Genomic DNA, 56094 nt, shown 5'->3' with positions numbered 1-56094 from the left:
GGAGGCGCCGTAATCTTGCGTTTCCCCCGGCGCCCGTACCGCTGCCCTATGCGATTGTCGATAACCATACCCACATGGACTTGCTGGACGGCGAGGTGGCGGTTACTGCCCGGGATGCCCTAGATACCGGTGAAGCACTGGGTATTGGGGCTATTGTGCAGGTGGGCTGCGATGTTCCCAGTTCCCTCTATGCGGTTAGAGTTGCTCACGCTGATGCGCGCGTGCTGGCAGCTATTGCCCTGCACCCCAATGAGGCACCCAAGCTTGAAGAAGCTGGTCAGCTGGACGCCGCGCTGAACGTGATTGAAAAGCTGGCGCAGGATGAGCGGGTACGCGCCATTGGTGAGACTGGTCTAGACTATTTCCGCACCGGTGAGGAGGGGGTGGAGGCACAGCAACGCTCCTTCCGAGAGCATATCCGTATCGCGAAAACCTACGGCAAGGCTCTGCAGATTCACGATAGGGATGCCCACGAGGACGTAGTGCGCATTCTGAAGGAGGAGGGTGCCCCTGAAACCGTTATTTTCCACTGCTATTCCGGGGATCCTGACCTCGCTGAGATTTGTAATGTTGAGGGCTGGTATATGAGCTTTGCGGGCACGGTGACCTTCAAGAATTCTCAGGGGATTCAAGAGTCACTGAAACTTGCCCGCCGTGATTTGATTTTGGCTGAGACCGATGCACCCTTCTTAACACCGCACCCCTTCCGTGGGCGTCCCAACGCTTCTTACATGACCAACTACACCGTGCGTTTTATGGCGCAGTACCTAGACGCTGATCTTGAGGAACTCTGCCGGGACATCCGCGCTAATTCTCTGGATGCTTACGGTAGCTGGGGCGTAGAGGGTTTCTGAAGCCTCTAGAGGTACCTTTTGTAGCGAATTCAGAGGTAGTTGTTGGTATTAGAATGTTTTCATTGGGCGGCCTCTTTAACTGTGCCCCAGGAGAAAAGATGTGGAGAAGAGATGGGTGAAAGTTTCACGCCCCAAGCCAGCATTATCATTCCTGCTTATAACGCAGCTGACACCATTGCTGATCAACTTGATGCTCTCTGCCAGCAGGTTGATGCACCAGAATTTGAAGTGATTATTGCTGATAATGGTTCAACCGATACCCTTCGGGGCGCTGTTGAGCCCTTTAAGCAGAGACTAAACGTGCGGGTCATTGATGCCTCGGCCAAAAAGGGGCAATCCTTTGCACGTAACTTAGCCGTGTGGGAAGCGCAAACGAATTTTATTCTTAGCTGCGATGCTGACGATATTGTGGGTGAGCACTGGGTCAATAGAATTTACCAGCATATTTCAACGTCTGACTGCCAAGTCGCGACACCAATCGCTGTTTTTTACCCGCACCTGGGGGAGACCGGGCCTCATAAATATTCTGGCAATATCCCCACTGAACCTCATATTTCCTTGGGTTATAAGATTTTTGCCCCAACCAGCTCTACTGGCTATCGTCGTTCAACTTTTATTGAAATAGGTGGAATGGACGAAACCTATAACCGGGGGTGCGAGGACATCGATTTTTCCTGGCGCATGGTTGAGTCGGGGCGTAGCCTCGTATGGGAACAAGAAGCCGTACTGTTTTATAGAGCTCGGAATGAAGAAAAAGACCTTTTCGTGCAGTTCTTTCGATACGCTCGTGAAGATATTCTTTTGTGGAAGAGACTGAAAGACCGTGGTGTCCATCTGCCCACCTTTTCTTTTGCAAAGGTTTGTAAAAGAGCCCTTGCTGTTCTTCTACGGTATCCAAGAAGGCGCACCAGAGGGGACCTTATTGACTACGCAAAGAGAATTGGTACCCTAAGCGGCTATGTTCAATACAGAATTCTTAGACAAAAAAGCAAACCGATATTTTTGCAGGAAAGTATTTCTACCATTAGTGAGTAAGAAATTTAAGATTGACTGATTCAAGAATAGTCTCCCGTCGTGTCCTATCTCTGGCTGATTCCGAAAGAATAAATGGGTTTCTTAGCCAGCTTTCAAGGAGAAGCGTCGAGGTCTTTCAAGCTGTTGGCGGATTGAGTGAGTGAAGGCTCTGGGCAGGATTTATTAGGTAGCTGATAACTGGGCTTACATTTCCAGCAAGTGTGATTTTTCTATGAAAGTAGTGCGCCCCAATCTAGCGTCCTGGGAGGGGCAAACAGCGTCTAGAGTGAAGAGAAAGATTCTGGGAGCCCAAGAGCCGTGACCCTAGTTGGAAAAGAAAGGAAGCGGGTAAGAATAAGGACTCGCGTTTACCGCTTGCGGAGCAGACGTGCGGCTACCGCTTTCGATATATCAGAAATGCTCTCGCCTAGACGGTAAATGTTATTTCTTCATGAGTCGAACTGGAACCACTAGGTAGGCAACAGCCCAGGCCACGGGTAGGGCGTGCATGAGGCCAAGGGCGAGCGGCCATTCGCCGGTACCCCAGTTGTGCCCACCAAACCAGATGGCGAAGGGCAGAGCAAAAATAAGGGCGCCGCTTGCTGCCAGGTAGAGGTAGGTTCGGTCAGATGACCGCCAGCCATAAACGGCAGCAAAGAGCACGAAGGTAACCAGCCAGACCCAGTGGTGGGTCCACGAAATGGGGGAGAGCAGAAGCCCCAGCACCGCCACAGTGCTCACAGCTCCCACTGTCTGCCCCAGGGCGTGCAGCTTCTTGCACGCCCAGTAGGTAAGCACCAGTACTGTCAGGGCTGATGCCGCGAATAGGGCGGTTGCCACCGGGGCGGGGAGAATCATGGACCAGCTACCCAGCAGGTTGTAGTTCAGTGCTCCGGTGATACTGCCAACCCTGTCGGACTCAAAGATTTTCTCGGTGAAGAATTCGAGGGCATGGTGGGGCATAACGGCGAAACTTAGCGCGATGCCTGCCAGCCCGGTGCCGATAAAGCGCGCCAGAGACTTCCAATCCTTCGTTGCTAGGAAGTACAGAGCGAAAATGGCGGGGGTTAGCTTAATGCTGGCGGCCAGCGCCATGAGTACGCCGTGCCAGCGGGTGCCGCGCAGGTAAATTGCGTCGGTGAGGATCAGTAACACCAGAAAGAGATTGATTTGCCCTAGCTCCATATTGAAGCTGATGGGGAAAAATTTAAGAAAAAGCGGTGTCAGCCAGAGCCCGCTTGCCAGCGCCACCCGTCGGCTGACGTCCAGCCCGCGCAGAGTGAGGTAACTGACCAGCACCAGAGCAACCACATTGAGCACCAGGAAGGCTGGACCAGCAGCCTGAGCGTTAGTGAGTAAGACAAAGGGTGCAAAAACCAGCGCAGCCAACGGTGGGTAGGTGAAACCGTAAATTTCTTCTGGAGGAAGAGCCCAGTTATAAAGATTACCGGTGGTCAGCCAGCTCTTGACCGCACCGTAGTAGACGTTCAGGTCGAAGAAAACCCGGGGCTCCATCTTCTCATTCCACAAAAAGGGGTAGAGGCTAATCACCGTCAGCAGAAGCCCTGTCACTATTGCCACGTTGCTGGTCAGCCCAGAGCTGAGGGCGGCAGGGGATGCACCTGTGTGCTGAGATGCTGTGGTCTGTGAGGTTGATGCTGCGGAGCGAGGGCGCATGACCGTCCTGGTAGTGGTTTGGGTAGTACAAGAGAAGAGTCTACCGTCCGGGCAAATCTTAGCCAGACGCTCACCTGCTGGTGACGTGGTCACCATGAGGCTAGCTCCCTCTTTGAGTCACCTGGCATATAGACTGGTGGGGTGACTGAAGAACCTGCACCCACCACTCAAGACCTGCTCGGCGCCCAAGAAATCCGCGAACTGGCCGATATGCTCGGTATCCGCCCCACCAAAACCCTGGGGCAGAATTTCGTGATTGACCCCAACACCATTCGCCGTATCATCGCTACCGCTAAAATTAGCCCTGATGAAACGGTGGTTGAGGTTGGTCCTGGGCTGGGTTCTTTGACTCTGGGAATCCTGGATGCCGCTAAAGACATGGTGGCTGTGGAGATAGATCCGCCTCTGGCAGAACAACTCCCTGCAACAATTGCCAAGATGCGCCCGGGCTCAGAAGCACGTATTGATGTCGTGCTGTCGGATGCCATGAAGGTCACCGAACTGCCTAGAACCCCCAGCGCGCTGGTAGCTAACCTGCCCTATAACGTAGCGGTTCCCGTCCTCTTGCACATGTTTGCGCAGTTCCCTTCTATTGAGCATGCTTTGGTGATGGTGCAGGACGAGGTCGCTGACCGCCTGGCAGCCAAGCCCGGTTCTAAGATTTACGGGGTGCCCAGCGTTAAGGCCAACTGGTTCGCAGAAGTCTCCAAGGCGGGAGTGATAGGCACTAACGTCTTCTGGCCAGCTCCTAAAATCAAATCAGGTCTGGTTGCCTTTGAACGACGCGCACAGCTACTTTCTGACCTACCGCGGCAAGAGATCTTTGCCATTATTGACGCCGCATTCGCTCAGCGTCGTAAGACCCTGCGCGCTGCCCTGTCTACCTGGGCAGGTTCAGGTGCCCGCGCTGGCTCTCTTCTTGAAGCTGCGGGTATTGACCCTCAGCTACGCGGTGAAAAGCTGGATATTCACGACTTCATCAAAATTGCTGAAGCTGCCCGTACGGTGCCGGCGGTAGGAGAAGCCTAATGTCTGTATCGGTCAAGGCTACCGCTCCGGGCAAGGTCAACCTGTATTTTGCGGTTGGCCCTCTTAAGTCTGATGGGTACCACGATGTCGCGTCTCTTTATGCTGCGGTGGACATTCTAGAAACAGTTACTCTGACGGAAACCGATGCTCCTGGGATTAGTCAGTCGATGAGTGTTGCTCCCGGTTCACCGGTGGCTCAGCAGATGGAGTTAGGCGCTTTTGACCCCTCCGTAGTGCCTCTGGACCACACTAATCTTGCCTACCGCGGTGCTGCTGCGGTGCTGGGTGAAGCTGGGCTGAGCCCGGCTGATGTCTGCCTGAACCTGCACATTGAAAAGGCGGTGCCCGTTGCCGGTGGTATGGGCGGCGGTTCGGCTGATGCCGCAGCGGCTATGAAAGCGATGAATTCTTACCTGGCGCAAACTGGCAGGCTTTCACAGGAGCTACCGCACAACCGGTTGTTGCAACTTGCAACTCCACTGGGGGCAGATGTCCCCTTCGCCCTGTTGGGTGGGCTGGCTGTTGGGCAGGGCATCGGTGACCGCCTCCAAGCAATTCCCTTACCTGAGGGCGTTGAGCCGCTTCGTTTTGGTTTTGTGCCATCGGTCTCTGGCCTGTCAACGCCTGCAGTTTTTCGTGAGCTGGACGCCGGCAGGGAGAGGGGCCGCTACCCTTCCCCCGATGAAAACTTGCAAGTGCCACAGCAGCTTATTGCTACTCTGACATCACCGGCTCCGCTGACCGAGCGCCTGCCTCTCATTTCTAGTCTTTTGCGCAATGATCTTGCTGCTCCCGCTCTCAGCCTGCTCCCTGATTTGGAGCAAACCCTGGCAGTGACAGCAGAAGACCCAGGTGTAACGGCATGTTTTGTATCAGGATCCGGCCCTACGGTCGCCTATATCTCACAGTGAGTTAGCTGAAAGAACCTGCAGTCTACCCCTGAGGCGTGGGTAGAATGAGAGCTGTTCTTTTCAGATTGCAGTGACTGTGTAGGGAATTATGCTCAGCAATATTCGCAACCTTTTTTATCTGGTTGATTTCCCGGTGAAAACCAAATTGGCGTTAGCGGTGATCGGCGCCTTCATCGTTTCCCTGCTTGAAATATTTGGTGTAGCTGCAACCTATCCGCTCATCTTGCTGGTTTCAGGGCAAAGTATTGAAAGCGGACCCCTAGCCACTCTTGCTCAGCTTCTGGGAACCACTGATAGGCAACGCCTGATTGCACTTACCGGAATAATAGTTGTATCTGCATTTATCGGAAAATCATTGTTTACTATTGGCTTCCGATGGTGGCAAAGCGGTTTTGTCAACAAAATGGAACTGTCCGCAAGAGTCAATCTGCTGGGCCTTTACCTAGACTCTCCCTACCCGGACCACAAGAAACGGGAACTCTCCAAAATCCATACCAACCTCGTGACATCAATGGCTCAGGCCTATCGAATGAGTATCTTTGGAGGGTTGAGCCTGCTGACAAACCTCATGACGATCACCCTCATGCTCATCATTGTTTTCATTCTCTCACCACAGGTTGCCATTATTGCTGTACCTATTTTTGGTGCCGTGGGGTATGCCATTCCCGCCCTTTCTAAAAGACAGCTAGAAAAAATTAGCCATCAGATCACAAAGGCTGATCAAATCTCCTGGTTCTCATCAATGCCAGCTTTATCAGCTTTCCGAGAGATGCGATTGTTCTCCGTGGGAGATCAGTTTGTGGAGAAATATAAGCGCGGCGTTGAAATGAGCGCTAAGGCCCAACGCCAACAGGGTCTGGTCAACGAGCTACCTAAAAACATTATGGAAATCGTTTTTATTGTTAGCATTGCGTCCCTGGCAGTCTTTATGTTTTCTACCCGGGACCAAGCAGAAGCAATTGCAACTATGGGCGTTTTCAGCGTGGCCGCTGTACGTCTTATGCCCGCCATTAACTCAGCTATGGCCTCTCTTAACGTCGTAAGATCTGGGACTGCTGGTGTGCTCCTTCTCAACAGAGAAATTGAGTACTTCAAGGGTATTTCACGGTATTCAGCACTACCTTCTTCGAACACTGTTTTCACCGGCGATGTTGATGTTCAAGGGGTTAGCTTCCAATATGACCCGGCAGCTGAACCGGTCTTAAAGAATATCTCTATCTCAATTCCCGCAAACAAAACGGTAGCTTTTGTAGGGTCTAGCGGATCTGGAAAATCGACTCTGGTTGATATTATTTTGGGTATGCTCCCACCCACCCAGGGATCTGTCACCTGTGGCGGAATCCCTATTAGCGCTGATCTCAAGGCGTGGCAACAGCAACTGGGCGTCGTGCCGCAAAGTGTTTATGTGCTCCCAGGGAATCTCAAGGAGAACGTTGCTTTTGGTTTACCCGAGACTGACATCGATGATGCACAGGTAATCTCTGCTTTAGCTCATGCTGAGCTGAATGAACTAGTCGATAGCCTACCGAACGGCATTACAGAAGACTTAGGGCAGGACGGCGGCAGGTTATCTGGCGGGCAACGTCAGCGACTGGGGATTGCCCGTGCGCTGTATCGCACCCCCAAATTACTGGTTTTGGATGAGGCTACATCAGCTCTAGATAACAAGACCGAGCATAAGATCACGCAGACTATTGAAGGTTTAGCTGGTGAAATGACGATCGTGATGGTGGCTCACCGCCTGTCTACTATCAAAAAAGCAGACATTATTTACTATATGAAAAATGGTGAAGTAGTGAACCAGGGAAGCTTCGAGGAACTTTCTGAGCTGAACCCTGAATTCAAAGAACTTGTAGAGCTAGGTAAACTGTAGGCCAGATTTTTTCTATGAGTAGATGCACGGGAAACTAGCGGATGACGAATAATAGGACAATCTATTTTTTAGTAGATGAATTTCCGAGGCTTGGTGGAGCTGAGACTGTGACGGACAGATTGGCATCGGAGCTTACGGAAAGAGGTGAGCGTGTAGTTGTCCTTGCCAAAACCTCTGGTATGAAGCTACCCAGGGAGGGTGCATACACAGTTGAATATTGGTCTCCTTTCTCTTTTGCTCTAAAGCAGTCGGTTCTTAGGCAAATTTCATTGAGGCAAGTTCCTCGTGGGCTTTTCCTGTTTGCTCTTAAGAGATCTGGTTTCCTTAATAAATTTGTTGATGTTTCTGCGGCGATAATTACTAAAAAGAAAATTCGTCGGTGGAATTCTTCTGACATAATTATATCTACTCGGGCAGATATTCTGCTGCAGTTAATATCTTCTTCTGCATTTGATGTTGAGGGTAAACCTCTGATAATTAATCAATTTCACACGTCCTTAAACCCTCTTGGTGAATATGGCGCCTTTATCGAAGAGGCAAGGCGTTCTCTGAAATTAATTGATGGTTTTACTGTGCTGAGCGAAAATTGCAGGAACAGTTTTATAAACGATTGGTGCATTCCTACTCTCGTTCTAGCTAATCCTAATCCGCCGCTCAACAAATTTTCTATTTCATCTTTTGAAAAGAGAATTGTTATAGCCTCTCGTTTAGTTGAGAGCAAGCAGGTAGATATTGCTATTAAGGCCTTTTCCCGTTTTGTCCAAGACCCGCTCTATGAAGATTGGTGCCTGGAAATCTTCGGTGATGGAAGTGAACGTCATGCTCTAGAAAGTATGGTCCAGAATTTAGGTTTGGGAAAATCAGTTTTTTTCAGAGGTCAAGCCAGAACACCCGAGGAAATTTTTTCGAGGGCCAGCATTCATCTCATGACATCAAGATTTGAAGGGCGCCCAATGGTTATCCAAGAAGCTGCGTGTTTTGGAATACCAAGTATCGCTTTCGATGTAAGCGGTGGGACGCACGAATTGGTCAAGTCTTTGGACGGAGTTCTCGTTCAGCCAGGAGACACCGAGCAGCTGCTATCTGAACTAAAGAAAATGGCGGTAAATAGACTCCGGCTCGAGCAAAATTCATTGAAGGTCAGGTCTAAGACTAACCAATATGACCCATCAACAATAGTAGATACTTTTTTGCGGTGGGTTGAGGAAATTCGGCATTAGGTTTCAAAGGTTGTTTGGTAGCGTTTGATAGTGGAAAGGTGGAGAATCAAATTCGCGGACATTCAGTAGTTATTATTTCTAGTCAGGTACCTAAAATGGAACCCACCAGCGCCGGTGAGCGGTTGGTCGGTGAACTTTGTGAGGCCCTCAGTTCCCATGGGCACACCCCTCTGGTCATTGCCCCCCACCCCCGTAATGGTTTGGCCCAGCAGTACGCTGTGGCTCACCGTTTCCTTGATATGGATAAATTCAGCCGCATTCAAAAGTGGAGGGATCCGGTAGGTACCTGGACTCCCAACCTGGAATTCTTGCTTGCTGTGCGAAATGACCCCACGGCCATGAAACTTCTGCAATCTGCAGAAATTATTGATATGCAGTGGTCGGTTAATATTATGCTTGCCCCTTGGCTTCGCCGGGTAAACCCCTCAGCACGGCTCATTGGCACCTACCACGATATTAATGAACAGCGATTTAAACGCAGGTCTGCAGCTGAAACCAGCGCAAAAAAAGCGCTGGTCTGGTCTGTGCAAGCCGAAATATCAGGGTGTTTCGATGCTGTTTCTGCTGGGTACCTTGATACGGCCGTAGTTCTTTCTGCTAAAGATGCAGGTTTGTTGAAAATCCGCCAAACGGACGTCGGCAAGGTTGAGACTATCCTCCCTCCTGTTTATCTGGGTAACAGCGTCCCCCTAGCCCGAGCTGCACGTAGCAAGCATCTTCTCTTTGTGGGAACCATGTACCGCTGGGAGAACCACCAGGCTGTCCAGTGGCTGATTGAAAAGGTTCTGCCTCTCGTCTGGCAAAAGGACCCCGAGGTTACGCTGAAGGTAGTAGGGGAGAGCCCCTCCACCGATCTCCTACGGTTAGGTCAAGATTCCCGCATAGAATTTACGGGGTTCTTGCAGGAAATAGAGCCCGCTTATGCCGAGGCAACCGCAGTGGTTGCCCCCATCCAGCTGGGCAGCGGCGTCAAATTTAAAACTTTGGACGCTATTTTGCGCGCTGTTCCCGTCATTGCCACAGTGACCGGTGTCGAAGGTATCGCTCAGGTGAGCTGGGCATCAAAAATAGCTCACAACCCGCAGGAGTTTGCTCGTGCGATACTCGATGTGGTGGGTAACCCTGCAACCTACCAGGCAAAAGCAGACGAGGTCTGCTTAGAAGCTAAGCGCATTTATTCACAGCAGAGCTACCGAGCGAGAATTGGGAAAATCTATGGCAAGAACCATTCCTGAAGTTTCGGTGGTGATACCGGCTTATAACGCTGCCGACTTCATCAGAGAACAGCTTGATGCTCTATTATCAGGTACTTTTCTACCCGGTGAGATTGTTGTTTCTGATAATGGTTCTACCGACACCACTGCTAGTCTCGTGCAGTCCTATGGCGATTCAGTAGTCCCAGTAAGAGTGGTGGACTCATCATCGCGTCAAGGTGTTTCGTATGCGCGAAATAAGGGAGCTGAAAAAGCCAATGGTAAGAAACTGCTGATTTGTGATGCAGACGATGTGGTGGATTCGCGTTGGGTTGAGCAAATGTCTCTGCATCTTGATTCTTGCGATCTTGTGGGAAGTGGCTATCAACATCTTGTGAGGCAGGCCAATGGCGACTATACGCTAGGTCACCTTTTTGTCAATCAGCCTGAGGTCTTTGATGGGCGCAGGTATCTACTGGGCGCAACTATAGGTTTCAGAAGGGATGTATTTGAGTCCCTCCATGGGTTTGATATGTCTTACAGAGGTGGGCATGACGAGGTTGATTTTTGTTTGAGAGCCTCTGCACACGGATATACTCAAGGTTGGATTCCAGAGCCCCTCATTCTTTACCGCCAACGTCCATCGCATAAGGGGTTGGCACAGCAGTCACGGAACTACGGGCGAACCTGGATACAACTGGCCCAGAACTTTTCACCTGTTTACGACCATCACATCCCTTCCCTGAAGCTCATGATTCGTAAGGTAGTGCCCCAAGTACCTGGCATGCTCTTGAAAAAGCAGATGAGCTGGGAAGAACTCAGGGGTTTCTACTGGAACGTGGGAAGACTTGAGGGCGTTATCAAGTACCGGGTGTTCAGGAGGACTCCGCAGCGCAATCTGCATAGCTCGGTACCTGATAGCCCTCGCTAAGAGCCTGCTAGAAGCCACCCTCGGTTGTGCAAAGACTGTTCTATACTTCTCCACATCGAGAGGTATAAAAAGTTCGCGTGGACATGCTCTGACGCCCGGTGGCCCTTCTGCGCCACTTCTTGAGGGTCTTCTAGTAATTGGTTGATGCGCAGACTCCACGCTTCAGGATCACCCTGCGGATGGTAGTAGGCTACCTGATCGTCAAAGTAGTCTCTCATAGCAGCGGACTCGGTGAGGAGCAGAGCTGCTCCAGTGGCTGCCGCTTCGAGGGCAACAGTTTGCCCGGTAGGATAGGCAAGCTCAACCGTTGGAATCGCTAGAATGGATGACTCATGCAAGACCTTAACGTACTCTTCAAAAGGTACCAGCCCATGAAAGATTATGTTGCTGGGCAAATCGATTCCTGCCACTGACTCGGGCCTGGTATAGAGGTGGATATCCGCATTGATAGTCCGAGCTGCTTCAATCAGGGTTGCATAATCCCTGCCCCGATCAAACCCGACTGCTGATATCAGCCCCGGCTTCTTCATATGCGGGCTGTGACTAAACAATTCTGGTGCAAATCCAAAGGATATAGCCTCCACCCGTTCCCGGGGAAATCCCGCATCGACGAGGATGTCTACCTGATTCGAGCTCAAAACGAAGATAAGATCAACCGCCGAGTATTTTTTTACTAGTTCAGTCCGCTCCGAGGTTGATGCCTGCAACAGCTCCTCAGCCAGCCAGCAAGAAATCATTGCTAGAGGCTTAGACGCATATGGGGGGATGTTTTTGCTTTTAAGTAGAGCAGGAAATTGAGCATGTTGTTCAAGAAAACAGAGGACAGCCTCGCTCTTGACTACACGCGGTATGAGTTGCAGAGCTTTGAGAATAGGGTAGCCAGCACGATGTTCAAGCACATCACGGATTTTAATGAGTGGCTGCCGCTTCGCATCTGCACCATCGTAAACAGTGTGGCCTAGTTGTTGTCTGAGTAGATTGACCCCGTACGGGCCTTGCTCAACGCTTCCTGAACAGAGGACGGAAATAGATGCCATTGATACAACAAACCTTTTGCGAATACTTTACTTATTATCTGCGCGAATAAATGTGAATAATGAGCCGTAGCGTTTTGCCTTATCTGACACTTTCTTCATCAGATTTTATGAGACCAGATCGCTGAGTTCCATCCAGCGCATCTCTAATTCTTCAATCTCGTCCTGTAGGGCCTGTTGCTGGGCGCCAAGTTTGGCAAGACCCACGTAATCAGCTTGGTCGTGAACCACCATTTTTTGGGCCAGAGCCTCTTTTTGATCAGCTAGTTTGCTCAGTTTACGGTCAATCTGGTTGATTTCTTTTTGGGCGGCTCTCGCTTCAGCTCCGCCAACCTTTGGGATCTCAGCGGCAGCAGCGTCCTGCTTACCCAAAGGGGAAGAATCAACGGCGGCGCTGGACGGCGCAGAGGCCGCTTGAGCAGATAGCTGCAAGTACTGGTCGACGCCGCCGGGCAGGTGGCTGAAGGTGCCGTTCACCAGCGCGTATTGCTGGTCGGTCACACGTTCCATGAGATAGCGGTCGTGGGAGACCACCAGAAGGGTGCCCGGCCAGGTGTCCAGAAGATCTTCCATAGCTGCCAGCATGTCTGTATCAAGGTCGTTCGATGGCTCACCCAGCAGCTAGATGGCAGATGCAAGAGGAGCACCTGTCTGTCATGGAGACTCGACTACCCACCCGACCACCGGCTTCCGAGATCAAGGCTCTCATATACACGCGAGCCTCGATGGATCGTCACTACCTCATGCGCTCGACCGACGATCAGGAGACGGACTGCCGCGCCTGGTGCGCGCAGCAGACGTGGAATGTCGGCAGGGTCATCACCGATGCCAATCGATCTGCATCGAAGTGGCGCACCCGCGAGCGTGAGGGGTTCGAGGAGGCTCTCCACCTGATCGCCTCCAAGAAGTATGACGCGTTCGTGACGTGGGAGCCCTCCCGCGCCGGACGTGAGCTACTGGCGTACGTGCAACTGCGTGCGGCTTGTCAGGAAGCCGGTGTGCTCTACCTAACGAAGGGCCGGGTCTATGACTTTTCCCGCCATGACGACAGCTTCATGATGGGGCTGGAGTTCCTCACTGCGGAGAAGGACGCCGCGGTGATCCGGGACCGGCAGCTGCGCACCGTGCGGCTCAACGCGCAGAAGGGTCGCCCACACGGTCGGCTCCCCTACGGGTACCGCAGGGTGTATGACGAGCAGACGCGTGCGCTGGTTCGTCAGGAGATCGACCCGGGAAAGGCCTCGATCATCATCACGGCCGTCGATGAGATTCTGGACGGGGTCTCGATCAACAACATCGTGACTCGCCTGAATCGCGCGGGGGTGCCGACCCCGATGAAGCCGACGTCCGACCAGTCGCGAGGTTGGATGAGCTCAACCCTGCGCCAACTCATCAAGAGTCCAACGATTGCGGGCCTGCGCATGTATCAGGGCGAGGTCATCGGTGAAGCGGACTGGCCGGCGATCGTTCCGGTCGAAAAGTGGGAGAAGGTCAACCAGATCCTTGCGGACCGGGCTCGCCGTACTCGGTACGTGGAGGAAGGCAACCATAGTCACCCCAGGTGGCTGCTGTCATTCATTGCCAGGTGCGGCTTCTGTTCGCACCCCTTGGTGCGCATTCATGGTGCCGTGGATCGCAAGCGGACTGGGATGCCTCGCGACAACTACATCTGCGGGAAAGTGGGGTGCCGGAAGGTCAGTATCGACATTCCCTACACGGACGCTTACGTCACCGGCGCACTACTTGGTTGGCTGTCCAAGCCTGAGAGCCTAGCGGTCATTCTGGGCCCGGACGACAACTGGAACGAGCGGGTCCGCGAAGCCCAGGACCATGTCGCAGCACTGCGCAGGCGCCTCGCCGACGCAGCGGGCGAGTATGCACAGGGCCGGATCAGCATGACGATGCTGGCCGATGTCGAGGAACGCCTCAAGCCCGAGATCGAACGTGCCGCGAAAGCCGCCGTTCCCCCGGTCGCCGACAGGCAACTCCTCGCACTGATCCAGACGAAGGATCTGGATGCCGCATGGGAAGCTCTCGACCTGGTCGAGAAGCGCCGCATGCTCAAGATGCTGCTCGACATCCGGATCGAGAAGGCCAAGACCATGGGCGGCCGCTTTGATCCGGCACGGATCAAGATCACTCCTCGGTTCTCGGTTCCCGAGACATATCAATGGAGGCGACCAGAATCGTCCTGACCGCTGCGCCCTGACGGTCAGTCGGCGGTAGGAACGACGCGCCGAGCTCTCGCCCCAGCTCCTGGAGCCGCGAGAGCTCGGCGCTCGTCTGCTGAGCTGCGGTACTCATCGCAGTTCCCCGGTGCGCGGATCGGCGCCTGCGAAGAAGGCGTCCTCGGCGGCGCGGCGTTCGGCGACTCGTGCGGCGACGTACTCGACGAAGTCGGCATCGCGGTCGGCGACGAACACGTCCTCGACCGGGTCGGCGGGGTCCTCGCCGGGCCAGGTCGTCTGCCTGGTTGGCCGGTCGCGATCCAGGCGGGTACCGGAGGCGGCGACCCATTCGCGCAGCCTGGCGCGGGCGTCGGCGAAGTCGCGATGCCACCCGAACGGGGCACTGCCGTTCTGCTCGGGGTGGTAGGCACACAGCCAGTGCAGATGCAGCGCTGAGAGCTCCCAGACGAGTTCGTCGTGGCGGTGCCAGAACGGTGGGATGACGCTGGCGGGCAGCCCGTAGGTGCGGCGTGTCGTCTCGACCCACCGGTTCAGGGCGTACCACTCCTTTTCGAGTTCGTCGGCGCGCAGCAGGTACCAGTTCACTGGGTGCGGCGGGCCGGGGTCCTCCTCGTCCTCGTCTTCGAGCATCCCCTCGTCGTCGAGGTCGAGCTCGTCCTCGGGCAGCTCCTCCACGGCGGGCTCACCGGGGGTCTCGTGGTCGCGGTCGTCGGTCATGATCGGGACTCCTCGGTGCTCACAGGCCCATGTCCGGCGACTGCCGGTCGGGCCGGTACTCGGGCGCGGCGAACGCGGCAGGCGTCTGCTGCTGCGCCACCTGCCGTTCCGGCTGCTCGGGAACACCGGAACCGGCGGACTGCTGGGCTGCGTCACGTTCGACGGTGGGTCGCTGGGCCTGTTCGCGGCGCGGGGTGCGGTCGACCTCGTAGGTGGTGCGGGCCATGTCGTGACCGAGCGCGGTCGCGACGAACCGCTGCTTCGTCTCGCCGGTGCTCTTGGACTGGTAGTCCTCCATGCGCCCCTCGGCGATGAAGAAGTCGTTCTTGGCGAGTTGCTTGTAGGCGCGCACGGCGACGCCCTTGTAGGCGACGAGGTCGTGGTAGGTGTTCGGCAGACGGGTGTAGGTGCCGTCGTCCTCGTAGTCCCAATGACGCTGCTCGACCTTCGCGTAGAACGCCGCTTTACCCTTCTGAGTGGTGCCCAGCGTCGGCTCGGACTTGATGCGTCCCTTGAAGGACTCGCGGACATCCGCGCCCTGCTCGGGCTGGGTCTCGGGGCCGGTTCCTGGGTTCTCGTGCTCGGCCATCGTGCTGCTCCTGTCTTCCTGATGCGGCCACCTGTCGTGGCGGCCGTCGTGACAGGCAGGTGCACACGAGCTGTCCCGGACCTACCGAGGCGGGTCGGGGCGGCGCAGCAGCGCCTCGATCTCGGCCCGGTCGGTCTTGAGCTGGTCGGCGTCGGCGCGAGCGGGCCAGGCGCGCAGATCGGTGACGATCGGCGGGGCCGCACGCAGCAGGGTCACCGCGGTGCCGAACGGGAGGGTCCGCAACCGGTCGGGCGGGAAGATCGCGACCCTGCGCACGGAGCGCTGGTTCTGGCGAGTGCCGTGATCACCGAGGGTGATCGAGTCGGTGTACTCATCACGTTCACCGATCAACGTGGACAGGTCTTGAAGGTCTTTGCTGTTCGAAGCCCCGCCGAGAAGAATCTTCACGATGGAGGCGTCCCAGATCGCGCCGGCCTGGTTCTCCGACCACTTGTCGCGCGCCTGCGCGAGAGACTGGAGCACGGGCAAACAGGTGATTCCGGTGCCACCGCCCTCGGCCATCAGCGTCGGCAACGACGGCAGCGGGGCGAGGTTGCCGATCTCATCCAACGCCAGCAGCAGTGGCGGGTCGAGACGGGCTCCGGGTGAGCGTGCCGCGATCCGCCGGGCGGTCTCCACGAGATCCTCCACCAACGCGGCGACCAGTGCTGCGGAGGCTCCGGCTCCAGCACCGGTCGCGAGGAGGAACAGGGTGCCCCGATCACGGATGAACGCTTCGGGGTCGAACTCCTCCCCGGGGCCGGGGCTGACGGCATCGAGCACCCGCGGGTCAGCGAGAGCACCGAGGGCCAGAGAGACGCCCTGCCAGATCGAATCGCGGGTCCTGGGGTCGGCGTCGATCATGGATTCCAGCGAGTCCGCCCACCCCGTGGCCGCGTCCGGGCTGTTGGTGAGGATCGCGACGGCCTCCGCCGCAGCCGAGGGGTCCAGGGTCCAGCGGAACAGCTCCGTCGGGGAACGCCCATCAAGAGCAGCGGCGTGCAGCAGAGCCTGCAGCGCAGTCCTCGTCTTGCCTTCCCAGAATCCGCCAGACTCCACCCCGCCGGCGGACAGGCCGGTGGCCGAGGCGAGGCCGGTAGCGCGGATCATCGCGGTGAGAGGGTCGGCGCAGCCACGCACGGGCGACCAGCGCATCCCCGCCGGGACGCCCTCGGCCAGGTGCTGGGGGTCGAACACTGCGACCGGGCCGTGCTTCTCTCTCGCGCGCAGGGTCGCGGTGAGGTTGTCCGGGCGGGTGCTGGTGGCGATCACCGCCCCCGGCGCGTCGAGGATCGCGGGGATTACCACGTGCAGGCCCTTGCCGGAGCGGGGTGGTCCGATGAGCAGGATCGAGTCCTCGACGCTGGCCCACACCTCCCGGCCCCGGCACATCCCGAGTCGGTAGCCGACATCCGCCGGGGTCGGCTTGGAGAGAGGGTCGCAAGTTCCCGGCGCGGGTGAGCAGCGCCGTAGGTGAGGCGACCGTGGCCACCTCGTGGCGGGTCGCGACTCCGGCGGTTGTGTGCGGGTCGACCTCGGTCTTGCGGGCGTGACGGCGCAGCCGCGTCCACACCCAGCAGCCGCCGGCGACCAGCCCGGCCAGCAGCACGACGGTCACGGCCCAGTAGGCGACCGCGCTCATCCCTGGCGCGTCGAGCGCGGCGGCAGGATCACCGGGCCGGAACAGCACCGAGATGCCGGAGGCGGGCCCAGCGGCGGGCTGGTCGGTGCCGGTGAGGAACGCGGCCACCGATCCGGCGCCGCGCAGGATCAGGGCGAGGCCGAACAGTCCGACCAGCCCGATCATCGCGGCGTTGGTCAGCTCGTCGCCGAAGCTGCCGCTCTGGCGGCCCTGCGGGACGCTCATCGCAGCCTGCGCGCCACGACCGTGCCGGAGACGCGCCCGACCAGCAGCACCTCTCCGGCATCCCCGACCCGTCGCGGATCGAGCAGCCCCCGTGCAGTGCCGTCGCCGGCCGCGTCGGTGTCGGAGACGAGCACGGTGCAGGCGATGTCCTCCCCGGCGACGAACCCCTCCCCGGTGACCTCGATCAGCGCCGGCACCGCCTTGGGCCGTCTCGTCTTTGGGGCCGGCTCGGGTGCAGGGTCGGCGCGGTGTGGTTGTGCGGCGACGAGTTCGGTGAAGCTCGTGCCGTCGGCCTCGTGCACCTCCACCCGCACCGGCACCGCACGCTCCTGGCTGGCGTGGTCGATGATCTGCGGGAACGCGGCCCGCGACCACGGCCGCTGGTCGTCGTCGGGCGGATACACGGTGCCGTCGATCATCACGGTCATCGACCCGTCGGCGTGGATATCGAGGATCACGGTGCGCATCGACACCGGCACCGGCTCAGGGAGATTCGCATGTCGTCTCATGCCGGCCAGGTGCACAATCCCGTACCCGCACCGTTCATCCTGGCTGCTGCTGGCGCAGCTGCCGGGCCTCGTCCAGCACACGACGGCAGGGTTCCCTCACCCATACGCCGCTGTTAGTATCTGCGTATGGATGCAGATAAGCAGATGTGCGGCATGGATCCCGCGTCGGAATACGTCGATCTCGCCGCGGAGGTCTTGGGACTGTTGTCCGATCCGACGCGGATCAGGATCGTGCTGGCCCTGCGCCAGGCCGACGAGTTGCCGGTGAACGCGCTGGCGGAACTGGTCGGGAAGAAGCCCTCGGGGGTGTCGCAGCATCTGGCCCGACTACGGATGGCGCGGATGGTCACGACCCGGCAGGAGGGCACGAGCGTGCTCTACCGCCTCACCGACGAACACGCGGTCGCCCTGGTGGTCGAGGCGATCAAGCAGGCCGAGCACGCGGTCGCGAACGGGCAGATCCCGCCCCACCACCACGCACCCCGGCAGTAGTAGCCCGTTCGTCGCACAAACTCTCGTTCGTTAGGCCTCGTCTCATGCTTGCTGTCCTGCGCAATCCCACCTACGCGAAACTGTTCAGCGCGCAGGTCATCGCGCTGCTGGGCACGGGCCTGCTCACCGTCGCGCTCGGACTGCTCGCCTTCGAAATCGCCGGTGGCGACGCCGGCGTGGTGATGGGTGTGGCGATGACGATCAAGATGGTGGCCTACGTCGCCGTCTCCCCCCTCACGACGGCACTCACCGCCCGTCTCAAGAGAAAGCCACTACTCATCGGGACCGATCTCATCCGGGCTGGGGTCGCGCTCTCGCTGCCGTTCGTGACCGAGGTGTGGCAGATCTATCTGCTGATCTTCCTGTTGCAGTCCGCATCGGCGACGTTCACGCCCGCGTTTCAGGCCGTGATCCCGTCCGTGCTCCCGGACGAGGGACAGTACACACGTGCCCTGTCGCTGTCGCGGCTCGCCTACGACCTGGAGTCGCTGGTGAGCCCGATGCTCGCCGCCGCCTTACTGACGGTCGTCAGCTTCCACAATCTCTTCGCTGGCACCGTGGTCGGGTTCCTTGCCTCTGCGACCCTGGTGCTTGTGTCCCGCTTTCCTCGCTTCGAGGCTCCCGCTCCGGCGCCGTTCTTCGATCGCCTCACCCGCGGCGCCCGTGCGTTCTGGGCCAGCCGGGAGCTGCAGGGCCTGATGGCGCTGAACCTCGTCGTGGCGACGACCACGGCGATGGTGATCGTCAACACCACTGTCCTCGTCCTGGGCGATCTGGGCCGCACCCAGTCCGATGCTGCGCTCCTGCTCGCCGCCTACGGAGGCGGCTCCATGATCGTGGCCCTGACCATGCCCAAGCTCTTGGAAGCCGTCTCGGACCGGCGAGTCATGCTCACCGGCGGCATCGCCCTGCCCGTCCTTCTCCTGGCCGGAGCCGGGGTGCTCGCCTGGACCGATGGCACGCCCCAGTGGGTCGGGCTGCTGAGCGTGTGGGCGCTGATGGGGGCGGCAACCTCCACGATCCTCACCCCCTCCGCCAGGCTGCTGCGGCGAGGCAGCACGGAAGAGAATCGGCCCGCGGTGTTCGCCGCGCAGTTCTCCCTGTCCCACGCCTGCTTCCTCATCACGTACCCCCTCGCCGGTGTTCTCGGCGCCGCTATCGGCCTTCCCGCCGTGGCTCTCGTCCTCGTCGGTATCGGCATTCTCGGCGCGGTCCTCGCCACCACTGCTTGGAGCGCTACATCCCGCACTCTCGTGCAAGCTCACAAGCGATGAGCACAGGGAGCGCTCATGCCCTCCACGACCGCTTCGACAAAGATCGATCTGATCGCTCGTACGGTTGCATCTGTAACGAACATGCGACCCCACAGTCAAGGTCAGAACGTCTGGAGATCCGCGGAATCACGCGGATTCTTACCCTACGCGGGGTTGGTTTTTTCCGGGATCGGACATGCGGCTGGTGGTGTCGAAGAGCTCGTACTCGGCCGGGTGGAGCTGGTGCTGGACGACGAAGGAGCGTTCCTTGATCCGCCACAGCCCTTGTCCGGTGCCCAGCGTCGGCAGCAGCTCGCGCTCGGTGCCGGTCAGTCCAAGGGTCTTCGCGGTCGTGCCCAGCTGGTCGGATTCCTGCCGGTAGATGATGCGGGACTCCGCATTGGCGAGCAGGGAGTTCGCGAGCGAGCGCATGGCCGAGCCCTGGTCGCCGACGTTTTCCAGGTCGGTGAGCTTGTGGAAGATGAGCATGTTGCTGATCCCGTACGCCCTCGCCAGCCGCCAGTGCGCATCCATGCGCTTGAGCAACGCGGGTTCGGACATGAGGCGCCAGGCTTCGTCGTAGATGCACCAGCGCTGCCCGCCGTTCGGGTCCAGCAGCGCCGATTCCATCCACGCGCTGGAGCACGTCATCAACACCGACACCAGCGTGGAGTTCTCGGTGACTCGCGACAGGTCCAGGGACACCATCGGCAGGGTCGGGTCGAACACCTCCGTCGACGGGCCGTCGAACAGGCCGGAGAGGTCCCCAGCCACCAGTCGTCGCAGCGCGTGTCCGACCATGCGGCCGTCCTCGGCCAGCCGCCCGTCAGGGTCGTGGGAGGGAGACAGGAGGTGGTCGACGATCATCGGCAGGATCGGCACCTCGTTCTCCCGTACCGTTTCGGCGAGGGCGGTGTCGATCGCGGTGTGCTCCAGCGGCGACATGGGCCTGGCCAGCACGGTCTCGGTGAGCGCGCCGATCAGGTCGCGGCGGCGGGAGGCGACCGTCGTCTCCCACTCCGCATCGCTGAGCCCGGAGGGGCGGTAGCCCTCGTCGAGGGGGTTGAGGCGGGTGGGCAGGCCGTGGCCGAGCTGGATCGCCCGCCCGCCGACGGCGCGGGCGATCTCAGTGTGCTCGCCTTTCGGGTCACCGGGAACGTAGACCCGCCGCCCGAACGGCAGGCTGCGCGTGTACAGGCTCTTGGCGAGGGAGGATTTGCCGCTGCCGACGATCCCTGCGACCACGACGTTCGGGGCGGTGATGACCCCGGTCTGATACAGCACCCACGGGTCGTAGACGAACGAGCCCCCGGAGTAGAGGTCCTGGCCGACGAACACGCCCGCCGAGCCCAGGCCGCCCTCAGCGAGGAACGGGTACTGGGCCGACAGGGTCGCGGAGGTGTCCTGGTGGCGGGGCAGCCGGAACCGGCCCGGCGTCCGCAACGTTTGCTTGCCGGGCTCCCCGGCGGCGGGCAAATACCGAGTGGCCTTGCGCTCGGCCCGCTCGACCTCGGCCTTGGCTTTCGCTTCCGCGACCTCGCGGCGACGCTGCTCGGCCTGCAACCGGGCCGCGGCCTGGCGGCGCTGCGCCCGCAGCCGTCGCCGCTCGGTGGCCGGGGCGACCAGCACGGAGGTATGTAGGCGTTCCTTCTCGCTCACAGTCCCAACCCCCGCCCCTGACCTCTGCTGGACCCGGCGGGGTGCGGGTCGAACCACGACCCTGCCGGCTGCGCGACCCGCGCCTGCCTCCCCGCGCGCAGGGAACGCCGCGTCGTGTGCTTCGGAACGGTGGTGGGGTGTTCGATGGCGGTGACGGCACCGGTCAGGCGGGTCGTGGTCTCCTCCAGTGCGGTGCCGGCCTGATGGAGCTCGTCACCGATCTGCAGCCCGGTATCCCGTGTGAGGGCCGGGGCGCCGGGGAGGGTGTGGGCGACGGCGATCCGGTCGATCGCCTCCCGCATCGCCGTGGCCGCATCGCGCAGGTCGCCCAGCAGTGTGGCGGTGCCGGGACCCGTGGCCTGCAGTTCACTGTCCGCGGCGAGGTGGCGCAGGTTGCGGGCGGCCTCGGTGGCGAACGCGGCGGGATAGTAGACGGCGGACATGATGGCCTCCCAGGCACGAGAACGACGGGGATGTGGTGCAGGTGCACCCCACCCGCCCGGTCACGGACATGCCGGTGCCGCCGACCCCACAGGGCGGCGGCACCACGGGAGGTAGTCGGGTCAGAGGCCGAGGCCGCGGTCACGCTTGACCGCCGCGACGCCCGGATGCTCGAACCAGGACCCCTCGCTCACCGGCCCACGCCCGGCGGCACTGCCCGCTTCTCGTCCGGTGGCGCGTACCCCGCGATCAGAGAGCGCCGCAGCGGCAGCACCCGCCGCGCCCATCGCAGTCCCGGCCGAGGCGGCACCGCCGGCACTGCCCATGTCGGGGTCCATGGTCGGTGCGGGGGTGTCGGTGTCGAGGCTGTCCTCGGGCGCGATCTGGTGGTGGCGGTAGAGGGCGACGTGGCCGAGGTCCGGGTTGTAGGTCAGCGTGTACTCTCCCGTGCGTGCTTCCTTGTCCAGCGCCCCGATCGGTGGGGTGTCGTAGACGTAGCCGTTGAGCATGGCCGCGTCCGTGGTCTCCTCGCCGTAGTCGAAGCCGGCCAGGTGCTCGATCGCGGCGTCCGGGCCGTCACAGTCGATCAGCCACAGCACCGCATCGGCTTCACCGCCCTGGAGGAAGACGATGTTCACCCACCGCGACACCGGCCCCTGAACCCTGGTCATCTCCGTCTCGGCGGGTGCGGGCGGGGCGGGGTGCCAGGCGATGCGACCGGCAGCCTGCGAGGCACGGTTAAGCCCCTCCTCGACACGGTCCAGGGCGGCAGCGGCCTCGGAGAGCTCCCCGGCGGCCAGGCGGGCATCACGGATACCGGCGGCGGGGTCTCCGGCATCGTCGAAGGCGCGCCCGTCATGGCGGGCGTGGCGGGTGGCGAGCTGCTGGATCGACTGCTGCATCGAGCGCACCCCGGCCAGCAGGTCCCCAATCACCCCGTAGGCGTCCTCGGGGTGGGTGAAGTCGCGGCTGGCGTGCGCCAGGCCGCGCAGCGCCTGCGATGCCTCCTCGGCGTCGGCGACGGGATCGTAGAATGTAGGCACGGTTCCTCCCCTTGACTGTGGTGATCGAGAGGTACGCATTCAGAGCACGAACCAGCCGGAGGAGCACATGAGCGGTGAGGATAGGGCCAGCGATCAGCTCGCAGCGAGGCACACTCAGACCCTGCGACTGTTCAAACGCCGAGCGGAAGAGCTCTTCTCGTGCGAGCTCGCACGTCGTGACGATGCGATGAACCTGGGGCAACAGCTGCACATGAACTTCGTTGTCGATCAAGCCACAGGCCAGTCGTCTCTGGCAGGCATTCGCCAGGTCATTCCTCCCAAAGAGCAGGTGGCTTACGCACTCACACTGATCCGTCCACTCACGCTCACGAAGAAGGGCGACCGGCTCGCATGGGTAACGGTTCTTGCCGCGTTGGAGTACTTTCGGCCGGCGGACGCCACCAATGTCTCTGAGCATTTGACACAGTTGCGTGAGAACTGGGCGCAGTACCCGCCTCGCCGAATGCGGATTATGCAGGCCCCGATCGACCCAGAAGCAGCCGGGGTTCGTGTCAATGCCTGGGACAACGAGATCGCACGTATGTTCCTCTACGGTGACCTCGTCCATGGCGATGACAACGCCGAATTGCTGGACGCGCTCGGAGATGATCAGGTTGTCTTCTCCGCCGGTGCGATGGCGTCGGACGGCTTCATGTTGGTGAACAACACGTATCAGGTCATGCACTGGCTCCGACCAGATATCGCCCCAAACGACGCGCACTTCTCCCAACTCCTAGCACAGGAGAAGCCCCCGAAGGACAACTGAGCCGGCTCATACGGGCCGGGTCAGGGGCAAGGCCGCGGCTGTGAACGCGGCGGCCTGCTGGCCGACGAGGCGGCGGGTTTCGCAGGAGGCCTGGATGGCGGCCTGCTCGACCGCGGCGACCGCGGCGTCCAGTTCCTCGATGGTGGGCGCCGAGACGGCGACCAGACCGGTCACGCGCAGCACGCCGTGCCCGGCGGTGAGGTCAGCTTCCTGCTGGAGCACGTCGGTGTATTCGGCGGTCTGGGCGGCGTCCTCGATCTGTCCGATCCGGCGGCGCTGCGCGGCATCGGAGATGTGCTCGACCTTCTTCTTGCGGATGTCACGGGCAGCCTGATCGGTGCGCAGCGGGGTGTAGAGCAGCGACAGGGATCGCCCGATCCCTGAGGAGAGCACCAGCGGGGCGAGGAACCCCGGATACACCATCGAGCGGGGCCACTCGCTGATCCAGAGCACGACGTGGTAGCCGGTATCGGTGCGCAGCCTCGTCCAGGTCTCGGTCACCGCGACCGGGCCGGCGGTGGCCAGCGACTGGCCGATCTCCCCGTGCCGCTCCAGGGTCGCGGCGACGGCCGGGTCGTAGGCGCTGCGCAGGATCACGGCGATCTGCCCCGGGCTCAGCCACCCGGCAGGGGTCAGGTCCGCCGAGCGCAGCGCCGCGGTCAGTGTGCTCATCTCCTGGCGCAGCACCGCGGCCGCGCCCCGCAGCCCGCCGCCGGCGGTCCGGATCTGCCGGGCCGCCGTCTTCATATCCAGGCTGAGGCTGATCGTGGTGGCGTGACGCTCCCCGGCGGGCCCGGCGCGCTCGATCAGCTCGGCATACGTCCTCGATGCGAAGGAGTCGTCCTGGCTGCCGTGGGCGGCCCACCATTCGGCCAGGCCCGTGCCCGAGTCCGGCAGGGTGCGCTCCAGCACCTGCACGGTCGCGATCCGCCCGGACCGGCAGACGCTGGCCAGCACCCGCCCCCAGGAGGAGACCCGGCGGGCCTGCTCGCCGGGATCGAGGAGCACGAACGCGGGATGGCGGATCTCGCACACCACCGTCAGCGTCGCCTGGTGAGGGTCGTGGATCATGCCCGCCCCGCTCTGCGGGTCGACGTGCTCGCGCAGCCGCGCCATGTCACCGGGCAGCGCGAGCGTGCCCGCCGGCCTCGGAGCGACGATGCGGCGCCGGTAGGCCAACTGTCCGCCGGTGGTCCGCCACAGCCACCAGGCGGCCACGGGCACCCATTCCACGACCGGGCGCCCGGCGACGGGCATCCAGGTCAGCACGATCGAGGACACCCAGATCGGGGCGGTGTAGGCGATGAGCATCCCGCCGGCGTAGAACGCGCCCACCAGGGACAGCACTCCGACGGCGAGGGTCGCCAGCTGGGTCGCGGACAATCCCAGCAAGATGCCGCGGCGAGTCAATCTGCTGAATTTCACCGGCACCAGGTCGGTGCCCGTACGCGCTTCTTCGGCGCTGTGCTTGTTGCTCACGAGGATCACTCCTTCCCACCGGTCGGCGGCTTACTGGGCCCGTCGTCGGGCTTCGGGCCGGTCGGCAGGTTCGGCTGCGGGGTGCTGCGCGGCGGTGCCTGCGCGCCCGGCCCACTCCCACCGCTCTCACCGTTCCCGCTGGTGTTGGTGTTGCCGGTGTTCTGGTTGGCGCCGTCGGTGGCGGCCTCGGCCTGGGCGCCGATCTGCTTGCCGGCCTCGGGGCCGGCCGTCGCGGCCTTCTTCGCGACCTCCGCGCCGATGACCACCGCCGCGACCGGTCCCGCGGCAGCTCCCGCACCGGCCGCCGAACCGCCGGCGCCCGCACCGCCCGCACCTGCTCCGGCATCTGCTCCGCCGCCTGGTGGTGGCGGCGTGCCCCCACCGCCGCCGCCACCGCCGGGTGGGTTTCCGCCTCCGGGTGGGGGCGGTTCGTCACCCCCGCCCCCACCTCCTCCGCCGCCGTTGCCGTTGGTGTCGAGGATCTTCTTCGGGCCTTCGCCTTGCGGTGTGCCGGGCACCGGGACGGGTCGGTTCATGGCGTTCTTGGCTTCTTGTTCCGATCCCATGGTGTTGTAGAGGTCGAAGCCGAGGAACGCGATGACCCGGTAGACCATGTAGGGGGCGAAGGCGGCGATCGCGAGCATGACGATGCCGGTGATTGGCTCGGTGATCGCCGTCAGGTCCGCCTCGATGGGGGTTGCCATCTGGGTGATCGCGATGAGGAACACCACCACGAGCACCAGCTTGGAGATGATGAGGGCGAGTACGAACGCCGCCCACTTCCCGATCCACCCGCGGGTGGCATCCCACGCCGCACCAGCGAACGCGAGCGGGGCGAGCACGATCGCGATCAGCAGCAGAGCCTTGCGGATCAGCAGCGAGAACCACACGATCGCGACCGCGGCGACCATGAGCCCGCCGAGGAAGATCGTCACGATCGCCCCGACACCGGGGGCGGAGATGTTGATGGCGGTCAGTCCGGCGGCCAGCAGGATGATCTTGTCGCCCATCGTGGCCGTGGTCTCGCCGGCGGCTTGGATGATCCCGATGGTCAACTGGTCGGTGATCTCCAGCGCGAGCGCGGCCAGGGTGATGACCACGAAGGAGCCGAGCACGGCCTTGCCGGCCCCGAGGGCGGCGCGGGACAGCGCGGTGGGGTCGCGGCGGATCAGGCCGAGGATGAGCTGGAAGCAGAAGAAGATCAGCACGATGAACACGCCGATCCCGAACAGCAGGTTGTACACCGACACGTACCCCTCTTGGGTGACGTCGACCAGCGTGGTCGTGTCAAACACTGTCCACATGGCCTCGATCAGCCAGCCCGCCGCCCCGCCGACGGCCTGCGCGAACCAGTCGAACGGGGCGGCGATCAGCGACGCGGCCGCTTCACCGGCGGAGTCGCAGACCGTGGAGATGACGGGAACATCGCACAGCGCCATCACAGACCTCCCTCACACAGATAGGCGGGTTCAGACGGCCTGGCCGACGCCCCAGAAGAAATTGATCAGCGTGACCGCGGCACCGCAGATCACCGCCGCACCGCAGGAGATCAAGACGCCGATCTTGCCGCGGCCGGCCAGGTGGGGGTTGCTGGAGTTGGAGCCGAAGCCCCACACGATCGCCGAGACGATCAGCGCGAGGACGGACAGGATGAGGCCGACGGTCATGACGGCACCGACGATGGTGCGCAGCTGGTCGATGCCGGGCAGCCCCGAGTCGTTGGGGTCGATGTCGATCTGCATCGGGAGCATCGCCAAGCGGGCGAGGGTCCAGGTGGCGAGGGTCGTGATGGTCATGGCAGGGCGCTCCTTCGACAGATGAGACAGAGGTGTTCTCTCGACCAGGTGCACCCGACCCCGCCAGACACGCAGCAGCGCCCGCCCCCACAAGACCGGGGGCGGGCGCAGCAGCTTCAGCGCAGGGGTTCAGAGTTGTTGGCCGATGCCGATCAACCAGTTCATCCACGTGACCCCGGCGCCGGCGAGGATCGCCGCCCCGAGGGCGACGAGCACGCCGGTGCGGGCCTTGCCGGCGGCGGCGTAGTTCCCGGACGCAGACGCGATCGCCCAGACGATGCCGGAAATAATGAGCATCAGCACCGCGATGATGAGCACGAACGTCAACAGGGCGCCGATGACCTCTTCCAGGTCGCCGATGCCGCCCAGGCCCTCGAAATCGGGGAACACGTCCATCAGGCCCCACCACCCGAATCGGCGAGGGTGACGTGGAGGTGGTCTTGATGCCTCGTGGTGATATCGGTGCCGCGCGTGTAGTCGCGCCAGCCCTCGTCGTCACGGGCGAGGGACCAGATCTTGTCCTGCCAGATGAGGTAGTCGACTCCGAGGGTCTCGGCGTGGTCTTTCATCCAGTTCGTGACTTCCCAGCCCGCCTCGATCTGCGCGGGCGTGGGCATCTGCCCGATGGCGTTGCCGAACGCGATATCGCAGGCCCGACCCAGCGGGTGCTCCGAGACCGTGCCCGGCCGTGGCGAGTAGCACGACCAGGTCGTCTCGGGGAACGCCGCGATCGTCTGCTGATACAGGTGCAGGGTGCGGCGGGTGATCTGCCCGTTACTGGTCGGGTCGTCGACCAGCTCATCCGGGTCACCGGCCGGGGCAGGGTCAGGCTCCCCACCAGGCCCATTGCTGTCGGGGTCGCAGTCGCCGGCCGGTGGGCCGGTCTCGGCCTCGGGCAGGTCCGCGGCGTCGTGGGCGTTCAGCCAGGCGGCGGGGTCGGTGTGCTCACCGCCGGTGCCCCCGACATAGACCTCAAGGTGCAGGTGCGGGCCGGTGGACTGGCCCGAGGAGCCGACGTCGGCGATGTGCTGCCCGGCCCGCACCCTATCGCCGGCCTCGACGTGGATGCCGTCGGCCCAGGAATGGATGTACCCGGTGGCGACCTGCTCGCCGCCGACCTGATGTTCGATGACGACCTTCCCGCCCCACGCATCGGTGTACTCGGCGACGGTGACCGTGCCGTCGGCGGCGGCGAGGATGGGCGTGCCGTCCGGGGCGGCGAAGTCGCTGCCGGTGTGGAAGGACTGCTCCCCGGTGATCGGGTGGGTGCGCGGCCCGTACGGGTCGGTCGCCGTCCACGTGCCCTCGGGCAGAGGGAACACCACCCGCGAAGACTCCGCCGCCCCGGCCACAGCAGGCACCACACCAGGGTCAGTTTCGACGTTCGTGCCTGTGGTGCCGAGGAGGGTGTCGAGGATCGTGACGGCGACGGGGCTGTAGTTCTCGTACCGGTCGGGGAACGCCGAGACCTCCACGGCTTGGGCGGCCTCGCCTTTGCCCATGTCTTGCCAGCCGGGGATGTCCAGCAGCCCGCGCGGCGAGGGATGGTTCGGGCCGTCCGGGCCGCCGAAGAACGCTCGCGCCTGATACTCGGGGGCCATCAGCTCTGGGACCGACCCCCACCCGGCCTGCGGGCGCATCTGGAACAACCCCAGGCTGTCGTTGTCGCTGCCATCGCCATCGTTCGGGTAGTCCGCTGACTCCGGGTAGACGCTCGTGTTCGACAGCTGCCGCAGGGTCGACTCGGTCAGTGCGGCCATCAGCGCGATCTGGAGTCCGTCACGGTTCACGCCCTCGACGCCGGAGCCGGTCTCGATGATCGTGGCCGCGTGCGTGAGTTGCTTCTTGTTCAGCGTGAACGACTCCCCATCGCGCGTTTCGACGGCGAGCTCGTCGGGCACCTCGCCGACTTGCAGTCCGCCGCCGGGCACGGTGCAGGCCCAGGTCGCGGCGGGGTTCATCAGCAGCCCGATCCCGACCATCGACAGGAACGGTGCTACCAGCGCCAGTGCGAGCAGTCCGATAGCGAGCTTCTTGAGCACCACGCCCCTCCTTTCTCCCCAGACCTCTCGGGTCAGCGCAGGGGGTTGTCCAGCTCGGACAGCCGCAGCAGATGACAGGTGTCGTAGGCGGGCTCGCAGACCACGAACACGGTGAACGCCACCTCGTGCGCGGAGTCGACGGGTTCGTCGTTCAACACCCCGGCACGGTGGCGGACGCCTTCGATCGTGATCGCCGTCGTCCCCTCCACCAGCTGCCCCGGCTGCGCCTGCTCCTGCGCGGTCGCCCACGCTCCGGGCACGAACGCATCGGTGATCTCCAGGTGCTGGGTGGTGGCGTACTGGCGCAGCTCGACCCATGCCTCCCGCGTGGGCAGATAGGCGGCGATATCGGAGGCGAGGCCGGCCTGCTCGGTGCCGGTCGGGTCGGCGACCTCCATCAGCACGCTCGTGTAGTCCAGCGGCATCAGCCCCGACCCGGTATCCCAGGCGAACACCGCCGTCGCGACGTTGCGGGCGAACTCCTCCGGGTCCCCGGACCCGACCACCGCAGCGATCCGCCCCGGCCGTGGCGTGCCGGACTCGACCGGACTCGACGACGCGCCCGGCTCGGGGTCACGGTCGTGGGGTGGGCTGGTGTCGGGGCCGAGGATCAGGCCGTAGATCCCGATGCCGGCCAGGAGCACGATCACCAGGCCGGCGGCGAGCAGGACGATCAGGCGGGTGCGCGGGCGGGAGTCAGCGAAAGTCTTCATGCCGCCCAGGTGCACGCACCCGGTCACAGAGCACGCAGATGCTGCCGAGAGACGCTCTCGCCTGATTCGGCATCAGCGCCGGGGCCGGTGTCCTCGTCGGTGCGGGGCTCCTCGGTTGTCGTCTCGACGTCGTGGCCGGTGGTGTCGAGGGAGATGCGCAGGCGGGCGGCGAAGGCGCTGGTGCCGTCGGCGACGTCGAGGAAGATGCCGGCCTGCTCCTCGGTGAGGTCGCGGGCGAGCTCGTCCACGTCGTAGTGGGTCCACCATTCCGCCAGGGAGGTCCAGGTCTGCACGAACGCCGTCACCGGCCACCGCCCCGGCACCACCGCCGGCCGGGCCGAGGTGTGCGTGCGGGGCTTGGTGCGTCCAGCGGCGGTGACACGGGCGACGGCCTCTTGGGCCATCGCGCGCAGCGACGCCTGGCGAGAGGCGTCCGCTTGCTCGACCTGGCCGCGCAGGCGCTGATAGGCGGGGTCGACCGGCCCGCCGGCCTCGATCCCCGCCAGCTCCGTCGTCGCCTGCTCGCGCAGCGCCTCGGGATTCTCGGGGTTCTCGGCCATGGCCTGGATCGCCGAGATCTTCTCCAGCGTCGTGTACGAGGCGCGGCCGGTGACCATCCGCGCGGCCTGCGCGCGGCTCCTCCCACCGACACCCCCTGACGGGGGTGCCAATTTGGCACCCCCGTCAGCACCGGGCTGATTCTCCGCCGAGAAGCGGGTTACGACATCGCGGCGCTGGGCGTCCTCGGTCATGAGCTGCTTGAGCTCGCGGTACAGGGCGGCGGCCTCCAGCTGGTTGAGCGGCTTGCGGTGCGCATTCTCGTCCTGCTCGGCCAGCAGATGCCCCAACCGGGTCGAGACACCCGATCGCACCCACACGCTGACCGTGCGCCAGTGCAGCAGCCGGATCGCTTCCAGCCGGCGTCGCCCGCACACCAGCACCCCTTCGGGGGTGACCGTGATCGGTTGCAACAGGCCGTGCTCGCGGATCGAGTCAGCCAGAGCCTGGATATCGCCGAGGTCGGCGCGATGACGGGCACCGACCTGAATCGACTCCACGGTGCGTTGCAGTTCGATACTCATCACCACTCACCCCTCTCAGTCCTCTCTTCGTGGTCCCCGGTTACTTCCGGGCCTGTCGTGGGGCGGCCAGGCAGATGGTGAGCACGAGATCGTCATCGCGCAGCAGCATCGGGATCGTCTCGCCGATCAGCAGCCGCAGCAGCACCCCGCGGCCCGCGCTGGTCGCCGCCAGCGCCGGGTGCGGGTTGCCCAGCAGCGCCTTGAGCAGCCCGGTCCAGGACCGGCCCGGCAGATCCAGCAGCGCGCGGGCGTGCTGGTCACGTCGCAGGGTCTCGAACGCGGTATGCCGCGCCCCGGCCTTCGCCAGCGCCCCGCAGATGTGCTCCACCGACGCCCGCGCGGTCGCGGGCTCCCAGCCGAGCATCGTCACCAGCGCGATCGCGTCCTCAGCCGCCGACGACGCCGACATCGCCACCCCCACCACACCACCACCGCCACCGTCACCGTCTCCGGCGTCTCCGGTGCCGTCGGGATCGGGTTCGGGGTCGGTGACCTGGAACGCGGGGTGATACTCCGACAGCGGCGTCTCCCTGTCGGAGATTCGCTCGGCGTCGTGGAACGCGGAGATGTGCGGGCGGCGGGCCTGATGGGTCGAGCACAGCAGCCCCTAGGCGCGCTCCTCGGCGATGCAGGTGATCCGCACCGCGTGCGTGACCACGCCCCACGGGTCGATCGCCTCCCGGGCGGAGCGGGTGCGCATCACATCGAACGCGGCGCTGGCGGCCTCCCACGGGTCCAACGAGTGCTTGCGCGCCAGCGCGGCGTACTTCTGCGCCGCATACTGCATCAGCTCGCCGGCGACCGGGTCCCGCGCCCATGCCCCGGGCCCGGCCGCGTGGAGCCGGGCCAGCAGGGCACGCAGCCCGGCGCTGGTCGTGTAGTTCTCAGGCCCCCGCTGCGGGGAACCTGTGTGAGTCGTGGTCGTCATGGGTTCGGCACCTCCTGGCAGGCAGGTGCACTCGCCTTCTCCGACACCTGGTGCTCGGCGTTCGGCGCCGGGCATGGTCGTGGTCATGGCCGGTCACCTCAGTTCATTCCGACCGGGCCGCGCCCGGCCCCGTCACGGCTCGTACTGCGGCCGAACGCCGAGATCGGGGGCAGCTCACGCTCCTTTGCACCCAGGCGCGTGACGCCGCGGGCGAGGCCGTCGTGGGCCTTGTGTGCGAGGTTCGTCTCGAAGTCGATCGCCAGGCGTGAGATCTGCCCGGTGCCTCTCGCCATCAGGTCCGAGGTGCGTACCCAGTCAACCCCGCGCGCCTTGCGCAGTGCCGGATCAACATCCGCAGTCTCAGTCTTGGCACCGGTTGTGCGGGTGACGTCGGCGGCTTGGATCGCCTCCGGAGCACCCGGTGTCTCCGCCCGGTCAGGGCGGGTCGTCTCCGGCGGGGGCGTGTCCTGCCTGCCGGGGTTGTTCTGCTCGTAGGGGTTCATGATTTCTGCTCCTTCTCCTCATCTGATTCGTTGTGGTGCTCGGGCACTGCCGAGGTCTCCTGGTCTGCGGCGGGCGCGGGATCGGTGCGGGGGAACCAGCGGCCGACGGTCGAGGCGTGCACGCCGAGTTCGCGCGCGATCGCCTTGTTCGACCAGCCCCGCCCCCGCAGCACTGCCGCCCGTTCCCGCCGCCCAGCACCTGCCAACGTTGGCGGGTCGGGCTCAGCCGATGGGGTTTCGGCCACCGCCTCCAGCACGGGCACATCCGATCGGTCAGGCTCTGTCTGCTCGCCCAGCACCTTGGCGGCCGGGGCCGGCGGTGTCGCTACCGCGATGCCCGTGGCCGAACGTGGCCGCTCGGGAAGCTCCGGCAGAAGGAGCGGTGCGGCCTGTGCCTGCGCGCCAGCGGTCTCGGAGACCTCCAGCGCCGATCCTGACTCCGGGGTGGGGGTGATCGGCGTGGGGACCGGGGTTCTGGTGGAGCGGGTCAGGACCGTCGTCAGATGCGTGGAGGCCAGCAGCACGAGCGGCGGGACCGCGGCGACGATGGCCGCGAGCAGGCCCGGCACGGAGGCGTCAGCGGCGACGAGGGCGTGCGCGGCGTTCGCGCTCACCGACATCAGCGCCCCGGCGATCAGCAGCACCCACGGGTACCAGGCCGCCCGATGCCCGTCGAGGGCGACGACCGCGACGGTCGCGACCACGATCAGCCCGTCCACCAAGAGCGGCCAGATCCACGCCTGGTTACTGGTGATGCCCGAGCGCACCGCGAGATCGGCCAGAGCGACGAAGCTCAGCCAGAACGCGCCGCCGCCGATCAGCACCGTCCCCGACGCGGCCGCGACCACCGCCCATCGCCGCCCCGACAGCCCGCCCATCACAGCCCCCGGCCCGCCCGCGTCGCAGCCGGCACCGGCCCGAATCTCTCCGGCACGGACTCGGCCCGGGTCGAGGTGCCGACACCGGTGGTGATGGTGCGGTAGGCGGACTCGACGGTGCGAGTGATCTCCCGCTGCCCGAAATCCGGCTGCTCCACGCTCGCAAACGCATCCAGCGCCTCGGAGACCGGCACATTGCCCTCGGCGAGGCGGCAGGCGGCCCAGAACAGCTTGAGATTGCGATCCGTGGACTGCCCGCTCAGCCAGGACGCCATCCGACCCGCATCCACCATCGCCCCTGCATCCGAGATCGGGCCGGTCTTCGGGCGGGGCCGGGGCGGGGTGAGAAACTCCCGCAGGCGCTGCGCATCCAGCGCCCGCCCGTCGGTGGGGGCGAACGAGGTGGGGCGGTAGAGCACGCTCTCGCCGTCGATCTGGCGGCGCGAGGGCGGGACGATGATGTAGCCGCGATCCCCACGGAAATCCACCCCGGCACGGCCGGCCTGCCACGACGGCTGTTCACTGTCGGCGGCCGGGAAGTAGATGTGCAGGCCGCCGGTCGGTGAGCGCACCATCGTCTCCCAGCCATGCACCAGCCCCTCCCGCCGCGCGGCGCGGATCGCGTCGAAGCCGTTGACGCCGTGCACATCGACATCCACCACGGAGACGCCCGAGGCTCGGCCGGTGGGCATGCCGATGTTCGCCGCCGGGAACCTGCGCCACCAGGCCTCCACCTGCGCCGGGTCGGTGGTGGCGTCGTGGAAGCCGCGTCGGGTGATCGGCTGCTTGCCCTCCGGCGCGCACGGGAACACCGGCACCCCGGACTGCGCGAACACCATCGCGGCCCGCCCCAGCGGCCAGGACGCATCCATCTGCCGGACCGCCCGAGTAAACCTGCTCTCGGACATCACAGCCCCCGCCCCAACACGACCGCAGCGGCCCGCTCCGGCGCCGGCAACGGCGCCACTTGCCGACCGGGCGTGTCCTGCCGTGGGCTCTTCGGGGCCGGGCCGTCGCGTTCCAGCCCGGGCGGTGTGCCGTCGGGCACCTGGTTCGTGTCGAGGCCGTCGAGGATGCTGAGCGCGGTCTTGCGGATGCGCTCACCGGCGGCCTGCACGACCTCGACCGGGTTCTTCCCGTCGACGTTCGCCGCCCACCCGGCCACGTACGGGATCGTGTAGCCCGTGGTGTCCATGCCGTGGGCGGCGCCGATCATCAGCGCCACCGATTCGGCCTCGACCTCACCGATCCCGCGATGCTGCCGCGCCTCCTCCTGGTCCGGCCCATGCATCAGCACATGCCCGAGTTCGTGGGCGAGAGTCTTCACCTGCGCGGCGTCGTCCATGTTCGTGCGCACGGCGACTTGCCGGGTCGAGTAGTTCGTCAGCCCGTTCGCGCCGCCGATCATGCCCTCGTGCGGCACCCACAGCAGCTCGAACCCCTCCGCCGTGACCTGCTCCGCCAGACCCTCGCGCAGACCTTCGGGGGCTTCGCCAGCGAGCAGCCGTGGCGCTGGCCGTTCGGGGATCGGATCGCCGCTGGTCTGGGAGGCGTCCCAGACGTAGGCCGGGCGCACGCCGACCATGCGGGAGCGCACGACCTCACCGGGCTTCGGCTTCTCACCCCGGTTCAGACGCCGCCAGGAGTCCGGATCGGCCGGGTTCGTCGAGGCGAACCTGCCAGTGACCGGGGCGAGGATCTGATACCCGGCCTGGCCCTTCTCGACCTGTCGGCCCAGCTGCTGCCACTGCTTGTATCCCGCGACCAGGGTGGGGAACGGTTCGGGCACCCCGCCGGCCTCGAATGCGGCCTGGTGCTGCTCCCAGATCAGGCAGACGTTGTTGAAGCTCCGCGACCGGAACCGGGCAGCGAACCGCATCGCATCGGCCCAGTCCTCACCGGTGACCAGCCGTTCGACGGCACCGGTGAGCTTCTCGTGGAGCTCGTCGAGCTTCGCTTCCCGCTGTTGGCGGGCTTCCTCCCTCGTCGCCATCGTCGGCCTCCTCTCGGCAGGCCAGCCGCGAGGTCGCGGCTGGCCTTGCACCAGCGAGGTGAGCCAGGAGCTTCCGGCGAGTCAGACGGTCAGCGAACGGAACAGTCGGTAGGTTGGCCGTCAGGACACGGGCGGCACCTGACGTGGACCTACTGGCGTATCAGCCTCAGAGCCTGCGTAGGGCTGGAAGCAGCTGAGTCCGGTCGGACGCCGGACGAAGTGATGATTTCCCGGACGACTCTGCTGCTATCTATCCGCGACAACCGGGCGCATGGAGCGGTAGCGACTCGGGCTGAGCCCGACGTGCTCGATGAATGCCTCCGTCGCCCGTGAACGGCTGGACCAGCCGACGCAACGACCTACTGCTGCGACAGAAAGATCGGACTCGCGCAGCAGCCTGGCCATCTCCTGCACGCGAAGCATCGTCAGATACGCGATCGGGGTCTTCCCGAAGGCATCGACGAACACACGGGTCAATTGCTGCGGGGAGAGCCGCACCCTCTCGGACAGCTCGTGGAGTGTCCACCTATAGGCGACGTTTTCATGCAGTGCCTCCCGTGCCAGCAGCGCCTCCGGACGGAGAGGGGCTAACCTGCGACTGCGCGGCAGCACTGGACGCGCGCGTGCACGCTGCAATGGTGTCAGCCTCGCAGGCGAGACCCGGATGAATGGTCCGAGCACATCCATGACAGCGAACCAGAGTGCCTGGAGTCGGTTGAATCTCTCTCGGAACCGTCTCTCAACGCTGAGCGCGACCATCTCATCAATCCACGGCACAACCATCCCGGCCCGATCTCTGCCGAGTCGCAGGATCTGCGCTGGTTCAGAGTAGATCTTCTCCGCGAAACCGGGGGCGTCAAGCCGATCGTGCAGCACCGCAGAGTGCTGCCAGAAGAACTGATCGAGAGCGAAATCGGTATCGACACGGATCGACGTCACCGACACTTGGCACTCGGGCTCGCAGCTGAACAATACGTTCGGGCCGAGAAGGATCGCATCGCCCACGCTGACCGGCTGACGACCGAACTCGCTGAACATGATTGCCGAGCCCGACCTAATGAACAAGATGTTGAGGCAGTCGTAAACCACCGGGCCGACAGGCCGGTGGACGGCAAGCGTCTGGGCGACCAGCGGGCTACGCCAATGTGCATCACAGGAGTGCCTCGCTGCCTCTGGCGTGGCCGCGCACTCTTGCTGGCTCTTGTCTGATCCGCTCACTAATCTCGAACGCCTGTGGAGCCGGACGAGCTCGCCAGTTCCGAACCAACAGCAATAGCGCATGATCGCTGTGGGGCGGGAGTCGGTTTCGTACCAGTCTTCGCTGCCTTCGTCGATGCGGCAAGGCAGTCCACGGTTCTGATGAGCCGAGGGGTCACTACTCTCCGACGCGCATCGACAAAACCCAGCGGATCGCCCCGCAGCATCGGTGCACCACAAGGCACACCTCGGACGCTCCAACCATCGTTTGCAGCACTTGCGCGATGCAGCTCACACGATCGCCTCCCTCCTTGCGGAATACCTGACAGGGGTATAGCGTTGACTTGTACACGTACCCGGTAGGGGTACTACCGACATACAAGGAGGATACCTGATGGCTTCGAACGATTACCAGGTGACGGGCATGACCTGCGGCCACTGCGAGATGTCGATCCGCGAGGAGGTCAGCGAGATCCCCGGCGTCCAGGACATCCAAGTCAGCGCGCAGACCGGCAAGCTCAACGTCACCGCCGAGGGTGAGATCGACGACGCCAAGGTCCTCGCGGCGGTCGAGGAGGCCGGCTACTCGGCGGTGCGCGTCTGATGAAGGCCGGAGGACGGCTCGCGCTCTACGGGGCCGGGTTGGTGGTGGCGTTCGGCGGGGCCTTCGGCCTCGCCGGCGCCGTCATTCCCGATAGCTTCGCAGCAGCATGGGCAGAAGGAAGTAACGTGAACGCACACGGTGAAGGGCACGGCGACGCTGCGCAGGAAACCGCGGAGCCCGCTCTGAACGGGGTCTCCGCAAGCGCGGACGGCTTCGTGCTCTCTCCGGTCCAGGCCCCCACGGCCGCAGGCGAGGATGGAGACCTGAGCTTCCAGATCCTCGACGAGTCCGGCGAACCGGTGACCGAGTACACCACCGCGCACGAGAAGGACCTGCATCTGATCGCCGTGCGCACCGACGGCGCCGGTTTCCAGCACGTGCACCCCGAACTCGACACGAGCACAGGCACCTGGTCGGTGCCGTGGACCTGGGACGAGGCGGGCACCTACCGCGTGTACGCCGACTTCACACCCGCGGGCGAGGAAGCCGAAGGCATCACTCTCACCCGCGCAATCGAGGTCGCGGGCGACTTCACCCCTGTCGAGACCGAGGCGCAGACCACCGACGAGGTCGACGGATACACCGTCTCCCTCAACGGCGACCTCACTGCGGGCACCTCAAGCGAGCTCACCATCTCGGTCGAGCGTGACGGTCAGCCGGTGACCACGCTGGAGCCTTACCTGGGCGCGTTCGGCCACCTGGTGGCGCTGCGCGAGGGTGACCTCGCCTACCTGCACGTCCACGCCGAGGGCGACGAGCCCCAGGCCGGGGACACGGCCGGACCCGAGATCCGATTCGCAGCGGAGGCCCCGACCGCCGACCGTTACCTGCTCTACCTGGACTTCCAGGTCGACGGGCAGGTGCACACCGCCGAGTTCGTGATCGACGCCGAGCACGGTGACGGCTCGAAGACAGACGATTCGCATTCCGACGGCCACTGACCCGCAGGGCCTGGCGTCGCACGAGAGCTGAGAAAGAAGGAAGAGGATGAGCACATCAGCGCCCCCAACGGGTGGGCCGGACATCGAGTTGGAGATCGGCGGGATGACCTGCGCCTCCTGCGCGAACCGGATCGAGAAGAAGCTGAACAAGCTCGATGGCGTCGCGGCCACCGTCAACTACGCCACTGAGAAGGCTAAGGTCACCGTGCCTGCCGGCTACGATCCGTCACTGCTGGTCGCCGAGGTCGAGAAGACCGGGTACACGGCCGCACTGCCCAAGCCCAAGGACACTACGGCGAACATGTCGGAGACCGAGGCCGGGGAGGAGGAAGACAGTGAGCTCACCTCGCTGCGGCATCGGCTGATCGGCGCGATCGTGCTCACTGTTCCCGTGATCGCGATGGCGATGATCCCCGCGCTGCAGTTCACGTATTGGCAGTGGGCCTCACTCGCCCTGGCCGCACCGGTGATCATCTGGGGAGCTTGGCCGTTCCACAAGGCGGCGTGGACGAACCTCAAGCACGGTGCGGCGACGATGGACACGCTCATCTCGATGGGTACCTCCGTCGCGCTGCTGTGGTCGCTCTATGCGCTCTTCCTCGGCACTGCCGGCACTCCCGGCATGACGCACCCCTTCGAGTTCACGATCGCTCCGTCGGATGGCGCGGCGAACATTTATCTCGAAGTCGGCGCGGGCGTGACGATGTTCATCCTCGCCGGCCGCTACTTCGAGAAGCGATCCAAGCGCCAGGCCGGGGCCGCGCTGCGCGCCCTCCTGGAGTTGGGCGCGAAGGAAGTCGCCGTACTCCGCGACGGCGTAGAGGTGAAGATCCCCACCTCTGAGCTGGCGGTCGGCGACGAGTTCATCGTCCGTCCAGGCGAGAAGATCGCCACCGACGGTCTCGTGACCTCCGGCTCCTCCGCGGTGGACGCCTCGATGCTCACCGGCGAGTCCGTGCCGGTCGAGGTCCGCGAGGGCGACTCGGTCACCGGTGCCACCGTCAACGCCGGCGGCCGCCTGGTCGTGCGGGCGACTCGTGTGGGTTCGGACACACAGCTCGCACAGATGGCGAAGCTCGTCGAGGACGCGCAGACCGGCAAGGCCGAGGTGCAGCGTCTGGCCGATCGTATCTCCGGCATCTTCGTGCCGATCGTCATCGTCGTCGCGTTCATCACCCTCGGCGCCTGGCTGGGAGGCGGGTTCCCCGTCGCCGCCGCGTTCACCGCAGCGGTCGCTGTGCTCGTCATCGCCTGCCCCTGCGCGCTGGGTCTGGCGACCCCGACCGCGTTGCTCGTCGGCACCGGGCGCGGTGCGCAGATGGGCGTCCTCATCAAGGGCCCGGAGGTGCTGGAGTCCACTCGCAAGGTCGACACCGTCGTGCTCGATAAGACCGGCACCGTCACCAGCGGCAAGATGACTCTGACCGACGTGATCACTGAGCCCGGTGTGGATCGTACGGAGCTGCTGCGTTTCGCCGGTGCACTGGAAGACTCTTCGGAGCATCCGATTGCGCAGGCGATCGCCAAGGGCGCGACCCAGGAAGTCGGCCAGCTGCCTACTCCAGAGGACTTCGCCAATGTCGAGGGCAAGGGCGTGCAGGGCATCGTCGAGGGGACCCCGGTCGTCGTCGGCCGCGAGTCTCTGCTGGCGGACTGGTCGCAGAAGCTCTCTCCGGAGGTCGCACAGGCGAAGGCCCAGGCCGAGGGCGAGGGCAAGACGGTCGTCGCGATCGGCTGGGACGGTGCTGCGCGCGGCATCCTCGTCGTCGCCGACACCGTCAAGCCCACGAGCGCCGAGGCGATCCGCGGGCTCAAGGAGATCGGCCTGACCCCGGTGCTGCTCACCGGTGACAACGAGGCCGTGGCCCGCCAGATCGCGTCCGAGGTCGGCATCGACGAGGTCATCGCCGAAGTGCTACCCAAGGACAAGGTCGACGTCGTCACTCGCCTCCAGGAAGAGGGCAAGATCGTCGCGATGGTCGGCGACGGCGTCAACGACGCCCCCGCGCTCGCGCAGGCTGATCTGGGCCTGGCGATGGGCACCGGCACGGACGTCGCGATCGAGGCCTCCGACATCACGCTCGTGCGCGGTGACCTGCGGGCCGCCGTCGACGCGATCCGCCTGTCCAGGAAGACCCTGTCGACGATCAAGACCAACCTGTTCTGGGCATTCGCCTACAACACCGCCGCGATCCCGGTCGCTGCGCTCGGCATGCTCAACCCCATGCTCGCAGGTGCGGCGATGGCGTTCTCCAGCGTCTTCGTCGTCGGCAACAGCCTCCGCCTGCGCGGGTTCACGAGCGTCGCCTCGAAGTGACGTACGAGAACCCACCCATCCACACGAATCCAATAACGAAGGAACACCAGAGAATGAGCAGCTGCTGCAGCACGAACGAGACCAACCCGGCCGTGGAGAACGGTGGACGCGAGAACCTTCTTGGCGGGGGCGCCGATGACATGACCACCTGCCCGGTCATGGTCGGCACCCCGGTCAGCAAGAAGACCGCCGAGGCCGCCGGCCTCTACCGCGACTTCGAGGATGAGCGCTACTACTTCTGCTGCGCTGGTTGTGGGCCTGCGTTCGATTCGGACCCGGCCAAGTACGCCGCCAACATGGCGTAATCCACCAGCGTGCGGGGTGCCGCGGCACCGCTGCGGCACCCCGCCACCTGATCGGAGCGAACCGACATGACCACTACGACTCCCACCACCGAAACCCACCTCGACACCTGCCCCGCAGGAGGCGACGGCGACGCGTCCGTCCACGGATACATCAGCGATAAGACGAAGTACCGCAATCGTCTGCGGCGCCTCGAAGGCCAAATCCGCGGCATCGATCGGATGGTCGACGAGGACCGCTACTGCATCGACATCCTCACCCAGATCTCCGCAGTCACCAGGGCACTCGAAAATGTCGCCCTCGGCCTGCTCGACGATCACCTCAAGCATTGTGTCCTCGACGCCGCACTCGCCGGCGGACCAGTGAGCGAGCAGAGGCTCGGCGAGGCGTCCGAGGCCATCGCCCGCCTCGTGCGCTCCTGACGCCGGCGCATCAGTTCGATCACGACCAGCAGTTCAGGAGTTCTTCTATGACCCCACAGCACGTTCTCATCCTCGGCTCGGGAGCAGCCGGGGCCGCAGCCGCCCGCACTCTCGCCTCACGCGACGATGTCCGGGTGACGCTGGTGACCCGCACCGGGGAGACGCCCTATACGCGGATGCTCATCAAGGGAATCGCGTTCGGTCCGACACCGCCGGAGATGATCAAGCTCCCGCTGCCTCAGATCGAGGTCATCGCCGACACCGTGCTCAAAGTCGATACCTCGGCGAAGCAGGTCCAGCTGACCTCCGGCGCACAGGTCTCCTACGACGCGCTCATCGTCGCGACCGGGAGTATGCCTCGCTCCCTGCCCGCTGACGTGTTCGGCGGCGAAGACGCCGGACAAGGGCGGGTCACCGCTCTTCACTCCGTGGAGGATGCCCTGGGCATCCGAAAGCTGCTGACCGGACTGGGGCGACCCGCGCGGGTAGCGATCTACGGCGGTGGAATCATCGCAGCCGAGACAGCCTCGTCTCTGCAAGCCGACGGACGCATGGTCACGCTGGTCTCCCGCAGTTCAGTTCCCGGCGTCGGAGCGTTTGGGGCGCCCGTGGCTGAGCGCCTCGCCGCCGACCATGCCGCCAAGGTGCAGGCCCGATTCGGTCGCACTCTCCAGCATGTCGACGAAACAGAATCCGGTGTCACCATCACCCTCAACGACGGAAATCCCGTCGTGGCTGACTTCCTTCTCCTCGCGCTCGGCACGACGCCCGCAGCCCCGTCACCGTGGACGAACGGTATCGACGTCGACGATCACCTCCGCGCCGCGGCAGAACACGTCTACGCAGCCGGAGGTGTGGCCACGCACCACGACGAGGCACTGGGCGCCTGGCGCATCGACCATTGGGAAGACGCCGCCGCACAGGGTGCGCATGCCGCGCAGGCCGCATTGCACGACCTCGGCATTAGCGACGATCCGGGCGCCTACCTGCCACGCAGCCCTTACATGGCAATGGTCTACGGTCAGATGATCTCCGGAGTCGGGTACACAGCCGGCGCAGACGCCCACCTGGAAGCCGGTGAGGAGTTCATCGTCCGCCACGAGACCGACGGCATCGTCGTCGGCGTCACTGGCATCGACGCAGTCGGCACCGTCTACCAGTGGGGGCAGCAGCTCCACGGCGTGCGGGCATAGGCGATGGCGGGAGACTGTATTAGGCAGATCCCACGGCGGGGCTTCGTGCTCTCGCTGGCAGCGACCATTCTCATGATGGCCGCTGCCAGCGCGCCGTCCTTGTTCTACCCCCAGATCGCCGAACGGCTCGGACTCATCCCCGTCGCCACCACACTCGTGTTCGCGGTCTACACCTTCACCCTCCTGGCCGCGCTGCTCTACCTCGGACCACTCTCCGACCACGTCGGCCGACGTCCGGTCGTGGCCGCCGGTTCTTTGGCGCTGGCGCTGAGCGTGGCCATGTTCTGGTTCGCCGGTAGCCTCGCGGCGCTCCTGGTCGCCCGAGCCTTGCAAGGGCTCGCAGCGGGTCTGCTGATCCCGGCGCTGTCGGCGATGATGATCGACTTCGAGTCCCCGTCGCATCGGAACATCGCAGCCCTGTGGAACACGATCGGCCCGATGATTGGCCTTGGGGCCGGGGCTCTCGGTGCTGCGCTTCTCCTCGATCTCACCTCCGAACCGACAACTGCCGTCTTCGGGTCGCTCGTGCTTGCCTTCCTCATCGTGGCAACGGTCGTGTGGAGCACACCGGAACTGGCCCCGAAGACCCGGATACGACGTGGCGACCTCCGTCCGCGGTTCACCGTGCCACCGCACCTGCGCCGCATGTTCACCGCCGGAGTGCCCGTGATCATCGCCGGGTGGGCGACCAACGGGCTTTTCCTCGCGCTCGGAGCCGACCTCGTCGGCAGTGAGCTTGGGGGCTCCACGCACACCCAAGCTGGGATCGTCATCTTCGCACTGGCGATCTCCGGAGTCACCGCCTCGTCCGTCCTACAGCGGCGTTCCGCCCGCACCATCAGCCTGTATGCGACCAGTGCCCTGGCGTTCGGCACCGCAGTGAGCATCGGCGCCCTCGCACTCGGTTCCTACTCAGCCTATGTCGCCTCGGTCGCGATCGTCGGTTCCGGGTTCGGCACAGCGTTCCTCGGGGTACTGCGCACACTCATGCCCCACACGGCATCGTCGGAACGCGCCGCCGTGATGGCTGTGATCTACACAGTTGCCTACCTGGCATTCGGCGTGCCCACCATCGTCGCCGGATTGCTCGTGCCGGTGCTCACCCTGTCGGGGACGATGACGATCCTCGGTGCGATCATCATCGCCCTCAGCCTCGTCGCCACCGTCCTGCGCCTGCGCATCCCGCACCCGGCCGCAGGCCCGGCAGAGACTGACGACTTCCCCGAGCCTCCCACCGGCTCTCACCGCCGATCCGCACCCGACCGAGAGGAGCAGCCATGACCTACGTGATCGCGCTTCCCTGCGTGGACGTCAAGGACCGCGCCTGCATCGACGAATGTCCTGTCGACTGCATCTACGAGGGCGAACGCTCGCTCTACATCCACCCCGACGAATGCGTCGACTGCGGAGCCTGCGAACCGGTCTGCCCCGTCGAGGCCATCTACTACGAAGACGACCTGCCCGACGAATGGTCTGACTACTACAAGGCCAACGTCGAGTTCTTCGACGAGTTGGGTTCTCCCGGAGGAGCCGCGAAGATCGGACCGACGGGCTTCGACCATCCCCTCATCGCCGCATTGCCCATCCAACACGAGCAGACCCTCTGAGAAGGGGCTTCCGATTGATCCATACCGACACAACACACAAGCCTTGACTAGTACCCCCTAGGGGTATATGGTAGGCATATTGATGAAAGGAAATGACATGCAGAGGAGACTGCGAACAGGACTGGCAGCGGGAGCGCTCGGAGTGGCGCTCGTGCTCGCCGGTTGCGCCAGCGGAGCAGACGACGACCAGCAGACCGACCCTTCGGCTACTGAGGAGCATCAGGGCCACGGCGGCAACAACGCAGAAAGCGGTGATGAGGAGATGGAGCACCCGATGGACGGCGGACCGGCACCCGAGGGTATCGCCGAAGCCAGTGAGCCCACCTACCCTGTCGGTACCGAGGTGCAGCTCACGGCCGACCACATGGAAGGCATGGAAGGGGCTACAGCAACGATTTCCGGCGCATTCGACACGTACACGTACTCCGTGAACTACACGCCCGCAGGTGGCGGCGACCCCGTCACTGATCACAAGTGGGTCGTGCAGGAAGAAATTGAGGATGCCGGCGACGAGCTTCTGGCCGACGGCACAGAGGTGACTCTGCTCGCCGAGCACATGGAAGGCATGGAAGGCGTAAAGGCCACCATCGCTTCGTCCACCGATGAGACGGTCTACATGGTCGACTACGAGACGGACGGCATGAAGATGACGAACCACAAGTGGGTCGTCGAGAGCGAGATCCAACCAGCGTCCTGAGCCGACGTTCGCTTGCCCGGCCACCGGGTGAGCGGCAATCGGCCTGGCTCGATGACGGAGGAGAGGAATCATGACGGACCCGAACTCACACCAGCACCACGGCCACGAAACCGATACACCCGCCCACGGCGAGCATCACCACGGGTCTGTGTCCGCGCACGCCTCGGCGGATGCGCACGGCACGCGCGAGGGTCAGCACACCGGGCATCAGGGCCACGCCATGGACCACGGGCAGCACTCAGGCCACACGGGCCTCGACGAGCACGGCGGCCACGATGAGCATGCCCAGCACGGTGGGCACGGAGATCACAGCGGCCATGGCGGGCACGGGGACCACGTTGGCCAGTTCCGCCGGCTGTTTTGGATCAACCTCGTCATCGCCATCCCCGCGGTTGCCCTCTCACCGATGTTCGCCATGCTGCTGGGCTACGAGGTCCCCGGCTGGGCGGGCTGGGTCGCCGCGGCACTGGGCACCGTCATGTACGTCTGGGGCGGCAGGCCCTTCCTCACCGGTGCCGTCAGCGAGTTGAAGTCCCGCAAGCCCGGGATGATGCTGCTCATCGCTCTGGCGATCACGGTGGCCTTCTTCGCCTCCTGGGCCGCCACGCTCGGGCTCGTCCATCACGAGCTCGAATTCTGGTGGGAACTGGCGCTGCTGATCGTCATCATGCTGCTGGGCCATTGGATCGAGATGCGCTCCCTGGCCCAGACCACCTCGGCGCTCGACTCGTTGGCGGCACTGCTGCCAGACGAGGCCGAGCGCGTCGAGGGCGAGAACGTCGTCAAGGTGGCCCCAGCCGACCTCGACGTGGGCGACGTGGTCATCGTGCGCCCCGGCGGCAGCGTCCCGGCCGACGGAACCATCGTCGACGGCCGCGCCGACATGGACGAGTCCATGATCACCGGCGAGTCCCGCCCGGTCTCTCGCGGCGAGGGCCAGACCGTCACCGCCGGCACCGTCGCCACCGACTCCGGCCTGCGGGTGGAGATTACCGCCACCGGTGACGACACCGCCCTGGCCGGCATCAACCGGCTCGTCGCCGAGGCGCAGAACTCATCCTCCCGCGCCCAGCGGATCGCCGACAAGGCCGCGGCCTGGCTGTTCTGGTTCGCTCTTGGCGCGGCGCTGGTCACTGCGGTCGTCTGGACGCTCATCGGCATGCCCGACGAGGCCGTCGTGCGCACCATCACCGTGCTCGTCATCGCCTGCCCCCACGCCCTCGGCCTGGCGATCCCGCTGGTCGTCTCCATCGCCACCGAGCGAGCCGCCCGCGGAGGCGTCCTAGTGAAGGACCGCCTGGCGCTGGAGTCCATGCGGCAGGTCGACGCGGTGCTGTTCGACAAGACCGGCACGCTGACCAAGGGCGAGCCCACCGTCACCGGCGTCGAGCCGACCGGCGAACTCGACGCCGACCAGGTCCTCGCCCTCGCTGCCTCGGCCGAGGCCGACAGCGAGCACCCGCTCGCCAAGGCCATCGTCACCGCCGCCAAGGACAAGGGCCTTGCCCTCCAGCAGGCCAGCGGCTTCTCATCCTCGCCCGCCGTCGGCGTCACCGCGACCGTCTCCGGCCAGAAGGTCCGCGTCGGCGGGCCCCGGCTGCTCGAGGAGACCGGTCAGCACGAGGTCGGCACGGCCGAGGCATGGCGCTCCGAGGGCGCGATCATTCTGCACGTTCTCCGCGGCGGCCAGGTGGTCGGCGGGCTGAGGCTCGCCGACGAGGTCCGGCCAGAATCCCGCGACGCCGTCGACGCCCTCCACGCCCTCGGTGTCGAGGTCGTCATGATCACCGGCGATGCCGAGGCGGTCGCGAACGAGGTCGGACGGGAGCTCGGCATCGACCGCGTCTTCGCCGGCGTGCGCCCGGAGGACAAGTCCGCGAAGGTCTCCCAGCTGCAGGAAGAGGGCAAGAGGGTCGCGATGGTCGGCGACGGCGTCAACGACGCCCCGGCTCTGGCGCAGGCCGATGTCGGCATCGCGATCGGCGCGGGCACCGATGTCGCCATCGCCTCGGCCGGGGTGATCCTGGCCAGTTCCGACCCACGCAGCGTGCTCTCGATCATCCAGCTGTCGCGACGCGCATACGGCAAGATGAAGCAGAACCTGTGGTGGGCCGCCGGCTACAACCTTCTTTCGGTGCCGTTGGCGGCCGGTATCCTGGCACCGGTGGGATTCGTCCTGCCAATGTCGATCGGCGCGATCCTGATGTCAGCCTCCACCGTGGTTGTCGCGCTCAACGCCCAGCTGCTGCGGCGCATCGACCTCACACCCGAAGCCAGCACGCGTTCCGTCCTGGAGCGCCAGAAGTAAGGACATGCCCATGTCTGTCGATACCGATTCCCACCAGCACGGCTACATCAGCGACAAGGAGCGCTATCTCGGCCGCATGAAGCGCATCGAAGGACAGGCGCGTGGGATCGCGAAGATGATCGATGAGGAGAAGTACTGCATCGACATCCTCACCCAGGTCTCCGCTCTGACCCGTGCCCTCCAGGGGGTTGCGACTGGTCTGCTCGACGACCATCTCAAGCACTGCGTGCTTGATGCCGCCAAGCTCAGCGACGAGGCGGCCGTCGAGAAGATCCAGGAAGCCACCGACGCCATCAACCGGCTCGTTCGCTCCTGAACCCGGACCCCGATCACCGCGTTCCAGGACACGGCGGGCACAAACCCTCAGGATGCCAGCGCGCTTGATCCTTGCCGACGCGCCGTCCGCCCGCGACGCGCTCACCTTCGCTAAGCGGGCCGCGCAGGCCGGTGCCCATGGCGTGCGCTTGCAGGCCGCGGCCGGGCTGCTGCGCATGAGCGCAGCCGCGCTAACGCCCCGTGGTCCGCTCGACCGCACTCCTACGATCCTCGTCCTTCGCACGCTCCGCTCCGACCCTCAGCTGCAGTGCGACGTCACCGTGGAAACGTTGACCGCGACCGCCGTCCCTCTTACCCTGGCGTTGCCGGAAACCGCGCTGGCACCCGCCTGGACCAGCGTCGAACCCCCGCAACACGGGTGGAGACTTATTGCGGATGTGTCCAGCCTGACGCTGATGCGCAGCGCCCGTGCCGGCATCGAGGCCGTCGCCCAAGCACTTCCCGACAAACCCGGCGACGATGTCGTCCGCAAGATCCGGGGCACGGTTTGGGGCACCCCGGACACGGCACTCGCATCGCTGCCACAAGGCGTTGCGTTCGCCGCCTACGTCTTCGGGTTCCTCAGCCGAGGAAACGGGGCCACGATCTCAACCGCCGGCCGTTGGACGCGGTTGACCCTCCCGACTGGACACGTGCTCCTGCGCGGACCCGTCGCCTCTGGCCTCACCCCGATCCGCCGCACCCGGCCACGCGTTTCCGAGTCCGTCACATCGATTGAATAACCCTTGATACCCTATAGGGGTATGGGGTAGTATTGATGACTATGAAAAAGGTTGAGCACGTGCACGCCACGTATGACACACCGCATCTGAATGCGGCGGTCGGAGTCTTCGCGTTGCTGGCGAATCCGGTGAGTGTGAAGATGATCCTCGCCATTCGCGACATCGAGGTCTCTGCCAATCACCTGGCGGACATCGTCGACCTTCCCGTCGACCAGACCTCCCACGAGCTTCACCGCCTGGAGTCGGCCGGGATCGTGAGTCGGCAGCGACGCGAGTCCGGCGACTTCTACCTATTGAACGGTGTGCATGCCGGGGCGCTGGCTGAGGCTGCGATCTTCCATGCCGAACATCAGCAGCAGGAACGCACTCGTGCGGGTTCTCCCACCTCGAACTCGCGACCGAACTGACAGAGGAGGCATCATGCCCCGTTTTTCCCGATTGACCCCTGAGACCGCAGTGGGGGCCTCACGAGACTTGCTCGGCGATCTCGTCGAGCGGCACGGCCAGGTCGGAGACATGGTCTCGACGATGGCGCACTCCCCGGCGGTGCTCGGCGGCTATCTGCAGCTGAGCAAAGCCATGCGTCGCGCCAAGCTCGACCGTAAGGTCAGCGAGCTCGTTTCGATCGCCGTGCAGTCGAAGCAGGGATGCGGAATGTGCCTGGCCTCGCACATCAGCGCGGCACGATCGCTCGGGGTCAGCGATGACGAGATCGCACTCGCCCAGCAGGGTACGGCGATGACCGGCCCGGTCGCGGCGATGATCGCGCTCGGCCTCCAGGTCTACCGTGAGCCTACGTCGATCACCGACGAGCAGATTGACGAGCTTCGGGGATACGGGTACAGCGACCGTGAGATCTCTGATGTCGTCGGGGTCGTGTCGCTGAACATTCTCACCGGCGCCTTCAACCTGGTTGCTGGCCTCACGCCGGGCGACTGACTTCGCCGGCGACTTGGTGCCTTGGCCGAGAGGATAGGCAGCGGTCTGCAAAACCGTTTACACGGGTTCGAATCCCGTAGGCACCTCCACTTCCCGCTGAGCCCAATAGGACACACGTCGTTGGAGGCGAGTGATGGAGAGCCAGCACATCTTCAACGGTGACATGACACGCGCCGCGCGCATCCTCGTGAAGGTGAGCGCCCAATATATCGCCCGTGAAGCCAACGTGACCAAGGAAGAGTTGCGCGACTTCGAGAAGGGGCGACACGACTTGTCGTAGAAGAAGCAGGAGCGTGTGCGGGCCGCCCTCGAAGAATTGGGGCAGAGTTTCTGCCTGACGGACCCAACGGCGGCTACGGCATCCGTCTGAAGTTCGGCCGTTCCAGGATCTACTCACTTGAACGTTGCGAGGGCGAGGGCGGGCCGCGGCTCACAACAGAGTCTGATCGTCGGACCCAGGCCCATGTGCCCTTCTCGGAACCGGATTCAAACCTACCTTTTCACCTGGAAGATCGCACCACGGCCTCACTGCGCATCCTGGTGCCGTTGCGCCTGGGCCGGCTTTGGCCGTCACACCTTGCCTCTGTTCCAGGAATGGAAGCGTGGGCACGCTGAGCTCATCGAATACAGTCGCCCGACGGACCCGATCTGGGCCCTGCGCGACGGGGGCGATCGATGCCGCACTCATCCGCTCTTCTTCACCCAAACGTGCCATTGGTCCGGGTTTGGAGCGGTTACCGCTGTTCACCGAACGCCTGGTTGCATCGGTGACGAGTACCGACTCGCGTGCCCGGCAGGAGTCGGTGACCCTAGCCGATCTCGCTGACGGGCCGGTGGCGGTCTGCGCGACCGCTCCGACGGCCACCGGGGAGCTGTGGAGTACGACTGCTCGCATGCCGCGCACGATCTCGGTGGCGAACACGGACGAGTGGTTAACCCGCATCGCTGTCGGCGACGCCATCGGCATCACTGCAGAGGCGACAACGCACAATCACCGCGCGCCGGAGGTGGTCTATCTGCCCATCGAGGATGCCCCACGGGTGACCGTGGCGCTGACCTGGCCAGGGCAGAGGAGGAGCCACCCGCAGGTAGGGGTCTTCGCCACCTGCGCACAGGACTACTTCACCCGACTCATCGACATCGGCTCCCCACCCCGCCTGCTCTCCACCGGGGCCGATGGTCAGCTGACGTAGCTCCCCACTGCAGCTATGCGACCGACCATCCCCCAGGTAGCCCATCCTCGGGTGCGACGGGACCCCTGAGTTTCATTCCGTGTCGGAGCAACAGATCACACTCGACAATATCGCTCTAGCGCGATATGATCGCCCTATGACGATGATTCAAGAGGAGGGGGCAACCCTCGACGAAGTGGCGACAGTAGCGTACGCCCACCTGTTCCAGGCATTTGCGGAGCCGACGAGGTTAGCGATCGTGCAGCACCTCGCCTCCGGGGAGCACCGGGTCCGGGACCTGGTCGAGCACATGGGCCTGGCCCAGTCCACGGTGAGCAAGCATGTCGGCTTCCTCGTCGAGTGCGGCCTGGCGACGATGCGCCCGGAAGGGCGCTCCACCTGGTACTCGCTGGCACAGTCCGAGCTCCTGCGTACCCTCATCGCCGCTGCCGAACGCCTCCTCGATGCCACCGGCACGCAGGCCCTGCTCTGCACGCACCTGCGACTCCCACATACCCACCACGCGACAGATACGGACAAGAAGTAGACATGGGCGCAGGACACAATCACGGCCCCGCCGCCAGCGAGACCGGTCACCCCGGAGATTTCCGCAAGAAACTCTGGATCGCATTCTCGATCACCGCGACGATCGTCGTCGCCCAGGCCATCGGCTCGATCATCACCGGCAGCCTCGCACTGCTGACCGACACCGCCCATGCCATTACCGATGCCTCCGGGCTGCTGGTCGCACTGATCGCCGCGACGCTGATGCTCAAGCCCGCCAACTCCAAGCGCACCTGGGGGTTCCGGCGTATCGAAGTGATCGCAGCCCTCGGACAGTCGGCACTGCTGCTGGCGGTGGGCACCTACGCCGCCATCGAAGGCATCCGGCGACTGTTCGAGCCGCCGGAGGTGCCCGCAAGCGAACTGCTGATATTCGGCATCATCGGCCTGGTCGCGAACATCATCGCCATCACCATCCTCGCCTCCAGCCGCGGTTCGAACTTCAACATGCGTGCCGCGTTCCTCGAAGTTCTCAATGATGCCCTCGGGTCGCTCGGAGTGATCATCGCGGCGATCGTCATCGCCACGACCGGGTTCATGCAGGCCGATGCCATCGCCGGACTGCTTATCGCCACATTGATCGTGCCTCGCGCGTTCAAGCTCATGCGCGAGACCACCGGCGTCCTTATGGAGTTCACTCCCAAGGGCCTCGACCTCGACAAGGTGCGTTCGCACATCCTCGAACTTGACCATGTCAAAGATGTCCATGACCTGCACGCCTCCACTGTGGCGACCGGCCTGCCGACCCTGACCGCCCACGTCGTCGTCGACGACGAGTGTTTCACCGACGGTCATGCCGCGCAGACGCTCCACGAGATCAAAGATTGCGTCGCAGGACACTTCGAGGTCTCCATCCATCACTCGACCTTCCAGATCGAGACCGAGCACATTGCCGAACATGAACCGGAAATCAGCAAGCACGACTGAACGCAGTGCCCCCTCCCGGGCTCGTTCCGGGGGCTTCCGCGTCACGCAGGTAGGCACTACCCCTATGGGGTAGTATGGCCAATTGGCACCACGGCAGACACGGCAAGGAATCCCATGAAAAACTTCAGGCCATTCCCGAAGTACGGCGGAACGAAAACCGCTGCAATCACCGTCGTGGTCGGCGCTTTCCTGCTCACCGGATGCACGGCCGCCAACGACTCACCCTCAGCCTCCTCGGCCAGCGGAGCCGAGATCCTTGCCGAGAACGGTCTCGATGGCCTCGACGTGCGTGAGCTGGTCGAAACGCTCGATGCGATCCCGCTGGACGAACGCACGGAGACCTTGACCACGTCGATCACTGCGGAGGCGGTCACGCTCACCGATCAGCACGAACACACGGCAGAGGTGCGGTTGCCAAGTAACGAGATCTACGTATCCGTCGCCCCGTATCGGTCGCAGACCCATGATTGCTACTACCACAGCCCGACCGGATGCCTGGGTGAGCTGCGCAACGCAGACGTGGCCGTCACGGTGACGGATGCGACGACCGGCGAGACGATCGTCGACGAGGAGATGAGAACCCTCGACAACGGCTTCGTCGGGATCTGGCTGCCCCGAGGCATCGAGACGTCGATCTCGATCACCCACGACGGCCAGACCGCCACCTCCAAACTTTCGAGCGTCGACGACGATGCGCAAACCTGCTTGACCACGATGCGACTGGCCTGAAACCAGCACCACGGGAATACCCCCAGGGGGTAGGGTGTTGTGGTGTGCGTGCGGTCTATCGCACGCAACGTGTAACAGGAAGGAAATCAGTCCCATGAGCGAAGTCACCACCGTCGACACCCAGACCTTCGATGAGGTTGTGCTCCAGAGCGACGTTCCCGTTCTCGTGGACTTCTGGGCAGCCTGGTGCGGCCCGTGCCGTGCAATCGCGCCGGTCCTGGACCAGATTGCTGCCGAGCAGGATGGAAAGCTTCTCATCGCCAAGCTCAATGTCGACGAGAACCCCGACATCGCCTCGCGCTACAACATCAGTTCGATCCCTGCGATGAAGGTCTTCGACAAGGGTGAGATCGTGCGCGAGATCATCGGGGCGATGCCGAAGCCGCAGATCGAGCAGCGCCTCGACGGTATTATCTGAGGCTCGGCCGTCGAACTGTTCCCGAACTCCGCCGATCGTTGCGCGGCAGTTGACGATCGCCCAAATCAGCGTGGTTCCATACGTAGTCCAAGACTGCGCAGGGCAAGGAGCGCTTGAAGTGGCAGGACCCCGTTACCCAACGCGGTGTTCTGCTGATTTGCAGTCAGATCACCCATCGGGTCGGTGATCCATCCGACTGGCAGACCTATAAGCCATTCCACGAACTCCGGCGACGAACGTGGCCCTCTGTCCTCGTTCAGAACTGCGGGGGCAGGGGCGCCGCGTCGGGTGATGTGCTCCCATCGTGCGACGGCGTCGGCGTATCGCCCCCAGCGACGAAGATGCTGTCGACTAGCGCGAACAGGGTCTCCGCTGCGTTCGAGTTGATGGTCGAGCCGCCCGGTCCGTTAAGTGCGAGGTCGATTATCTGATGACTCAGTGCGATAGTGCCGCCGCGGGCTCTGACCGTCTCCATCGTCTCTCCGCCCCGAGAGGAGTCCGTTGCTAGCGGCGTCCGGAACAGCGCCCCTGCGGTAGGCGACGATGAAGATACGGAAGCGATGGTGATCAGCGCCGGAAAGTGAAGCCGGTAGGCCGATCCATCGTGCGTCATACCGCAAGTCGGCCAGGTCTCCGAGTACGGCGCCTGCCGTCCGAAGAGGTCGGGCTGATGCGTCCCCCAGACCGCACGGGTCGGATGCCAAGTCGCAAACGGTTGCATGGCCAGCGGCTGTAGGATCACGGTCAACGGGTCCACTTGATACCCCTTCGCGGGTCGGGTAGCGGGGGCCGAGAGCAACCCCTTACGTTCTCGATCACGACGCACGCGGGTTGCAGCTCCTCGATTGCGCGTGCCATGCACGACCAGAGCCCCGAGCGAGTACCTGGCGCGATGCCTGCACCCTTGCCGACGATTGAGACGCCCTGGCAGGGGAAGCCGCTTATCACGATTTCGACCGGCGGTACGGTACTCCAGTCTATGACGGAGATGTCGCCGAGGTTTGGGGCATCCGACCAATTGTGAGAGAAGACTTGCGCGACCGAGGTGTTGATCTCGGAGAACCAGACCGTATCCCCCACCAGTGGCGTGTTCGACGGCAAGGTCGAGCCCTCCGTACCCGCTGAAGGTCGAGCCAATTCGCGGCGAGGAAACGGGGGGAAGTGCGACGTGCAGACACAAGTTGCTCCGGGTGATTGGCTTTCCCGGTGCTGAGCGGTTGCCTGCCCTACCGGTCTGGTTGCTGCCAGGTAAGCGAGTCCGTCTCCGGCGCCGAACTTCTCCAGCGCTTCCCACTCACCTCCCTGTCACCTGCGCGACCCTTACCGGGCTTCCCACGGCATAATTTTTGGCTCGGCGTTCTCTCGTCGCCAGCCTGATCACCTACCGCTCAGAGTTGGTCCACACCTCTTGCAGATCAAGGTGTCAACCCAGGTTGACAAGGCTTCGCGGCGGCGGGATCGCGCGGTCACCTGGAGATCGACAGGCCCCGCGGCGGGCCGAGCGAAGGGACAGGAGACAGGTCATGGTGGAACGGGTGGAGCTCGCGATCACGGAGCTGAGCGAGGCAAGATCGCTGACGATCTACGTCGTTACGGCGCCTACCATGAGCGCACGGGAGTCGATCTCTGGAACGTGTTCACGAAGCAGAAGCCGCACGAGCTGGAGCCTCCGAACCTCACGCAGGAGATCAAGGGCAGGACTGCCTCGCACCACGCGGTTGCTGAGAGCTGCATGGCGATGGCCTCCGTCATCGAGAGCGAGAACCCGTTGCTGCTCACTCCGGAGACGGTCCAGCTCATCCAGGAAGCCTTCGGCGACATCTACGGTGGCGAGTTCCCCCTTGGGCCGCTCGCACGGCAATGTTCTCCCGCATGGCCTCCCGTCGCATGAGTGAGGCCGCCGGGAACGGATCGTTTGCTCTCGCTGAGTTCGTTGTGGTGAACGCGGAGCTGCAACCCTCTGATGCCGAGCGCTACGAGGCCGCGATCATGCACTACCTGACCGAAGCCAACGCGAAGATCAGCGAGCAGCTCGCCGAGTTGCGCACAAGCATGGACGGTCTGAACGAGCAACTCCAGGCGCAACGGCGCGAGATCGACCAGTTGCGCAACCCCAGTGCAACACGCCGACAGCTCCCGAACCCCTTTCGCTCGACCTTCGAGCCCACCGTGCAGGCTCCCCGGCGGCGCGGCCCGTCCGACGACGGGCCGGCCCTGTAGCCAACCTCCGGCATTGAGGCTCACACCGATGCCGTGGTGAGTCTGTCCACCTGGTCTGCATGACGGTCTCGATGCGGGTGATGAGCGCGGGCGACGGGTACAAGTACCTGATGCGCACGATCGCCGCCGCCGACGGCGACCGCTCCCTCTCGACCCCGTTGACCAGGTATTACACGGAAGAGGGAACACCACCGGGCACTTGGATCGGGTCGGCCCTTCGCGGCCTCGGAGACGGGCGGATCGCTCTCGGCGATGAGGTCTCGGAGTCGCAGTTGCAGTTGCTGATCGGGATGGGCCGCGATCCCGTCAGCGGCGACCCGCTCGGGCGGGCCTTCCCACGGTACGTCTCGGTCGCCGACCGGATCGAGAAGCGCGCCGCCGACCTCGACCCCGGCCTGGGGATGGGTGAGCGTGCCGAGCAGATCAGCCAGATCGAGGCCGAGGAGATCGAGCGGGGCAACCGCCGTGCGGTCGCGGGGTTCGACTACACGTTCTCGGTGCCGAAGTCCGTCTCCGTGCTGTGGGGCGTGGCCGACGCCGGCACGCAGGCCCTGATCGCCCAGGCGCATCACGAGGCGATCGCCGAGGTCGTGAACTTCATGGAGCGCGAGGTCGCCGCGACCCGCACCGGCTACACCGCCGCCGACGGCGCGGTCGCCCAGGTCGACGTGACCGGACTGATCGCCACGGCCTTCGATCACTACGACAGCCGCTCCGGGGACCCGCAGCTGCACACTCACGTCGTGATCTCCAACAAGGTCCAGACCGCGTTGGACGGACGATGGCGGTCACTGGATGGCCGCCCGATGCACGCGGCGGTCGTCGCGCTCTCGGAGCATTACAACGCGGTCCTGGCCGACCGCCTCACCGGCACGCTCGGCGTGGAGTGGGAGGCACGGGATCGGGGCCGGGACCGCAACCCGGCGTGGGAGATCACCGGGGTCAGCGAGGAGCTGGTCGAGGAGTTCTCCTCCCGCGCCCGCGATATCGACGCCGAAACCGACCGGCTCATCGCCGCCTACACCGCCGAGCACGGCCGCCGGCCCTCCGCACGGACGATCGTGCGCCTGCGCGCCCAGGCCACTCTCGCCACCCGGCCCGAGAAGCAGGTCCATTCCCTGGCCGACCTGACCGCTGGCTGGCGCGACCGGGCCGGCCAACTGCTGGGTGAGGACGCGACCGGCTGGGCCGGCAGCCTTCTCGCCGAGGCGCAGCAGGTGCGGCCGTTGCGGGCAGATGATGTGCCATTGGAGGTGATCTCCGAGCTCGGGCAGGCGGTGGTCGAGGTCGTCGGCGAGAAACGCTCGACCTGGCGGCGATGGAACCTGCACTCCGAAGCGAGCCGGCAGTCGATGGCATGGCGATTCGCGACCGCCAGCGACCGGGAGGCGATCGTGGGGATGATCGCCGATGCCGCCGAGCAGGCCTCACTGCGGCTGACGCCGCCCGAGCTCGCCACCAGCCCGGCCGCGTTCCGCCGCCCAGACGGCACCAGCGTGTTCCGGCCCCGCCACTCGACCGTGTTCTCCTCCACGGTGCTGCTGGAGGCCGAAGACCGTCTCCTGGAACGCTCCCGCACCCTGACCGGCCCGACCGTCGAGGTCGAGACGGTCGAGAAGATCACCGCGAAGCCCGACCAGGAAGGGCGCCTGCTCGGCGACGACCAGGCCGCAGCGCTCACCCAGATCGCGGTCTCCGGCCGTGTTCTCGACGTGCTGGTCGGCCCGGCAGGTGCCGGGAAGACCACCGCCATGTCGGCATTGCGGCGGGCATGGGAGAAGCAGCACGGCCACGGGACCGTGG

57 protein-coding genes, 1 tRNA gene and 3 pseudogenes (2 of these 61 only partly in view) are annotated in these 56094 nt (G+C 64.0%); 36 read left to right on the top strand and 25 right to left on the bottom strand.

Annotated features, from left to right (window positions below; all coding sequences use genetic code 11):
• On the top strand, nucleotides 1-854 hold the 3' portion of the coding sequence (locus ABD982_RS07820; RefSeq protein WP_345446211.1) for a TatD family hydrolase. Its footprint begins 226 nt before the window's first position; 854 of the gene's 1080 nt are visible here — the last part of the coding sequence; its start codon lies beyond the left edge, outside the window; the stop codon is at nucleotides 852-854.
• A gap of 111 nt (nucleotides 855-965) precedes the next feature.
• Entirely contained in the window at nucleotides 966-1889 is a 924-nt protein-coding gene (locus tag ABD982_RS07815) for a glycosyltransferase family 2 protein (protein ID WP_345446209.1), read from the top strand.
• A 420-nt stretch (nucleotides 1890-2309) separates the two neighbouring features.
• Here the strand turns inward: ABD982_RS07815 and ABD982_RS07810 are convergent, their stop codons facing one another.
• The gene (locus ABD982_RS07810) at nucleotides 2310-3641 is read right to left on the bottom strand and encodes a glycosyltransferase 87 family protein (RefSeq protein ID WP_345446208.1); all 1332 of its coding nucleotides are present in this window, start codon (nucleotides 3639-3641) and stop codon (nucleotides 2310-2312) included.
• A gap of 45 nt (nucleotides 3642-3686) precedes the next feature.
• Between ABD982_RS07810 and rsmA the strand changes: the two genes are divergently transcribed.
• From rsmA to ABD982_RS07780, 6 genes are all read left to right on the top strand, one after another.
• A complete protein-coding gene (rsmA, locus tag ABD982_RS07805; protein ID WP_425570032.1) occupies nucleotides 3687-4574 on the top strand; it encodes a 16S rRNA (adenine(1518)-N(6)/adenine(1519)-N(6))-dimethyltransferase RsmA in 888 nt (295 codons plus the stop codon).
• Nucleotides 4574-5485: a GHMP family kinase ATP-binding protein gene (locus tag ABD982_RS07800; protein ID WP_345446206.1), complete on the top strand. Its 912-nt coding sequence runs from the start codon at nucleotides 4574-4576 to the stop codon at nucleotides 5483-5485. The genes rsmA and ABD982_RS07800 overlap by 1 nt, the downstream gene beginning before the upstream one ends.
• A gap of 88 nt (nucleotides 5486-5573) precedes the next feature.
• Nucleotides 5574-7358, top strand: coding sequence for an ABC transporter ATP-binding protein (locus ABD982_RS07795; protein ID WP_345446204.1), 1785 nt, complete (start codon nucleotides 5574-5576; stop codon nucleotides 7356-7358).
• A 41-nt stretch (nucleotides 7359-7399) separates the two neighbouring features.
• Entirely contained in the window at nucleotides 7400-8578 is a 1179-nt protein-coding gene (locus tag ABD982_RS07790; protein WP_345446203.1) for a glycosyltransferase, read from the top strand.
• A 95-nt stretch (nucleotides 8579-8673) separates the two neighbouring features.
• Entirely contained in the window at nucleotides 8674-9813 is a 1140-nt protein-coding gene (locus ABD982_RS07785; protein ID WP_345446201.1) for a glycosyltransferase, read from the top strand.
• Nucleotides 9794-10702, top strand: a complete 909-nt coding sequence (locus ABD982_RS07780; RefSeq protein ID WP_345446200.1) for a glycosyltransferase family 2 protein — start codon at nucleotides 9794-9796, stop codon at nucleotides 10700-10702. The genes ABD982_RS07785 and ABD982_RS07780 overlap by 20 nt, the downstream gene beginning before the upstream one ends.
• Here ABD982_RS07780 and ABD982_RS07775 read toward each other — a convergent pair.
• A complete protein-coding gene (locus ABD982_RS07775) occupies nucleotides 10699-11739 on the bottom strand; it encodes a glycosyltransferase (protein ID WP_345446199.1) in 1041 nt (346 codons plus the stop codon). The genes ABD982_RS07780 and ABD982_RS07775 overlap by 4 nt on opposite strands.
• 105 nt (nucleotides 11740-11844) lie before the next feature.
• Nucleotides 11845-12357: pseudogene (locus ABD982_RS07770) on the bottom strand (ABC transporter ATP-binding protein); the annotation flags it as partial.
• Between ABD982_RS07770 and ABD982_RS07765 the strand changes: the two are divergent.
• Entirely contained in the window at nucleotides 12342-13931 is a 1590-nt protein-coding gene (locus ABD982_RS07765) for a recombinase family protein (RefSeq protein WP_345446195.1), read from the top strand. The pseudogene ABD982_RS07770 and the gene ABD982_RS07765 sit on opposite strands and share 16 nt — an antisense overlap.
• Before the next feature lie 105 nt (nucleotides 13932-14036).
• On the opposite strand, the gene ABD982_RS07760 is transcribed toward ABD982_RS07765, so the two are convergent.
• The 4 genes and pseudogenes from ABD982_RS07760 to ABD982_RS07745 form a co-directional block, all read right to left on the bottom strand.
• Nucleotides 14037-14642 carry a hypothetical protein gene (locus ABD982_RS07760; protein WP_006213382.1) on the bottom strand — a complete coding sequence of 202 codons (606 nt, stop codon included), beginning with the start codon at nucleotides 14640-14642 and terminating at the stop codon, nucleotides 14037-14039.
• Between the two features lie 19 nt (nucleotides 14643-14661).
• The gene (locus tag ABD982_RS07755; RefSeq protein ID WP_006213381.1) at nucleotides 14662-15231 is read right to left on the bottom strand and encodes a single-stranded DNA-binding protein; all 570 of its coding nucleotides are present in this window, start codon (nucleotides 15229-15231) and stop codon (nucleotides 14662-14664) included.
• Nucleotides 15232-15312: 81 nt separating this feature from the next.
• A pseudogene (locus tag ABD982_RS07750) lies at nucleotides 15313-17098 on the bottom strand (type IV secretory system conjugative DNA transfer family protein).
• Nucleotides 17095-17565, bottom strand: coding sequence for a hypothetical protein (locus ABD982_RS07745; RefSeq protein WP_270238977.1), 471 nt, complete (start codon nucleotides 17563-17565; stop codon nucleotides 17095-17097). Before ABD982_RS07745 ends, ABD982_RS07750 begins: the two are co-directional and overlap by 4 nt.
• 30 nt (nucleotides 17566-17595) lie before the next feature.
• On the opposite strand from ABD982_RS07745, the gene ABD982_RS07740 reads away from it, so the two are divergent.
• From ABD982_RS07740 to ABD982_RS07730, 3 genes are read left to right on the top strand one after another with little or no spacing between them, the layout of a single operon-like run.
• Entirely contained in the window at nucleotides 17596-17724 is a 129-nt protein-coding gene (locus tag ABD982_RS07740) for a hypothetical protein (RefSeq protein WP_345446193.1), read from the top strand.
• Between the two features lie 9 nt (nucleotides 17725-17733).
• The gene (locus ABD982_RS07735) at nucleotides 17734-18099 is read left to right on the top strand and encodes an ArsR/SmtB family transcription factor (protein ID WP_197464170.1); all 366 of its coding nucleotides are present in this window, start codon (nucleotides 17734-17736) and stop codon (nucleotides 18097-18099) included.
• A 44-nt stretch (nucleotides 18100-18143) separates the two neighbouring features.
• Nucleotides 18144-19373 carry an MFS transporter gene (locus ABD982_RS07730; RefSeq protein WP_270238975.1) on the top strand — a complete coding sequence of 410 codons (1230 nt, stop codon included), beginning with the start codon at nucleotides 18144-18146 and terminating at the stop codon, nucleotides 19371-19373.
• A 138-nt stretch (nucleotides 19374-19511) separates the two neighbouring features.
• On the opposite strand, the gene ABD982_RS07725 is transcribed toward ABD982_RS07730, so the two are convergent.
• From ABD982_RS07725 to ABD982_RS07715, 3 genes are all read right to left on the bottom strand, one after another.
• The gene (locus ABD982_RS07725) at nucleotides 19512-21011 is read right to left on the bottom strand and encodes a TraC family protein (RefSeq protein WP_006213376.1); all 1500 of its coding nucleotides are present in this window, start codon (nucleotides 21009-21011) and stop codon (nucleotides 19512-19514) included.
• Complete coding sequence (locus tag ABD982_RS07720) at nucleotides 21008-21454, bottom strand: hypothetical protein (RefSeq protein ID WP_270238974.1); 447 nt, start codon at nucleotides 21452-21454, stop codon at nucleotides 21008-21010. The genes ABD982_RS07725 and ABD982_RS07720 overlap by 4 nt, the downstream gene beginning before the upstream one ends.
• A 120-nt stretch (nucleotides 21455-21574) precedes the next feature.
• Nucleotides 21575-22495 (bottom strand): hypothetical protein, encoded by a 921-nt coding sequence (locus ABD982_RS07715; protein ID WP_006213374.1) that lies wholly within the window; start codon nucleotides 22493-22495, stop codon nucleotides 21575-21577.
• A 67-nt stretch (nucleotides 22496-22562) separates the two neighbouring features.
• On the opposite strand from ABD982_RS07715, the gene ABD982_RS07710 reads away from it, so the two are divergent.
• Complete coding sequence (locus ABD982_RS07710) at nucleotides 22563-23261, top strand: hypothetical protein (RefSeq protein ID WP_040560313.1); 699 nt, start codon at nucleotides 22563-22565, stop codon at nucleotides 23259-23261.
• Nucleotides 23262-23267: 6 nt separating this feature from the next.
• Here the strand turns inward: ABD982_RS07710 and ABD982_RS07705 are convergent, their stop codons facing one another.
• The 13 genes and pseudogenes from ABD982_RS07705 to ABD982_RS07645 form a co-directional block, all read right to left on the bottom strand.
• Nucleotides 23268-24740 carry an SCO6880 family protein gene (locus tag ABD982_RS07705; RefSeq protein WP_006213372.1) on the bottom strand — a complete coding sequence of 491 codons (1473 nt, stop codon included), beginning with the start codon at nucleotides 24738-24740 and terminating at the stop codon, nucleotides 23268-23270.
• A gap of 5 nt (nucleotides 24741-24745) precedes the next feature.
• The gene (locus ABD982_RS07700) at nucleotides 24746-26179 is read right to left on the bottom strand and encodes a TrbL/VirB6 family protein (protein WP_006213371.1); all 1434 of its coding nucleotides are present in this window, start codon (nucleotides 26177-26179) and stop codon (nucleotides 24746-24748) included.
• Between the two features lie 30 nt (nucleotides 26180-26209).
• Nucleotides 26210-26536: a DUF6112 family protein gene (locus ABD982_RS07695; protein ID WP_006213370.1), complete on the bottom strand. Its 327-nt coding sequence runs from the start codon at nucleotides 26534-26536 to the stop codon at nucleotides 26210-26212.
• Nucleotides 26537-26665: 129 nt separating this feature from the next.
• Complete coding sequence (locus ABD982_RS07690) at nucleotides 26666-26932, bottom strand: DUF6112 family protein (RefSeq protein ID WP_006213369.1); 267 nt, start codon at nucleotides 26930-26932, stop codon at nucleotides 26666-26668.
• Entirely contained in the window at nucleotides 26932-28578 is a 1647-nt protein-coding gene (locus tag ABD982_RS07685) for a M23 family metallopeptidase (RefSeq protein WP_040560324.1), read from the bottom strand. Before ABD982_RS07685 ends, ABD982_RS07690 begins: the two co-directional genes overlap by 1 nt.
• Nucleotides 28579-28610: 32 nt before the next feature.
• Nucleotides 28611-29291, bottom strand: a complete 681-nt coding sequence (locus ABD982_RS07680) for a hypothetical protein (RefSeq protein WP_040560323.1) — start codon at nucleotides 29289-29291, stop codon at nucleotides 28611-28613.
• A gap of 23 nt (nucleotides 29292-29314) precedes the next feature.
• Complete coding sequence (locus tag ABD982_RS07675) at nucleotides 29315-30373, bottom strand: ParB N-terminal domain-containing protein (RefSeq protein ID WP_040560312.1); 1059 nt, start codon at nucleotides 30371-30373, stop codon at nucleotides 29315-29317.
• Nucleotides 30374-30413: 40 nt separating this feature from the next.
• Nucleotides 30414-31301 (bottom strand): annotated as a pseudogene (locus ABD982_RS07670) (hypothetical protein).
• Between the two features lie 98 nt (nucleotides 31302-31399).
• Entirely contained in the window at nucleotides 31400-31804 is a 405-nt protein-coding gene (locus ABD982_RS07665) for a hypothetical protein (RefSeq protein ID WP_345446177.1), read from the bottom strand.
• Nucleotides 31801-32682 (bottom strand): DUF2637 domain-containing protein, encoded by an 882-nt coding sequence (locus ABD982_RS07660; protein WP_345446176.1) that lies wholly within the window; start codon nucleotides 32680-32682, stop codon nucleotides 31801-31803. Before ABD982_RS07660 ends, ABD982_RS07665 begins: the two co-directional genes overlap by 4 nt.
• The gene (locus tag ABD982_RS07655; RefSeq protein ID WP_235044703.1) at nucleotides 32682-33590 is read right to left on the bottom strand and encodes a bifunctional DNA primase/polymerase; all 909 of its coding nucleotides are present in this window, start codon (nucleotides 33588-33590) and stop codon (nucleotides 32682-32684) included. Before ABD982_RS07655 ends, ABD982_RS07660 begins: the two co-directional genes overlap by 1 nt.
• Complete coding sequence (locus ABD982_RS07650) at nucleotides 33590-34675, bottom strand: ArdC-like ssDNA-binding domain-containing protein (protein WP_006213361.1); 1086 nt, start codon at nucleotides 34673-34675, stop codon at nucleotides 33590-33592. Before ABD982_RS07650 ends, ABD982_RS07655 begins: the two co-directional genes overlap by 1 nt.
• Before the next feature lie 246 nt (nucleotides 34676-34921).
• Complete coding sequence (locus ABD982_RS07645) at nucleotides 34922-35713, bottom strand: helix-turn-helix transcriptional regulator (protein ID WP_225984163.1); 792 nt, start codon at nucleotides 35711-35713, stop codon at nucleotides 34922-34924.
• Nucleotides 35714-36266: 553 nt separating this feature from the next.
• Between ABD982_RS07645 and ABD982_RS07640 the strand changes: the two genes are divergently transcribed.
• From ABD982_RS07640 to trxA, 21 genes are all read left to right on the top strand, one after another.
• A complete protein-coding gene (locus tag ABD982_RS07640) occupies nucleotides 36267-36476 on the top strand; it encodes a heavy-metal-associated domain-containing protein (protein ID WP_006213359.1) in 210 nt (69 codons plus the stop codon).
• On the top strand, nucleotides 36476-37417 hold the full coding sequence (locus ABD982_RS07635) for a hypothetical protein (RefSeq protein ID WP_040560308.1): 942 nt from the start codon (nucleotides 36476-36478) through the stop codon (nucleotides 37415-37417). The genes ABD982_RS07640 and ABD982_RS07635 overlap by 1 nt, the downstream gene beginning before the upstream one ends.
• Before the next feature lie 46 nt (nucleotides 37418-37463).
• Nucleotides 37464-39734: a heavy metal translocating P-type ATPase gene (locus ABD982_RS07630; protein ID WP_040560307.1), complete on the top strand. Its 2271-nt coding sequence runs from the start codon at nucleotides 37464-37466 to the stop codon at nucleotides 39732-39734.
• Between the two features lie 53 nt (nucleotides 39735-39787).
• Complete coding sequence (locus tag ABD982_RS07625) at nucleotides 39788-40039, top strand: YHS domain-containing protein (RefSeq protein WP_006213356.1); 252 nt, start codon at nucleotides 39788-39790, stop codon at nucleotides 40037-40039.
• A gap of 66 nt (nucleotides 40040-40105) precedes the next feature.
• Nucleotides 40106-40459 (top strand): metal-sensitive transcriptional regulator, encoded by a 354-nt coding sequence (locus ABD982_RS07620; protein ID WP_006214162.1) that lies wholly within the window; start codon nucleotides 40106-40108, stop codon nucleotides 40457-40459.
• Between the two features lie 47 nt (nucleotides 40460-40506).
• Nucleotides 40507-41652, top strand: coding sequence for an FAD-dependent oxidoreductase (locus ABD982_RS07615; RefSeq protein ID WP_006214163.1), 1146 nt, complete (start codon nucleotides 40507-40509; stop codon nucleotides 41650-41652).
• A 45-nt stretch (nucleotides 41653-41697) separates the two neighbouring features.
• Nucleotides 41698-42933: an MFS transporter gene (locus ABD982_RS07610; protein WP_006214164.1), complete on the top strand. Its 1236-nt coding sequence runs from the start codon at nucleotides 41698-41700 to the stop codon at nucleotides 42931-42933.
• On the top strand, nucleotides 42930-43259 hold the full coding sequence (gene fdxA, locus ABD982_RS07605; protein WP_006214165.1) for a ferredoxin: 330 nt from the start codon (nucleotides 42930-42932) through the stop codon (nucleotides 43257-43259). Before ABD982_RS07610 ends, fdxA begins: the two co-directional genes overlap by 4 nt.
• Nucleotides 43260-43356: 97 nt before the next feature.
• Nucleotides 43357-43956, top strand: coding sequence for a YdhK family protein (locus tag ABD982_RS07600; RefSeq protein ID WP_006214166.1), 600 nt, complete (start codon nucleotides 43357-43359; stop codon nucleotides 43954-43956).
• Nucleotides 43957-44026: 70 nt separating this feature from the next.
• Nucleotides 44027-46264: a heavy metal translocating P-type ATPase gene (locus tag ABD982_RS07595; protein WP_006214167.1), complete on the top strand. Its 2238-nt coding sequence runs from the start codon at nucleotides 44027-44029 to the stop codon at nucleotides 46262-46264.
• Nucleotides 46265-46274: 10 nt separating this feature from the next.
• Nucleotides 46275-46580 (top strand): metal-sensitive transcriptional regulator, encoded by a 306-nt coding sequence (locus ABD982_RS07590; RefSeq protein ID WP_006214168.1) that lies wholly within the window; start codon nucleotides 46275-46277, stop codon nucleotides 46578-46580.
• 64 nt (nucleotides 46581-46644) lie between these two features.
• On the top strand, nucleotides 46645-47322 hold the full coding sequence (locus ABD982_RS07585; protein WP_225984161.1) for a DUF8185 domain-containing protein: 678 nt from the start codon (nucleotides 46645-46647) through the stop codon (nucleotides 47320-47322).
• Nucleotides 47323-47357: 35 nt separating this feature from the next.
• Nucleotides 47358-47729 carry an ArsR/SmtB family transcription factor gene (locus ABD982_RS07580; RefSeq protein ID WP_061867933.1) on the top strand — a complete coding sequence of 124 codons (372 nt, stop codon included), beginning with the start codon at nucleotides 47358-47360 and terminating at the stop codon, nucleotides 47727-47729.
• A 13-nt stretch (nucleotides 47730-47742) separates the two neighbouring features.
• A complete protein-coding gene (locus ABD982_RS07575) occupies nucleotides 47743-48261 on the top strand; it encodes a carboxymuconolactone decarboxylase family protein (RefSeq protein ID WP_040560569.1) in 519 nt (172 codons plus the stop codon).
• 15 nt (nucleotides 48262-48276) lie between these two features.
• Nucleotides 48277-48350: transfer RNA gene (locus tag ABD982_RS07570), tRNA-Cys, on the top strand.
• Between the two features lie 44 nt (nucleotides 48351-48394).
• Complete coding sequence (locus ABD982_RS07565; RefSeq protein ID WP_156491183.1) at nucleotides 48395-48541, top strand: hypothetical protein; 147 nt, start codon at nucleotides 48395-48397, stop codon at nucleotides 48539-48541.
• A gap of 322 nt (nucleotides 48542-48863) precedes the next feature.
• Complete coding sequence (locus ABD982_RS07560; RefSeq protein WP_197464198.1) at nucleotides 48864-49454, top strand: LysR substrate-binding domain-containing protein; 591 nt, start codon at nucleotides 48864-48866, stop codon at nucleotides 49452-49454.
• Between the two features lie 136 nt (nucleotides 49455-49590).
• On the top strand, nucleotides 49591-49980 hold the full coding sequence (locus tag ABD982_RS07555; RefSeq protein WP_040560570.1) for an ArsR/SmtB family transcription factor: 390 nt from the start codon (nucleotides 49591-49593) through the stop codon (nucleotides 49978-49980).
• Nucleotides 49981-49982: 2 nt separating this feature from the next.
• A complete protein-coding gene (locus ABD982_RS07550) occupies nucleotides 49983-50924 on the top strand; it encodes a cation diffusion facilitator family transporter (RefSeq protein ID WP_006214174.1) in 942 nt (313 codons plus the stop codon).
• A gap of 114 nt (nucleotides 50925-51038) precedes the next feature.
• Nucleotides 51039-51653 (top strand): CueP family metal-binding protein, encoded by a 615-nt coding sequence (locus ABD982_RS07545; RefSeq protein ID WP_179861205.1) that lies wholly within the window; start codon nucleotides 51039-51041, stop codon nucleotides 51651-51653.
• 94 nt (nucleotides 51654-51747) lie between these two features.
• Nucleotides 51748-52071 carry a thioredoxin gene (gene trxA / locus ABD982_RS07540; protein ID WP_006214176.1) on the top strand — a complete coding sequence of 108 codons (324 nt, stop codon included), beginning with the start codon at nucleotides 51748-51750 and terminating at the stop codon, nucleotides 52069-52071.
• 744 nt (nucleotides 52072-52815) lie between these two features.
• Here the strand turns inward: trxA and ABD982_RS07535 are convergent.
• Both ABD982_RS07535 and ABD982_RS07530 read right to left on the bottom strand, forming a co-directional pair.
• Nucleotides 52816-53151, bottom strand: a complete 336-nt coding sequence (locus tag ABD982_RS07535) for a DNA cytosine methyltransferase (RefSeq protein ID WP_225984242.1) — start codon at nucleotides 53149-53151, stop codon at nucleotides 52816-52818.
• 502 nt (nucleotides 53152-53653) lie between these two features.
• The gene (locus tag ABD982_RS07530) at nucleotides 53654-53932 is read right to left on the bottom strand and encodes a hypothetical protein (protein ID WP_345446152.1); all 279 of its coding nucleotides are present in this window, start codon (nucleotides 53930-53932) and stop codon (nucleotides 53654-53656) included.
• 26 nt (nucleotides 53933-53958) lie between these two features.
• Between ABD982_RS07530 and ABD982_RS07525 the strand changes: the two genes are divergently transcribed.
• Both ABD982_RS07525 and mobF read left to right on the top strand, forming a co-directional pair.
• On the top strand, nucleotides 53959-54291 hold the full coding sequence (locus tag ABD982_RS07525; protein ID WP_124108932.1) for a hypothetical protein: 333 nt from the start codon (nucleotides 53959-53961) through the stop codon (nucleotides 54289-54291).
• Between the two features lie 59 nt (nucleotides 54292-54350).
• Nucleotides 54351-56094 carry the beginning of a MobF family relaxase gene (gene mobF / locus ABD982_RS07520; protein WP_162909124.1) on the top strand. It continues 1814 nt past the right edge of the window, so 1744 of the gene's 3558 nt are visible here — the first part of the coding sequence; it begins with the start codon at nucleotides 54351-54353; its stop codon lies beyond the right edge, outside the window.

Source organism: Rothia endophytica (genome assembly GCF_039543885.1).
Lineage (GTDB): Bacteria > Actinomycetota > Actinomycetes > Actinomycetales > Micrococcaceae > Rothia > Rothia endophytica.
The sequence above is the reverse complement of the archived record's forward strand: the minus strand, read 5'-3'. Positions and strand labels throughout refer to the sequence as shown.

Bases quoted from the DNA above. Each gene is read 5' to 3' on its own strand.
- ABD982_RS07815 (WP_345446209.1), top strand. From the start codon at position 966: ATGGGTGAAAGTTTCACGCCCCAAGCCAGCATTATCATTCCTGCTTAT.
- ABD982_RS07810 (WP_345446208.1), bottom strand. From the start codon at position 3,641: ATGGTGACCACGTCACCAGCAGGTGAGCGTCTGGCTAAGATTTGCCCG.
- ABD982_RS07800 (WP_345446206.1), top strand. From the start codon at position 4,574: ATGTCTGTATCGGTCAAGGCTACCGCTCCGGGCAAGGTCAACCTGTAT.
- ABD982_RS07795 (WP_345446204.1), top strand. From the start codon at position 5,574: ATGCTCAGCAATATTCGCAACCTTTTTTATCTGGTTGATTTCCCGGTG.
- ABD982_RS07790 (WP_345446203.1), top strand. From the start codon at position 7,400: ATGACGAATAATAGGACAATCTATTTTTTAGTAGATGAATTTCCGAGG.
- ABD982_RS07785 (WP_345446201.1), top strand. From the start codon at position 8,674: ATGGAACCCACCAGCGCCGGTGAGCGGTTGGTCGGTGAACTTTGTGAG.
- ABD982_RS07780 (WP_345446200.1), top strand. From the start codon at position 9,794: ATGGCAAGAACCATTCCTGAAGTTTCGGTGGTGATACCGGCTTATAAC.
- ABD982_RS07775 (WP_345446199.1), bottom strand. From the start codon at position 11,739: ATGGCATCTATTTCCGTCCTCTGTTCAGGAAGCGTTGAGCAAGGCCCG.
- ABD982_RS07765 (WP_345446195.1), top strand. From the start codon at position 12,342: ATGGCTCACCCAGCAGCTAGATGGCAGATGCAAGAGGAGCACCTGTCT.
- ABD982_RS07760 (WP_006213382.1), bottom strand. From the start codon at position 14,642: ATGACCGACGACCGCGACCACGAGACCCCCGGTGAGCCCGCCGTGGAG.
- ABD982_RS07755 (WP_006213381.1), bottom strand. From the start codon at position 15,231: ATGGCCGAGCACGAGAACCCAGGAACCGGCCCCGAGACCCAGCCCGAG.
- ABD982_RS07745 (WP_270238977.1), bottom strand. From the start codon at position 17,565: ATGCGCACCGTGATCCTCGATATCCACGCCGACGGGTCGATGACCGTG.
- ABD982_RS07740 (WP_345446193.1), top strand. From the start codon at position 17,596: ATGTCGTCTCATGCCGGCCAGGTGCACAATCCCGTACCCGCACCGTTC.
- ABD982_RS07735 (WP_197464170.1), top strand. From the start codon at position 17,734: ATGGATGCAGATAAGCAGATGTGCGGCATGGATCCCGCGTCGGAATAC.
- ABD982_RS07730 (WP_270238975.1), top strand. From the start codon at position 18,144: ATGCTTGCTGTCCTGCGCAATCCCACCTACGCGAAACTGTTCAGCGCG.
- ABD982_RS07720 (WP_270238974.1), bottom strand. From the start codon at position 21,454: ATGTCCGCCGTCTACTATCCCGCCGCGTTCGCCACCGAGGCCGCCCGC.
- ABD982_RS07710 (WP_040560313.1), top strand. From the start codon at position 22,563: ATGAGCGGTGAGGATAGGGCCAGCGATCAGCTCGCAGCGAGGCACACT.
- ABD982_RS07700 (WP_006213371.1), bottom strand. From the start codon at position 26,179: ATGGCGCTGTGCGATGTTCCCGTCATCTCCACGGTCTGCGACTCCGCC.
- ABD982_RS07695 (WP_006213370.1), bottom strand. From the start codon at position 26,536: ATGACCATCACGACCCTCGCCACCTGGACCCTCGCCCGCTTGGCGATG.
- ABD982_RS07690 (WP_006213369.1), bottom strand. From the start codon at position 26,932: ATGGACGTGTTCCCCGATTTCGAGGGCCTGGGCGGCATCGGCGACCTG.
- ABD982_RS07680 (WP_040560323.1), bottom strand. From the start codon at position 29,291: ATGAAGACTTTCGCTGACTCCCGCCCGCGCACCCGCCTGATCGTCCTG.
- ABD982_RS07675 (WP_040560312.1), bottom strand. From the start codon at position 30,373: ATGAGTATCGAACTGCAACGCACCGTGGAGTCGATTCAGGTCGGTGCC.
- ABD982_RS07665 (WP_345446177.1), bottom strand. From the start codon at position 31,804: ATGAACCCCTACGAGCAGAACAACCCCGGCAGGCAGGACACGCCCCCG.
- ABD982_RS07660 (WP_345446176.1), bottom strand. From the start codon at position 32,682: ATGGGCGGGCTGTCGGGGCGGCGATGGGCGGTGGTCGCGGCCGCGTCG.
- ABD982_RS07655 (WP_235044703.1), bottom strand. From the start codon at position 33,590: ATGTCCGAGAGCAGGTTTACTCGGGCGGTCCGGCAGATGGATGCGTCC.
- ABD982_RS07650 (WP_006213361.1), bottom strand. From the start codon at position 34,675: ATGGCGACGAGGGAGGAAGCCCGCCAACAGCGGGAAGCGAAGCTCGAC.
- ABD982_RS07645 (WP_225984163.1), bottom strand. From the start codon at position 35,713: ATGTTCAGCGAGTTCGGTCGTCAGCCGGTCAGCGTGGGCGATGCGATC.
- ABD982_RS07640 (WP_006213359.1), top strand. From the start codon at position 36,267: ATGGCTTCGAACGATTACCAGGTGACGGGCATGACCTGCGGCCACTGC.
- ABD982_RS07635 (WP_040560308.1), top strand. From the start codon at position 36,476: ATGAAGGCCGGAGGACGGCTCGCGCTCTACGGGGCCGGGTTGGTGGTG.
- ABD982_RS07630 (WP_040560307.1), top strand. From the start codon at position 37,464: ATGAGCACATCAGCGCCCCCAACGGGTGGGCCGGACATCGAGTTGGAG.
- ABD982_RS07625 (WP_006213356.1), top strand. From the start codon at position 39,788: ATGAGCAGCTGCTGCAGCACGAACGAGACCAACCCGGCCGTGGAGAAC.
- ABD982_RS07620 (WP_006214162.1), top strand. From the start codon at position 40,106: ATGACCACTACGACTCCCACCACCGAAACCCACCTCGACACCTGCCCC.
- ABD982_RS07615 (WP_006214163.1), top strand. From the start codon at position 40,507: ATGACCCCACAGCACGTTCTCATCCTCGGCTCGGGAGCAGCCGGGGCC.
- fdxA (WP_006214165.1), top strand. From the start codon at position 42,930: ATGACCTACGTGATCGCGCTTCCCTGCGTGGACGTCAAGGACCGCGCC.
- ABD982_RS07600 (WP_006214166.1), top strand. From the start codon at position 43,357: ATGCAGAGGAGACTGCGAACAGGACTGGCAGCGGGAGCGCTCGGAGTG.
- ABD982_RS07595 (WP_006214167.1), top strand. From the start codon at position 44,027: ATGACGGACCCGAACTCACACCAGCACCACGGCCACGAAACCGATACA.
- ABD982_RS07590 (WP_006214168.1), top strand. From the start codon at position 46,275: ATGTCTGTCGATACCGATTCCCACCAGCACGGCTACATCAGCGACAAG.
- ABD982_RS07580 (WP_061867933.1), top strand. From the start codon at position 47,358: ATGACTATGAAAAAGGTTGAGCACGTGCACGCCACGTATGACACACCG.
- ABD982_RS07575 (WP_040560569.1), top strand. From the start codon at position 47,743: ATGCCCCGTTTTTCCCGATTGACCCCTGAGACCGCAGTGGGGGCCTCA.
- ABD982_RS07565 (WP_156491183.1), top strand. From the start codon at position 48,395: ATGGAGAGCCAGCACATCTTCAACGGTGACATGACACGCGCCGCGCGC.
- ABD982_RS07555 (WP_040560570.1), top strand. From the start codon at position 49,591: ATGACGATGATTCAAGAGGAGGGGGCAACCCTCGACGAAGTGGCGACA.
- ABD982_RS07550 (WP_006214174.1), top strand. From the start codon at position 49,983: ATGGGCGCAGGACACAATCACGGCCCCGCCGCCAGCGAGACCGGTCAC.
- ABD982_RS07545 (WP_179861205.1), top strand. From the start codon at position 51,039: ATGAAAAACTTCAGGCCATTCCCGAAGTACGGCGGAACGAAAACCGCT.
- trxA (WP_006214176.1), top strand. From the start codon at position 51,748: ATGAGCGAAGTCACCACCGTCGACACCCAGACCTTCGATGAGGTTGTG.
- ABD982_RS07525 (WP_124108932.1), top strand. From the start codon at position 53,959: ATGAGTGAGGCCGCCGGGAACGGATCGTTTGCTCTCGCTGAGTTCGTT.